At 64.9% G+C, this 56,622-nt stretch carries 50 protein-coding genes (2 of these 50 running past the window's edge); 25 read left to right on the plus strand and 25 right to left on the minus strand.

The features are described from left to right. Window positions 1-774: the end of a DNA polymerase II gene (locus tag ACIQUS_RS11560; protein WP_403046961.1), read on the plus strand. 1,587 nt of this gene lie to the left of the window's left edge; only the last 774 of its 2,361 coding nucleotides appear in the window; its start codon lies beyond the left edge, outside the window; the stop codon is at window positions 772-774. A gap of 138 nt (window positions 775-912) precedes the next feature. On the opposite strand, the gene ACIQUS_RS11565 is transcribed toward ACIQUS_RS11560, so the two are convergent. Further along, window positions 913-1,413, minus strand: coding sequence for a DUF1772 domain-containing protein (locus ACIQUS_RS11565; protein WP_403046964.1), 501 nt, complete (start codon window positions 1,411-1,413; stop codon window positions 913-915). 174 nt (window positions 1,414-1,587) lie between these two features. Between ACIQUS_RS11565 and ACIQUS_RS11570 the strand changes: the two genes are divergently transcribed. Continuing rightward, a complete protein-coding gene (locus tag ACIQUS_RS11570; protein ID WP_403046967.1) occupies window positions 1,588-2,142 on the plus strand; it encodes a DUF4174 domain-containing protein in 555 nt (184 codons plus the stop codon). Window positions 2,143-2,148: 6 nt separating this feature from the next. Here the strand turns inward: ACIQUS_RS11570 and ACIQUS_RS11575 are convergent, their stop codons facing one another. The 6 genes from ACIQUS_RS11575 to ACIQUS_RS11600 form a co-directional block, all read right to left on the minus strand. Beyond that, on the minus strand, window positions 2,149-3,252 hold the full coding sequence (locus ACIQUS_RS11575) for a polyamine ABC transporter substrate-binding protein (RefSeq protein ID WP_403046970.1): 1,104 nt from the start codon (window positions 3,250-3,252) through the stop codon (window positions 2,149-2,151). A 34-nt stretch (window positions 3,253-3,286) separates the two neighbouring features. Next, on the minus strand, window positions 3,287-4,102 hold the full coding sequence (locus ACIQUS_RS11580; RefSeq protein ID WP_403046972.1) for a carbon-nitrogen hydrolase family protein: 816 nt from the start codon (window positions 4,100-4,102) through the stop codon (window positions 3,287-3,289). A gap of 97 nt (window positions 4,103-4,199) precedes the next feature. Then, on the minus strand, window positions 4,200-5,363 hold the full coding sequence (locus ACIQUS_RS11585) for a Gfo/Idh/MocA family protein (RefSeq protein ID WP_403046974.1): 1,164 nt from the start codon (window positions 5,361-5,363) through the stop codon (window positions 4,200-4,202). After that, window positions 5,360-5,815, minus strand: coding sequence for a type II 3-dehydroquinate dehydratase (gene aroQ / locus ACIQUS_RS11590; protein WP_403046977.1), 456 nt, complete (start codon window positions 5,813-5,815; stop codon window positions 5,360-5,362). Before aroQ ends, ACIQUS_RS11585 begins: the two co-directional genes overlap by 4 nt. Next, window positions 5,812-7,206 (minus strand): MFS transporter, encoded by a 1,395-nt coding sequence (locus tag ACIQUS_RS11595; protein WP_403046980.1) that lies wholly within the window; start codon window positions 7,204-7,206, stop codon window positions 5,812-5,814. Before ACIQUS_RS11595 ends, aroQ begins: the two co-directional genes overlap by 4 nt. A gap of 42 nt (window positions 7,207-7,248) precedes the next feature. After that, window positions 7,249-8,301: a Gfo/Idh/MocA family protein gene (locus tag ACIQUS_RS11600; RefSeq protein WP_403046983.1), complete on the minus strand. Its 1,053-nt coding sequence runs from the start codon at window positions 8,299-8,301 to the stop codon at window positions 7,249-7,251. Window positions 8,302-8,392: 91 nt separating this feature from the next. Between ACIQUS_RS11600 and ACIQUS_RS11605 the strand changes: the two genes are divergently transcribed. Together ACIQUS_RS11605 and tam are read left to right on the plus strand one after the other, a co-directional pair. Beyond that, window positions 8,393-9,337, plus strand: a complete 945-nt coding sequence (locus ACIQUS_RS11605; RefSeq protein WP_403046985.1) for a LysR family transcriptional regulator — start codon at window positions 8,393-8,395, stop codon at window positions 9,335-9,337. A gap of 61 nt (window positions 9,338-9,398) precedes the next feature. Beyond that, a complete protein-coding gene (tam, locus tag ACIQUS_RS11610; RefSeq protein ID WP_403046988.1) occupies window positions 9,399-10,163 on the plus strand; it encodes a trans-aconitate 2-methyltransferase in 765 nt (254 codons plus the stop codon). Here tam and ACIQUS_RS11615 read toward each other — a convergent pair. The 4 genes from ACIQUS_RS11615 to hydA form a co-directional block, all read right to left on the minus strand. After that, on the minus strand, window positions 10,144-10,524 hold the full coding sequence (locus tag ACIQUS_RS11615) for a DUF2784 domain-containing protein (RefSeq protein ID WP_403047409.1): 381 nt from the start codon (window positions 10,522-10,524) through the stop codon (window positions 10,144-10,146). The two genes, tam and ACIQUS_RS11615, sit on opposite strands and share 20 nt — an antisense overlap. A 117-nt stretch (window positions 10,525-10,641) precedes the next feature. Further along, on the minus strand, window positions 10,642-11,919 hold the full coding sequence (gene preA, locus ACIQUS_RS11620; RefSeq protein WP_403047411.1) for an NAD-dependent dihydropyrimidine dehydrogenase subunit PreA: 1,278 nt from the start codon (window positions 11,917-11,919) through the stop codon (window positions 10,642-10,644). Continuing rightward, on the minus strand, window positions 11,916-13,283 hold the full coding sequence (locus tag ACIQUS_RS11625) for an NAD(P)-dependent oxidoreductase (RefSeq protein ID WP_403046991.1): 1,368 nt from the start codon (window positions 13,281-13,283) through the stop codon (window positions 11,916-11,918). Before ACIQUS_RS11625 ends, preA begins: the two co-directional genes overlap by 4 nt. 116 nt (window positions 13,284-13,399) lie before the next feature. Then, entirely contained in the window at window positions 13,400-14,845 is a 1,446-nt protein-coding gene (gene hydA / locus ACIQUS_RS11630; RefSeq protein ID WP_403046994.1) for a dihydropyrimidinase, read from the minus strand. Between the two features lie 348 nt (window positions 14,846-15,193). Between hydA and ACIQUS_RS11635 the strand changes: the two genes are divergently transcribed. Next, the gene (locus tag ACIQUS_RS11635) at window positions 15,194-16,681 is read left to right on the plus strand and encodes an NCS1 family nucleobase:cation symporter-1 (protein WP_403046997.1); all 1,488 of its coding nucleotides are present in this window, start codon (window positions 15,194-15,196) and stop codon (window positions 16,679-16,681) included. Window positions 16,682-16,724: 43 nt separating this feature from the next. Next, the gene (locus ACIQUS_RS11640; RefSeq protein ID WP_403047000.1) at window positions 16,725-18,008 is read left to right on the plus strand and encodes a Zn-dependent hydrolase; all 1,284 of its coding nucleotides are present in this window, start codon (window positions 16,725-16,727) and stop codon (window positions 18,006-18,008) included. A gap of 99 nt (window positions 18,009-18,107) precedes the next feature. Here ACIQUS_RS11640 and ACIQUS_RS11645 read toward each other — a convergent pair whose 3' ends face one another. Further along, on the minus strand, window positions 18,108-18,977 hold the full coding sequence (locus ACIQUS_RS11645; RefSeq protein ID WP_403047003.1) for a LysR family transcriptional regulator: 870 nt from the start codon (window positions 18,975-18,977) through the stop codon (window positions 18,108-18,110). A 280-nt stretch (window positions 18,978-19,257) separates the two neighbouring features. On the opposite strand from ACIQUS_RS11645, the gene ACIQUS_RS11650 reads away from it, so the two are divergent. The 4 genes from ACIQUS_RS11650 to ACIQUS_RS11665 all read left to right on the plus strand — a co-directional run bounded on the left by ACIQUS_RS11650 (window position 19,258) and on the right by ACIQUS_RS11665 (window position 24,878). Then, window positions 19,258-20,574, plus strand: a complete 1,317-nt coding sequence (locus ACIQUS_RS11650) for an MFS transporter (protein WP_403047006.1) — start codon at window positions 19,258-19,260, stop codon at window positions 20,572-20,574. A 21-nt stretch (window positions 20,575-20,595) separates the two neighbouring features. Further along, complete coding sequence (locus ACIQUS_RS11655) at window positions 20,596-21,987, plus strand: FAD-dependent oxidoreductase (protein ID WP_403047009.1); 1,392 nt, start codon at window positions 20,596-20,598, stop codon at window positions 21,985-21,987. A 95-nt stretch (window positions 21,988-22,082) separates the two neighbouring features. Continuing rightward, entirely contained in the window at window positions 22,083-22,796 is a 714-nt protein-coding gene (locus ACIQUS_RS11660; protein ID WP_403047012.1) for a YebC/PmpR family DNA-binding transcriptional regulator, read from the plus strand. Window positions 22,797-22,988: 192 nt separating this feature from the next. Further along, complete coding sequence (locus tag ACIQUS_RS11665) at window positions 22,989-24,878, plus strand: propionyl-CoA synthetase (RefSeq protein ID WP_403047015.1); 1,890 nt, start codon at window positions 22,989-22,991, stop codon at window positions 24,876-24,878. Window positions 24,879-24,899: 21 nt separating this feature from the next. Here ACIQUS_RS11665 and zapE read toward each other — a convergent pair whose 3' ends face one another. After that, window positions 24,900-26,003, minus strand: coding sequence for a cell division protein ZapE (gene zapE, locus ACIQUS_RS11670; protein ID WP_403047412.1), 1,104 nt, complete (start codon window positions 26,001-26,003; stop codon window positions 24,900-24,902). 240 nt (window positions 26,004-26,243) lie between these two features. On the opposite strand from zapE, the gene ACIQUS_RS11675 reads away from it, so the two are divergent. From ACIQUS_RS11675 to ACIQUS_RS11705, 7 genes are all read left to right on the plus strand, one after another. Next, a complete protein-coding gene (locus ACIQUS_RS11675) occupies window positions 26,244-26,729 on the plus strand; it encodes a spore coat U domain-containing protein (RefSeq protein ID WP_403047413.1) in 486 nt (161 codons plus the stop codon). A gap of 36 nt (window positions 26,730-26,765) precedes the next feature. Continuing rightward, window positions 26,766-27,296, plus strand: a complete 531-nt coding sequence (locus ACIQUS_RS11680; RefSeq protein WP_403047018.1) for a spore coat U domain-containing protein — start codon at window positions 26,766-26,768, stop codon at window positions 27,294-27,296. Between the two features lie 15 nt (window positions 27,297-27,311). After that, on the plus strand, window positions 27,312-27,845 hold the full coding sequence (locus ACIQUS_RS11685; RefSeq protein WP_403047021.1) for a spore coat U domain-containing protein: 534 nt from the start codon (window positions 27,312-27,314) through the stop codon (window positions 27,843-27,845). Window positions 27,846-27,866: 21 nt separating this feature from the next. Further along, complete coding sequence (locus ACIQUS_RS11690) at window positions 27,867-28,352, plus strand: spore coat U domain-containing protein (RefSeq protein ID WP_403047415.1); 486 nt, start codon at window positions 27,867-27,869, stop codon at window positions 28,350-28,352. 40 nt (window positions 28,353-28,392) lie between these two features. Next, entirely contained in the window at window positions 28,393-29,184 is a 792-nt protein-coding gene (locus tag ACIQUS_RS11695; protein WP_403047023.1) for a molecular chaperone, read from the plus strand. A 92-nt stretch (window positions 29,185-29,276) separates the two neighbouring features. Continuing rightward, window positions 29,277-31,598 (plus strand): fimbria/pilus outer membrane usher protein, encoded by a 2,322-nt coding sequence (locus ACIQUS_RS11700; RefSeq protein WP_403047417.1) that lies wholly within the window; start codon window positions 29,277-29,279, stop codon window positions 31,596-31,598. Further along, window positions 31,595-32,560, plus strand: a complete 966-nt coding sequence (locus ACIQUS_RS11705; protein ID WP_403047026.1) for a spore coat protein U domain-containing protein — start codon at window positions 31,595-31,597, stop codon at window positions 32,558-32,560. Before ACIQUS_RS11700 ends, ACIQUS_RS11705 begins: the two co-directional genes overlap by 4 nt. An 85-nt stretch (window positions 32,561-32,645) precedes the next feature. Here the strand turns inward: ACIQUS_RS11705 and ACIQUS_RS11710 are convergent, their stop codons facing one another. After that, window positions 32,646-33,098: a hypothetical protein gene (locus ACIQUS_RS11710; RefSeq protein WP_403047029.1), complete on the minus strand. Its 453-nt coding sequence runs from the start codon at window positions 33,096-33,098 to the stop codon at window positions 32,646-32,648. Window positions 33,099-33,172: 74 nt separating this feature from the next. On the opposite strand from ACIQUS_RS11710, the gene ACIQUS_RS11715 reads away from it, so the two are divergent. Beyond that, entirely contained in the window at window positions 33,173-33,460 is a 288-nt protein-coding gene (locus ACIQUS_RS11715; protein WP_403047032.1) for a hypothetical protein, read from the plus strand. A 15-nt stretch (window positions 33,461-33,475) separates the two neighbouring features. Here the strand turns inward: ACIQUS_RS11715 and ACIQUS_RS11720 are convergent, their stop codons facing one another. The 3 genes from ACIQUS_RS11720 to ACIQUS_RS11730 all read right to left on the minus strand — a co-directional run bounded on the left by ACIQUS_RS11720 (window position 33,476) and on the right by ACIQUS_RS11730 (window position 36,301). Beyond that, window positions 33,476-33,967 carry a DUF2938 domain-containing protein gene (locus tag ACIQUS_RS11720; protein ID WP_403047036.1) on the minus strand — a complete coding sequence of 164 codons (492 nt, stop codon included), beginning with the start codon at window positions 33,965-33,967 and terminating at the stop codon, window positions 33,476-33,478. Window positions 33,968-34,052: 85 nt separating this feature from the next. Further along, window positions 34,053-35,303 carry an aspartate aminotransferase family protein gene (locus tag ACIQUS_RS11725; protein ID WP_403047039.1) on the minus strand — a complete coding sequence of 417 codons (1,251 nt, stop codon included), beginning with the start codon at window positions 35,301-35,303 and terminating at the stop codon, window positions 34,053-34,055. An 80-nt stretch (window positions 35,304-35,383) separates the two neighbouring features. Then, window positions 35,384-36,301 carry a LysR substrate-binding domain-containing protein gene (locus ACIQUS_RS11730; protein ID WP_403047042.1) on the minus strand — a complete coding sequence of 306 codons (918 nt, stop codon included), beginning with the start codon at window positions 36,299-36,301 and terminating at the stop codon, window positions 35,384-35,386. 333 nt (window positions 36,302-36,634) lie between these two features. Here ACIQUS_RS11730 and ACIQUS_RS11735 point away from each other — a divergent pair, with 333 nt between their 5' ends. After that, complete coding sequence (locus ACIQUS_RS11735) at window positions 36,635-38,047, plus strand: amino acid permease (protein WP_403047044.1); 1,413 nt, start codon at window positions 36,635-36,637, stop codon at window positions 38,045-38,047. A 949-nt stretch (window positions 38,048-38,996) separates the two neighbouring features. After that, window positions 38,997-39,494, plus strand: a complete 498-nt coding sequence (locus ACIQUS_RS11740; RefSeq protein ID WP_403047047.1) for a PaaI family thioesterase — start codon at window positions 38,997-38,999, stop codon at window positions 39,492-39,494. 6 nt (window positions 39,495-39,500) lie between these two features. Here ACIQUS_RS11740 and ACIQUS_RS11745 read toward each other — a convergent pair whose 3' ends face one another. The 3 genes from ACIQUS_RS11745 to ACIQUS_RS11755 all read right to left on the minus strand — a co-directional run bounded on the left by ACIQUS_RS11745 (window position 39,501) and on the right by ACIQUS_RS11755 (window position 41,990). After that, window positions 39,501-40,649 carry a M14-type cytosolic carboxypeptidase gene (locus tag ACIQUS_RS11745; protein ID WP_403047050.1) on the minus strand — a complete coding sequence of 383 codons (1,149 nt, stop codon included), beginning with the start codon at window positions 40,647-40,649 and terminating at the stop codon, window positions 39,501-39,503. 48 nt (window positions 40,650-40,697) lie between these two features. Continuing rightward, window positions 40,698-41,210 carry a DUF4880 domain-containing protein gene (locus ACIQUS_RS11750; protein ID WP_403047052.1) on the minus strand — a complete coding sequence of 171 codons (513 nt, stop codon included), beginning with the start codon at window positions 41,208-41,210 and terminating at the stop codon, window positions 40,698-40,700. Window positions 41,211-41,657: 447 nt separating this feature from the next. After that, window positions 41,658-41,990 carry a DUF6124 family protein gene (locus tag ACIQUS_RS11755; RefSeq protein WP_403047055.1) on the minus strand — a complete coding sequence of 111 codons (333 nt, stop codon included), beginning with the start codon at window positions 41,988-41,990 and terminating at the stop codon, window positions 41,658-41,660. A 132-nt stretch (window positions 41,991-42,122) separates the two neighbouring features. Between ACIQUS_RS11755 and ACIQUS_RS11760 the strand changes: the two genes are divergently transcribed. Then, entirely contained in the window at window positions 42,123-42,782 is a 660-nt protein-coding gene (locus ACIQUS_RS11760) for a LexA family protein (protein WP_403047419.1), read from the plus strand. 295 nt (window positions 42,783-43,077) lie between these two features. Here ACIQUS_RS11760 and ACIQUS_RS11765 read toward each other — a convergent pair whose 3' ends face one another. The 4 genes from ACIQUS_RS11765 to ACIQUS_RS11780 are packed head-to-tail and all read right to left on the minus strand — an operon-like array spanning window position 43,078 to window position 48,641. Continuing rightward, the gene (locus ACIQUS_RS11765; protein ID WP_403047058.1) at window positions 43,078-45,033 is read right to left on the minus strand and encodes an acetyl/propionyl/methylcrotonyl-CoA carboxylase subunit alpha; all 1,956 of its coding nucleotides are present in this window, start codon (window positions 45,031-45,033) and stop codon (window positions 43,078-43,080) included. After that, window positions 45,030-45,848, minus strand: coding sequence for a gamma-carboxygeranoyl-CoA hydratase (locus ACIQUS_RS11770; RefSeq protein WP_403047061.1), 819 nt, complete (start codon window positions 45,846-45,848; stop codon window positions 45,030-45,032). The genes ACIQUS_RS11765 and ACIQUS_RS11770 overlap by 4 nt, the downstream gene beginning before the upstream one ends. A 2-nt stretch (window positions 45,849-45,850) precedes the next feature. Beyond that, window positions 45,851-47,458, minus strand: a complete 1,608-nt coding sequence (locus tag ACIQUS_RS11775) for a carboxyl transferase domain-containing protein (RefSeq protein ID WP_403047063.1) — start codon at window positions 47,456-47,458, stop codon at window positions 45,851-45,853. A 19-nt stretch (window positions 47,459-47,477) separates the two neighbouring features. Further along, a complete protein-coding gene (locus ACIQUS_RS11780) occupies window positions 47,478-48,641 on the minus strand; it encodes an isovaleryl-CoA dehydrogenase (protein ID WP_403047066.1) in 1,164 nt (387 codons plus the stop codon). Between the two features lie 243 nt (window positions 48,642-48,884). On the opposite strand from ACIQUS_RS11780, the gene ACIQUS_RS11785 reads away from it, so the two are divergent. Continuing rightward, on the plus strand, window positions 48,885-50,558 hold the full coding sequence (locus ACIQUS_RS11785) for an AMP-binding protein (RefSeq protein WP_403047068.1): 1,674 nt from the start codon (window positions 48,885-48,887) through the stop codon (window positions 50,556-50,558). A 108-nt stretch (window positions 50,559-50,666) separates the two neighbouring features. Here the strand turns inward: ACIQUS_RS11785 and ACIQUS_RS11790 are convergent, their stop codons facing one another. Then, window positions 50,667-50,828, minus strand: coding sequence for a hypothetical protein (locus ACIQUS_RS11790; protein ID WP_403047071.1), 162 nt, complete (start codon window positions 50,826-50,828; stop codon window positions 50,667-50,669). Window positions 50,829-50,966: 138 nt separating this feature from the next. On the opposite strand from ACIQUS_RS11790, the gene ACIQUS_RS11795 reads away from it, so the two are divergent. The 3 genes in view from ACIQUS_RS11795 to glgB are tightly spaced (at most 22 nt apart) and all read left to right on the plus strand, a layout consistent with a single transcriptional unit that may run on beyond the window. After that, window positions 50,967-52,991, plus strand: a complete 2,025-nt coding sequence (locus ACIQUS_RS11795; protein ID WP_403047074.1) for an alpha-1,4-glucan--maltose-1-phosphate maltosyltransferase — start codon at window positions 50,967-50,969, stop codon at window positions 52,989-52,991. Window positions 52,992-53,013: 22 nt separating this feature from the next. Beyond that, window positions 53,014-56,325 (plus strand): maltose alpha-D-glucosyltransferase, encoded by a 3,312-nt coding sequence (treS, locus tag ACIQUS_RS11800; protein ID WP_403047077.1) that lies wholly within the window; start codon window positions 53,014-53,016, stop codon window positions 56,323-56,325. Then, window positions 56,325-56,622, plus strand: the 5' portion of a protein-coding gene (glgB, locus tag ACIQUS_RS11805; protein ID WP_403047080.1) for a 1,4-alpha-glucan branching protein GlgB. 1,913 nt of this gene lie beyond the right edge of the window; only the first 298 of its 2,211 coding nucleotides appear in the window; the start codon lies at window positions 56,325-56,327; its stop codon lies beyond the right edge, outside the window. The genes treS and glgB overlap by 1 nt, the downstream gene beginning before the upstream one ends.

Below are 56,622 nucleotides of genomic sequence, written 5' to 3' on the forward strand. Positions count from 1 at the left end.
CATACCCGTGAACTGATCGAGGCCCGGGGGTACGCGGTGATCTATGGTGACACCGACTCCACCTTCGTCTGGCTCAAGGGGGCCCATGACGAAGCGGACGCGGCGCGCATCGGCCGTGAATTGGTGCAGCAGGTCAACCAGTGGTGGCGTGAACATCTGCGCGAGCGCTTCGGTCTGGACAGTGCCCTGGAGCTGCAGTACGAGACCCATTACAAGCGCTTTCTGATGCCGACCATTCGCGGCGCCGAGGAGGGCAGCAAGAAGCGTTACGCCGGCCTGGTGCAACGTGGCGAGGGCGTTGAGGAGATGATCTTCAAGGGCCTGGAAAGCGTGCGCACGGACTGGTCGCCACTGGCCAGGCAGTTCCAGCAGGAGCTATACGAGCGGATCTTCAAGCGCCAGCCGTACCAGCAGTACGTGCGCGAATACGTGCGCAAGACCCTGGCCGGCGAGCAGGATGAACTGCTGATCTACCGCAAGCGCCTGCGCCGGCCCTTGGCGGACTACCAGCGCAACGTACCGCCCCATGTACGGGCGGCGCGCCTGGCCGACGACTTCAACGACCGCCAGGGCCGTCCAAGGCAGTACCAGAGCGGTGGCTGGATCAGCTACGTGATCACCGTGGCCGGCCCCGAACCCCTGGAGACCCGGCATTCGGCGATCGACTACGACCATTACCTGACGCGGCAATTGCAGCCGGTGGCTGATGCGATCCTGCCCTTTGTGCAGGACGACTTCACCGCCTTGATCGATCGGCAGTTGGGGTTGTTCTGACCGGTGGGAGCGGCGGTGCGACGACTCGACTTGCCCCGCGATTGAACGCTGCGACGCATCGCGGGGCAAGCCCGCTCCTACAGGCAGTCGATCGCAGGCTTCGCCAGCTCCCACAGCGCCGGCAATGGCTACTGGCAGCTAGGCCTCGCGGATCAGCCACAGCGCCAGCATCAACCAGGCGGCCGCCGCCAGGGCCGTTACCGTGCGCACATGGTTCCAGCGGTTCCAGCTCGGCACATAACGGTGCCAGGCCGCTGCCGCTTCGGGGCTGGCCGGGTCGAGGCGCGCCAGGGACTGGTTCTTCGGCACGTTGAACAGCATCGTCACCACGATATTGCCCGCCAGGTACAAGGCACTGCCGATCGCCATGCACAGGCTGCCCGGCAACGGCCAGCGCTGGTAGGCCCAGACCAGCAACACCACGCAGGTCACTGCAGTACCCAGGAACAACGCAAGGAACAGCCGGTTGAGCACCACCTTGTTGATCGATTGCATGGCCGTGACCGCACTCTGTTCAGGGATGCGTTCAAGGGCGGTCATGACGAAGTTGGAGAAGGCGAAAAACAGCCCACCCATCAATCCGCAGCCCAACGCCGTGGCAAGGATCAGCAGCAACAGCAGGGTATCGACGACACTCATGGTCTATCCTCAGATTCAGATGTCAGCCTGTTCTGGATGCCTCAAAGGCCTTGCATGGAAACCGGAAGTTACCTTTGACTTGTCCACGGAATTCGTCCTGTAGTTTAGGCTCGCACCTCGGATCTTTCGTCGCGATCTGTAGTCTTTGATGCATGGAATTTGAAGGAGATGCGCATGCTCGTCCGGTCACTGACCCTCGCCACCTTGCTGGCCATTGCCGGCCCCGTCCTCGCCGACGACGCCCCCTTGACCCAGGACCTGTACAAGTCCCGCCCCTTGATCGTCATCGCCCCCAGCACCGCCGACCCGACCCTGCGCGGTCTGAATGAAGCCCTGAAGGATCCGGCCACCAAGAAGGCCTTCGATGAACGCAACCTGGTGCTGTACAGCGTGGCCGGGATGGTCGGCAAGCGTGACGACAAGAACCTCGAGCAGCAAACCACCATGGCCCTGATCCGTGAGCTCAAGCTGGGCGCACGTACCGGTACCCAGGTGATCCTGGTGGGTAAGGATGGCGAGAAGCATGTGATCGAACATGACGGCTCGGTGGAACCCGAGTCGATCTTCAAGGCCGTGGATAACCTGCCGGCCGCCGAAAAAGCGGTAACGCCACCCCCGGTCGTAACGCCCACGCCGGTGGCCGAAGCCAAGCCGGGCAAGGATGGCAAACCGGCCAAGCCGGCCAAACCCGCCAAGCCGGCCGCGCCGCCCAAGCCGCTGGAGGACTGACGCGCCTCAGTTGCCCGTCCTGACCGTGCTCCACACCCGGGTACGGACCCGCTCCAGCTTCAGGGGCAGCGGTTCGAGGGCGAACAGGGTGTCGAGCACCGCCTGCGACGGGTACACCATGGGGTTGTCGCGAATCTTCGCATCGACCAGTCCGGTCGCATCCTTGTTGGCATTGGGGTAGCCCAGGTAGTTGCTCGACGCGGCGATGACCTCGGGCTTGAGCATGTAGTTGATGAAGGCCAGGCCCTGTTGCGGGTTGGGTGCATCCTTGAGCAACACCATGTTCTCCTGCCACAACGGCGCACCTTCGCGGGGGATGCTGTAGCGGATCTGCCGGCCATTGCCGGCGTTCTCGGCACTGAGCCTGGCTTCGAACACGCCGCCCGACCAGCCCACCACCACACAGACGTTGCCATTGGCAAGGTCGGAGATGAAGCGCGACGAGTCGAAGTAGCGAATGTGCGGGCGCAGCTTGAGCAGCAGCGCTTCGGCCTTGCGGTAGTCGTCCGGGTTCTTGCTGTTGTACGGCAGGCCCAGGTAGTGCAGGGCGATGGGGATGATCTCGTTCGGTGCATCGAGCATTGCGACCCCGCATTCGCTCAATCTGGCCAGGTTGGCTTCGTCGAAGATCAGTGCCCAGGAGTCCACGGGGGCCTGGTCGCCGAGCAGCGCCTTGACCTTGTCCTGGTCATAGCCGATGCCGGTGGTGCCCCACATATAGGGCGCGGCATAGCGGTTGCCGGGGTCGTTGCCCTGCAGCTTGGCGAGGATCTGCGGGTCCAGGTGGGGAAAGTTGGGCAACTGGCTGCGGTCGAGTTCGGCCAGCACCCCGGCCTTGATCAGGTTGGGCAGCAGGTCGCCGCTGGCGAACACCACGTCGTAGCCACTGCGCCCGGCCATCAGCTTGCTCTGCATCACGTCGCTGTTGTCGAACACGTCATACACCGGGGTGATCCCCGATGCCTGCTGGAACTGCCGGGGGGTGTCCGGGGCGATGTAGTCGTACCAGTTGTAGATGTGCACGCTGGGGGTGGCAGGCTCGCCGGCCTGCAGGCCAGTAGCGCCCAGCAATGCAGACAGGGCCAGGGGTAAGCAGCGGATCGACTTCATGGGCACACTCCGGTTTTTGTTGTTGTAGGTGCGGCTAGGGGATCAGCAGTTCGCGCAAGCCGTTGGCGTGTTCGATCCGTGTGCCCGGCAGGTGCAGGCGGCGATCCTGCAGGTAGTCGTAGTCACGGCGAGCAAGGGCAAGCTGTCCGAGGTCCAGTTCGACCTGCTGGCGGCACGGCTCGCGCCCGGCTTCGAAACGCATCCGCCCGAAGGGGTCGACCACGGCGCTGCCACCGGCGAATACCAGCCCGTCGCTGCCTTCACCCACGCGATTGACCATCAGGGCAAACGCCTGGTTTTCCTGGGCGCGGGCCATGATCGCGGTGCGGTGCACCGGGCCGTAGGGGTCCATGTTGCCGTTGCTGACAATGATCAGGTCGACACCCAGCTGTGCCAGCGCCCGGCTGGTTTCCGGCAGCTCGATGTCGTAGCAGATCAGCAGGCCGATGCGCAGGCCTTTCCAGCGAGTCGTGACGTAGCGGTCGCCGGCCTCGAACAGGCCGCGCTCCGATGGCCACAGGTGGGTCTTGCGGTAGCTCAAGGCGATGCCGTGCGGTGTGAGCAGTACCGAGGTGTTGTAGAAGCGCTCGCCATCCCGTTCGGCCAGGCCGACCACCACCGCCACGCCACGTTCGCGCACGGCCTGTTGAACCGCCGCAAGGGCAGGGCCGTGGAGGGGTTCGGCGACGTCGGGCAGTTGTCCGGCATTGGCAAAACCCATCAGCTGGGTTTCCGGGAATACCAGCAAGTCGGTGTCGGCCTGGCAGGTGGCAATGGCGTGCAGGACGCGCTGCAGGTTATAGGGGGTATCGCCGTCACGGCCATCAAGCTGTACGAGTTCGATCTTCATCGCGGTTCCTTGTGCAGGTGTGGAACCGAGTATGCGCGGCCCGGTGCGGGCCGCACATCACAGCGATGGAGTAACCCTCAATGGGTAAGGGGGCAGGTCACACCGGGGTCCAGCGGCCCTGGTCCTGGTTCGAGCGTACGCAGGCATCGATGAAGGTCATGCCGCGCAGGCCGTCTTCTGCCGTGGGGCACTGGTGGGCCAGGGGGGCGGCGGGGCGCTGTTCGCGGCGCGCGCGTATGAGCTCGGCGGCGTCGCTGTAGAGGTTGGCGAAGGCTTCGAGCAGGCCTTCGGGCTGGCCGGCCTTGATCCGCGTCGCCTGCTTTGCCGCCTCGCCAAGCCAGGCTTCGCCGCGACGCAGGCATTGGTGCGGCTGGTTCTGGTGGCGCAGCTCCAGGCGCTCCGGTTCCTCCTGGTGCCAGTACAGCGAGCCGGTGGAGCCGAACACGCGAATCTGCAGGCCATGGCGATGACCCGCCGCCACGAAGCTGGCCCACAACATGCCCCGTGCGCCGCCGTCCAGGCGCAGCTTGACGTGGGCGTTGTCGTCCGAGCGGCGGCCCGGTACCAGGGTGCTCAGTTCCGCCGAGACTTCACTGACCTCAAGGCCGGTGACAAAGCGCAGCAATTGATGCGCATGCACCCCGACGTCGGCCAGCACAGACGAGGTGCCGGCCTGTTCGGGGTCGGTGCGCCAGGCCAGGCTCTTGACCCCTTGCTGCTCCAGCGGTTGGGTGCCGAAGGCGCTGGCATGCTCGACCTGCACCAGGCGCACCTCGCCAATGGCACCCCGGGCGATCAGCTCGCGGGCCTCGCGGATCATCGGGTAACCGCTGTAGTTGTGGGTCAGCAGTTGCAGCGCCGGGCCCTGGCGGACCCGGTCAAGCAGGGCCCTGGCCTCGTCCAGGCGGGTGGCCAGGGGCTTGTCGCAGATCACATCGATGCCCTGCTCGAGGAACGCCAGGCTGGCCGGCACGTGCACGGCATTGGGCGCCATGATTGCCACCGCCTGGATGCCGTCGGGGCGATCGGCCTCGGCCCGGGCCATCTGCTGGAAATCGGCATAGACGCGCTCGGGCGCAACGCCATAGGCCTGGGCCGCCGCCAGGTTGCGCTGGGGGTCGCGGGCGAACACCCCGGCCACCAGCTCGAAGTGACCGTCCAGATGGGCGGCGTAGCGGTGGGTGGCGCCGATCGACGACTCCAGTCCGCCGCCGACGAAGCCCAGGCGCAGGCGCTGTGCCGGGTTGGCCAGGGTCTTCATGCGGCACCTCCTTGTGGCACGCGCAGGTCGCGGGCGAAATGTTCGATGGCCAGCACATAGCCGTGGGTACCGAAGCCGGCCAGCACCGCCTTGGCCACCAGCGACACGTAGGAGTGGTGGCGGAAGGCTTCGCGGCGATGCACGTTGGAAATGTGCACTTCGATCACCGGCACCTCGGCGGCGATCAGCGCGTCATGGATGGCCACCGAGGTGTGGGTCCAGGCGCCGGGGTTGATGACAATACCGGCGACCCGGCCGCGGGCCTGGTGAATCCAGTCGATCATCTGGCCTTCGTGGTTGGTCTGCTGGAATTCCAGGGTCAGGTCCAGGCGGCTGGCGGCCGATTGGCACAGGGCCTGGACATCGGCCAGGGTTTCCCGGCCATAGACCTCGGGTTGGCGCAGGCCGAGCATGTTCAGGTTGGGGCCGTTGAGCACGAGCAGGGTAGTCATGGGCGCAGGTTTCCAGTCAGTGAAGTGGCGCGCAGGGCGTCGTAGGTGGGTTTGTCCAGGGCCACGGCGTCATGCCGGCCAAGCTGGTCCAGGGGGGTACGGTAGGTTTCCGGGGCGCTCCAGGCGGCGATGGCCGAGATCGCGGTGACCAGGCAGGTGATGCTGCCGATCAGCAGCGGCACGTTGTCCGAGCCTGGCGGTGCCACGGCGGTGAACAGCGCCGGGAGCAGGGCGGTGAACATGTAGCCGACGTTCTGGGCGATGGCCATGGCCGAGACCCGGTAGTGGGTCTGGAACTGCTCGGGGAAGAAGCTTGGGAAGATGGCGTTGTAGCCCTGGTAGATCATCCCCCACATCAGCAGCGAGGCGGCGAAGGCCAGGGGCAGGTTGTGCAGGCTGATGGCGTACAGGTAGAGGAAGGACATCAGCCCGCAACCCAGGGCGCTGCCGATGATCAACGGGCGGCGACCGATACGGTCCGAGAGGTTGCCGACAAAGGGAATCACCAGCACCGCGACGATGTTGCCGACCACCGGAATCCACAGGTACACGCTCTTGTCGAAGCCCACGCCATAGGCCGGCTGCACCGCGTAGGCGGCACCGAACACCGTGGTCACCACCGGGATCACATTCATCAGCGACACCCCCAGCACCACCAGCATGCCGCGCCAGCTGTACTTGAAGGCCTGCTTGATCGGCGAGCGCTGGTGCTGCGCATTGCCGGCCTTGCGGGTGAAGGCCTCGGGCTCCTCGACCTCGCGGCGGATGATGAAGGCGGCGATCAGCACGGCGGCGCTGAGCAGGAACGGAATCCGCCAGCCCCAGCTGTTGAACGCCTCTTCGGGCATGAAGTAGGCCAGCGGCAGGAAGATCGCCGCTGCCAGCACCTGGCCGGCCTGCACCCCTTGCAGGGTGAAGCTGGCGAAGAATCCGCGGCGTCCGGGCGGCGCATGTTCAAGGATCATGGAACTGGCCCCGGCGATTTCCCCGGCCACGGCAAAGCCCTGGATCAGCCGCAGCACCACCAACAGGGCCGGGGCCCAATAGCCGATCTGGTTGTAGGTGGGCAGCAGGCCCACGGCAACCGTGGCCAGGCCCATGAGGAACATGCACAGCAGCAGTACGTTCTTGCGTCCACGGGTGTCGCCCCAGTGGCCGAGGAAGAAGGCCCCGACCGGGCGCGCCAGGTAGCCCACGCCGTAGGTGGCCAGCGAGGCGATGATCGCCACGCGCGGGTCAGTGGACGGAAAGAACACCTGGGGAAAGATCAGCGCCGCGGCCTGGGCGTAGATGAAGAAGTCGTAGTACTCGAGCGCCGAACCGACCCAACCGCTGGCGGTGGCTTTTTTCGTTTGCCGTGAGGCATGCAGCCCATCGGGATGACTGGCCATGGGGTGTCTCCGTTTGTTGTTGTTATGGAGGTGAAGCGGGTGTCACAGCGATTCGGTGAGCACGAGCTGGCCGCTGTGCGCGGCCTGGCTGATGGCCTCGACGATCTGCAGGTTGCGCAGCCCGTCGCGGACCGTCACCAGTGGTTCGGCCCGGCCCTGGATCACGTCGCAGAAATGCGCCAGCTGGCGTTGCAGCGGGTCGGCCTGGTCCAGGGGCGCGACGGCGGTGTTGAAGGGTTTCCACCAGGAGCGGTCCTGATCCTGCTCGTAGTACTTCAGGCGCATGCTCGGGATCGACAGGGAGCCACGGGTGCCGGCGATCACGTAGCAGTCTTCGTCGGCATAGCTTGGGTAATCGAGGTTTTCCCGGGCGGTCTGCTCCCAGCTGCGGGCGCAGGCGGCGGTGTCCGAGAGCAGGAACGTGCCCAGGGCGCCGCTGGCAAAGCGCAGGCTGATGGCCACGCTGTCTTCCACGGCAAAACCGCGGGTGGCGCTGGAGGCCTGGGCCTGCACGGCGACGATTTCGCCACACAGCGAACGCAGGTTGCCGATCTCGTGAATCATGTTGATCAGCACCGGCCCGCCGCCGGCCTGGCGGCGCCAGGGGGCGGCATCGAAATAATCGTCGGGCTTGTAGAACAGGGCGCTGCCCATCACCGCCACCAGCTTGCCCAGCAGGCCTTCGCCGATCAGCTCGCGGGCTTTTTCGAGGATGGCGCTGTGGGCGCGGTGATGCCCCACCAGCAGCCGCGCCCCGCGTTGTTCGGCGATGGCCAGCAGGCGTTTGCCTTCGTCCAGGGTGTGGGCCACCGGCTTTTCGATCAGTGCCGGGACGCCGTGCTCCACGCAGGCCAGGGCGCCTTCGACGTGCAAGTGGTTGGGGGTGGCGAGGATCACCCCGTCCGGCTGCTGCGCGGCGAACAACTGCGCAAGCGAGGTGTACAACGGCACACCGGTGGCAGCGGCAAGCTCGGCTGCAGCCGGCGCCGGATCGACCAGGGCGCAGAGTTGGCAGGCGTTGCTGGCCTGGATCAGTTCGATGTGCCGGCGTCCGATCAGGCCGGCGCCGGCGACGGCGATGCGTAGGGTAGTCATGGCGTTCTCATTGTTCTTGTTGGACAAGGCAGACCGCGACGGCGGTTTTGTGAGAGGCTAATAAAAAACCCAGGGGAGATAATCGGGCCAAATGAAGAATCAGAATGCGCTGGTAGCGAATAATGAGCCCCTGCTGCGCGACCTGCAGCTGTTCTGCGAAGTGGCCCGACGTTCGAGCTTCATCGCCGCGGCCAGCGAGACCGGGCTGTCGCCGGCCCATGTCAGCAAGCGCATCGCGACCCTGGAGACCCTGCTGGGCGTCAAACTGTTCAACCGCACCACGCGACGGGTGAACATCACCAGCGACGGTGAGGCGGCGTTCATCTGGGCACAGAAGATCCTCGAAAATGTCGAGTCGATGTTCGAGTCGTTGTCCGGGGCGCAGAGCGAGCCCCGCGGCACCTTGCGCATCAGCACCAGCCTGCGCCTGGGCCGAGAACACATCGCGCCCATCCTGTCGCTGCTACGCCGCCGGCATCCGACCCTGGATATCTGGCTGGAGCTGCTGGACCGACGGGTGGACCTGATCGGTGAGAACTTCGATATCGATATCCGGGTCGGCGAGGTGCAGGAGAAGCACCTGATCGCCCATCGCATTGCCCAGAGCAAGCGGGTGCTGGCCGCCGCCCCCGACTACCTGGCCCGGCGCGGCCCGGTGCGGGTGCCGGCACAGCTTGCGCAGCAGGATTGCCTGCTGTTTCGCAGCCGTGACGATCGCTTCGGGGTCTGGCGCCTGGTCGGGCCCGGGGGCGCCGAAACGGTCAAGGTCACCGGCCCCATGGCCGCCAATCACAGCGACATCGTCCGCCAGTGGGCGCTGGACGGCCACGGCATCATCATGGCCTCGTACTGGGACGTGTACGGCAATCTTGCGGAGGGTTCGCTGGTGCGGGTGTTGCCGGCCTATCACCAGCCGGCGGATGTCTGGGCGGTGACGGCGGCGCGTTCGGCAAGTTCGGCCAAGGTACGCAGTTGCGTGGCGTTCTTGCGCGAGCAACTGGCGCAGGGGCCTTATGCGCTGGCGGTGGGCGGGTGATGGCCCAGGCCCCGGCAATCGATCTATGCTTAGCCTCTCACGGGCATACAAGGACCCAGCAATGACCTGGTCAGCGGCGCAGTACAGCACCTTCGAGAATGAACGCACCCGGCCGGTGCGCGACCTGGTGGCCGCGTTGCCACCGGGGTCCATCGACACCGCCGTCGACCTGGGCTGCGGCCCGGGCAACTCCACCCAGGTGCTGGCCGAGCGTTACCCGAAGGCTAAGGTCAGCGGTATCGACAGCTCCCAGGACATGATCGACGCCGCCCGCCAGCGCCTGCCGGGCATCGACTTCACCCTGGGCGATATCGGCACCTGGACCGCCCCTCACAGTGTCGACGTGATCCTGGCCAATGCCTCGCTGCAGTGGCTGCCCGACCATGCCGTGCTGTATCCGCACCTGGTCAGGCAGTTGAGGGAAGGCGGTAGCCTGGCCATCCAGACCCCGGACAACCTCGACGAGCCGGCCCATCGCCAGGCCCGCGAAATCGCCAGCAAAGGCCCCTGGGCTGAAAAGATCGGCGCGGTCAGGCACCCGCCACGGCACACCGCGAGCTTCTACTATGACGTGCTCAGCCCCCATTGCCGCCAGGTCGATATCTGGCGCACCACCTATTACCACCCCTTGATGGGCGGGGCGCAGGCGGTGGTGGAGTGGTTCAAGGGCTCGGCGTTGCGCCCCTTCCTGGCGGCGCTGGACGCCGATGAGCAGGCGGACTTCCTGCAGTACTACCTGCAGGCCATGGCCCAGGACTACCCGCCAGCCGCCGATGGCAAGGTGCTGTTGCCGTTCCCGCGCCTGTTCATAGTCGCCACCCGCTGAAGCTCAGCCGCTGGTGCAGCACCCGCAGGTAGACCCCGGCGTTGACCAGCACCAGCACAGCCCCCAGCTGCCACTGGATGCCCGGGGTCAGCCCGGCGGGGTAGATGATCGGCCAGACATAGTGTTCGATGAAACCGCCCTGGTAACCGGCAAGGCCGGCGGCGTGGCGCAGGTGGTTCTCCCAGTCGGTGAGCGGGCAAGGCAGGTGCAGGAGTTCCACGGCGATGCCCCAGCACAGCGCGGGCAGATGCCACCACGGGGCGCTGCGCCACTTGAGTGCCAGCAGGCCGCCCAGCAGTACGAAGACAATGAACAGCAGGTGGAACAGCACCAGGCCATCGGCACCCAGGCGATACAGCATGTCGACCTCGCTGCGGTGGTTGCGCACGATCGCGTCCCACCATGATAGAGGTGTTCGACCCGGCGTTGAGGGCAAGGCGACGAGGGCGCAGACCCTCGTCGCCTTGCCACGTTCGGCTCAGGATGCTTCGCGGTAGGGGTTGCGCGGATCGTGCTGCCAGTCCAGGAACGGCTTGCCGGTGTCCTGGGGCACCATCTCGATGCAGTCCTGGACCGGGCAGGTGATCTGGCACAGGTTGCAGCCCACGCATTCGGCATCGATCACTTCGTAGCGGTGGCTGCCGTCGGCCTGCTTGAGGCTGGCGATGGCCTGGTGCGAGGTGTCTTCGCAGGCGATATGGCAACGCCCGCAGCCGATGCACGCGTCCTGGTCGATCCTGGCGATGACCTGGTAGTTGATGTCCAGGTACTTCCAGTCGGTGGTGTGGCCCACCGCCCGGCCGCTGAAGTCGGCGAGGCTGTGGTAGCCCTGGCTGTCCATCCAGCGAGAGAGCCCGTCCTTCATGTCTTCGACGATGCGAAAACCATGCAGCATGGCGGCGGTGCAGACCTGCACGGCGCCGCAGCCCAGGGCGATGAACTCGGCGGCGTCGCGCCAGCTGCCGATGCCGCCGATGCCGCTGATCGGCAGGCCACGGGTGGCCGGGTCGCGGGCGATTTCGGCGACCATGTTCAGGGCGATCGGCTTGACCGCCGATCCGCAGTATCCGCCATGGGTGCTCATGTCGCCGACGATGGGCAGGGCGACCATGCGTTCGAGGTCGACGCTGGTGATCGAGTTGATGGTGTTGATCAGCGACACCGCATCGGCCCCACCGCGGTGGGCGGCGCGGGCAGACTGGCGGATGTCGGTGATGTTGGGCGTGAGCTTGACGATGACCGGCAGTGAGCAGTGGGTCTTGCACCAGCGGGTGACCTGCTCGACATACTCCGGCACCTGGCCGACCGCTGCGCCCATGCCGCGTTCGGGCATGCCGTGGGGGCAGCCGAAGTTCAGCTCGATGCCGTCGGCCCCGGTGGCCTCCACCAACGGCAGGATGGCTTTCCAGGATTCCTCGACGCAGGGCACCATCAGTGACACGATCAGCGCCCGGTCCGGCCAGTCCTTTTTCACCTGGGTGATTTCCCGCAGGTTGATCTCCAGCGAGCGGTCGGTGATCAGCTCGATGTTGTTGATGCCCATGACCTCGCGGTTGACCCCGTAGTGGGCCGAGTAGCGCGACGACACGTTGACCGCGGCCGGGTCTTCCCCCAGGGTTTTCCAGACCACGCCGCCCCAGCCGGCCTGGAAGGCGCGGACCACGTTATAGGCCTTGTCGGTGGGCGGCGCGGAGGCCAGCCAGAACGGGTTGGGCGCCTTGATACCGGCGAATTCGATCGACAGGTCAGCCATTATGCAGCCTCCACGTTGAGCGTCAGTTGGGCATGGATGGCCTCGGCGGCCAGCTTGCCGTGCTGCACGGCCTGGACGGTGAGGTCCTGGCCCAGGTGGGTACAGTCGCCCCCGGCGTACACCCCGGGCAGGCTGGTGCGCATCTGTTCGTCGACGCGAATGCGCTCGCCGTCGCGGGCCAGCTGCTGGCCGCTGCTGTCACTCAAGGCACTGTTATCGAACGCCTGGCCGATGGCTTTGAAAATGGCATCGGCGGCCAGCTCAAAGGTTTCCCCGGTGGCTTGCAGGCGCCCGTCAGCCATGCCCGTGCGAGCAAAGCGCATACCGCGCACCCGGCCCTGATCGTCGAGTAATACTTCTTCGGGCTGGGCCCAGGTCAGCAGGCGCACCTGGTTTTCCTTGGCAATGTGTTGTTCGTGCTCGGTGGCGCCCATGTCCTCGACGCCGCGGCGGTACACCAGGTTGACATCGCGGGCACCGAGGCGGGCCATCTGCACGGCCATGTCGATGGCGGTGTTGCCGGCGCCCAGGACGATGCAGCGATCGGCCAGGGGCAGGCTGCCGAGGTCGTCGGCCTGGCGCAGTTCGCGGATGTAGTCGGTGGCGGCCAGCATACCCGGGGCGCTTTCGTCGGCCAGGCCCAACTGGCGGCTGGCGTTCAGACCGAGGCCGAGGAACACCGCATCGAACTGCTGCTGCAACTCGCCCAGGGTCAGGTTCTGGCCCAGCACCTGGCCATGGCGGATCTCGATGCCGCCGATCTGCAGGACGAAATCCACCTCGCGCTGGGCGAAATCGTCAACCACCTTGTACTTGGCGATGCCGTATTCGTTGAGGCCGCCAGCCTTGGGCCGGGCCTCGAAGATCACCACGTCATGGCCGTGCCAGGCCAGGCGATGGGCGCAGGACAAACCGGCAGGACCTGCGCCGACCACGGCAATGCGCTTGCCGGTGCTGGCGGCGCGCTGGAACGGGTGTTCGCTGAAGCCGGCGTTATCCAGGGCATAGCGCTGCAGCAGGCCAATGAGCACCGGCGCGCATTCCTGATGGTGGTTGCGCACGCAGGCCTGCTGGCAGAGGATCTCGGTCGGACAGACCCGTGCGCAACTGCCGCCGAGGATGTTGGCCGAAAGGATTTTCTCGGCGGCGCCCTGGACGTTCTCCTGGTGGATGTTGCGGATGAACGACGGGATGTCGATGTCGCTGGGGCAGGCGTTGACGCAGGGGGCGTCGTAGCAGTACAGGCAGCGCGAGGCTTCCTGGGCGGCCTGGCGGGCGTTGAGCGGTGGGGCCAGGTCGTTGAAGTGCTCGGCCAGGGTCGGGTTGTCGGCGCTCGGTCGGGGGAGGTGGCTGAGGGAATCGATCACGGTGGTTTCCTCTTTTTTCTTTTTTTTTGGGGAACGCGTTGCCTTCCATCGCCGGCTTTGCCGGCTCCCACAGAAGAAGTGACATCTGTGGGAGCCGGCAAAGCCGGCGATGCGCTTCAGCGCTTGACCGCAGTCGGCCGCTGATACTCGGCCCGCTTGCTCAGCAGATCGAACACCGCCGGGTACGCCGGCCGCTCGATATAGCGCCCGGCCCCACGCTCGGCGCGCAGGTCGCCATTGGCCCAGACCAGCTTGCCCTGGCTGATGGTATGGCTGGGAATGCCGCGCACGGTCTTGCCTTCGAAGATGTTGAAGTCCACCTGCTGATGGTGGGTGGCGGCGGAAATGGTGCGGGTGCCGTGCGCGTCCCAGAGCACCAGGTCGGCATCGGCGCCCACACGCAGGGCGCCTTTGCGCGGGAACAGGTTGAAGATCTTGGCGGTGTTGGTCGAGGTCAGGGCGACGAAGTCCTGCATCGACAACTTGCCGGTATTGACGCCTTCGTCCCACAGCACCGCCATGCGGTCCTCGATCCCGGCGGTGCCGTTGGGGATGCGGCTGAAGTCGTCACGCCCGGCGGCCTTCTGTTCGGCGCAGAAGCAGCAGTGGTCGGTGGCGGTGGTGTGCAGGTTGCCCGATTGCAGGCCACCCCACAGCGCTTCCTGGTGGCCTTCCTTGCGCGGGCGGAAGGGCGGGCTCATGACATAACCTGCGGCGGTCTGCCAGTCTGGATGGCGATAGACGTCCTCGTCCAGCAGCAGGTGCCCGGCCAGGACCTCGCCATAGACTTTTTGCCCTTTCTGCCGGGCATAGGTGATCTCGTCCAGCGCCTGTTTGGTCGATACATGCACCAGGTACACCGGGGTACCTAGGGTCTCGGCAATCCGGATCGCCCGGCTGGCTGCTTCACCCTCCACCTGCGAGGGACGCGATAACGGATGCGCCTCGGGGCCGGTGATGCCCTGGGCCAGCAGCTTGTGTTGCAGGTGGTAGACCAGCTCGCCGTTCTCGGCATGCACGGTGGGCACCGCGCCCAGTTCCAGGCAGCGCTCGAAGCTGGCGACCAGAGTGTCGTCGGCGGCCATGATCGCGTTCTTGTAGGCCATGAAGTGCTTGAAGCTATTGACGCCGTGCTGGCTGACCAGCTCGCCCATCTCGGCGCGCACCTGCTCGCTCCACCAGGTGATCGCCACATGGAAGCCGTAGTCTGCGGCGGATTTCTCGGCCCAGCCGCGCCACTGGTGGAAGGCTTCGAGCAAGGATTGCTGCGGATTGGGAATGACGAAGTCGATGATCGAGGTGGTGCCACCAGCCAGGCCTGCGGCGGTGCCGCTGTAGAAGTCCTCGCTGGCCACGGTGCCCATGAAGGGCAATTGCATATGGGTGTGTGGATCGATGCCGCCGGGCATCAGGTACTGGCCGCTGCCGTCGAGCACTTCGCAGCCGGAGGGAACGTCGAGGTCGGTGCCGATGGCCTTGATCACACCGTCGGCGCAGAGCACGTCGGCACGATAACTTTCCTCATGGGTAATCAGGGTGGCACCACGAATCAAAAGCGTCATCAGAGGCTCCTCGCAGGCTTGACCGGCTGGTGCCGGTTCTAGGTTTTGTACTTAAGCTGCAGCGTAGATCAGAAACCTGTCATCGCTGACAGGATTTGAATCTAGTAGGGGATCCTGGGGAGGGCAAATAAATTGTTTATAAGCTTATGCATGTGTTAAGTATTTGAAATAAAACAACTATTTGTATTGTGCGCCGACCAGGGAAAACGACCGGCGGTCCTGTCGTTCTTGACAGGTTGTGGAAATGGTCAAGATTTCACATGGGCACCCGTGATTGCCCGCAATGCCTGTGCAAGAACGCCAGCCATCGACCCGATGAGCCAAAAACACAACAACAGCGGAGCGGCCATGCAGCAGACCAGATCGCAGGTGAGCGAACGCGACGGCTTGTACGAACTCGACGCCGGCAGCGACGTCCTCGACAGCCCCCGGTACAACCACGACATCGCTCCCACCAAGGTGAAGGAGCGAACCTGGAACAAATGGCACATCACCGCGCTCTGGGTCGGCATGTCGATCTGCGTGCCGACCTACACCCTGGGCGGGGTACTGACCGCCTACTTCGGCCTGACGGTGGGCGAGGCGCTGCTGGCGATCCTGCTGGCCAACACCGTGGTGCTGATCCCCCTGACCCTCAACGCCTTTCCCGGCACCAAGTACGGCATTCCCTTTCCGGTATTGCTGCGATCGTCGTTCGGCATTATCGGCTCCAACGTGCCGTGCCTGATCCGCGCCCTGGTGGCCTGCGGCTGGTTCGGCATCCAGACGATGTTCGGCGGCCTTGCCATCCACCTGTTCCTCGGTTCGCTGTCGGCGGACTGGAAGGCCCTGGGCGGCACCGGCGAGGTGATCGGCTTCATGCTGTTCTGGTGCCTGAACCTGTGGGTGGTGCTGCGCGGCGCCGAGTCGATCAAGTGGCTGGAAACCCTGTCGGCGCCCTTGCTGGTGCTGGTCGGTGCCGGGCTGCTGGTCTGGGCCTTGCCCAACGTGTCGATCAGCGAGCTGATGGCCCAGCCACCCAAGCGCCCTGAAGGGGCCAGCGTCTATGGCTACTTCTTTGCAGGGCTGACGGCCATGGTCGGCTTCTGGGCCACGTTGTCGCTGAACATCCCCGACTTCAGCCGCTATGCCAAGAGCCAGAAGGACCAGATCCTCGGGCAGATCTTCGGCCTGCCACTGACCATGTTCCTGTTCGCCGCCCTGGGCGTGGTGCTCACTGCCGCCTCGGCCTCGCTGGTGGGTGAGACCGTGTCCGACCCGGTGACCCTGATTGGGCATATCCAGAGCCCGGTGTGGGTGGCCCTGGCCATGGCCCTGATCATCATCGCCACGCTGTCGACCAACACCGCGGCGAACATCGTCTCGCCCACCAACGACTTCCAGAACCTGGCGCCCAAATGGATCGGGCGGACCACGGCGGTGCTGCTCACCGGCCTGGTCGGCCTGCTGCTCATGGGCCATGAGCTGCTGAAGAAACTCGGCCTGATCGTCAGCGACGTCAGCCTGGAAAGCGTCTACTCCAACTGGCTGCTGGGCTATTCGAGCCTGCTGGGGCCGATCGCCGGGATCATGGTGGTGGACTACTTCCTGATCCGCAAACAGACCCTGGACCTGGCCGGCCTGTACCGCGACGACGTGTACCCGGCGTGGAACGCTGCAGGCTTCATCGCCTTCGGCGTGCCGGTGGTGCTGACCCTGCTGTCGCTGCAAAGCCCGGCGTTCAGCTGGTTCTACGACTTTGGCTGGTTCACCGGCTCCGCCCTGGGCGGGCTGATCTACTACGCCCTGGGCAGCCTCAAGGCCGCCCGCACGGCGAGCCTCAAACCTACCGTGTAACGCCAGGGCCCCCAGAGGCCCGGCACCTGATGAGGAGATGCGCATGCAAAGTACACAGGACGTTCTGCAATCGAGCTTGCGGCATATCAACGGCGAACGGCTCTGGCAGTCACTGATGGAGTTGGCCCGGCTGGGCGCCACGGCCAAGGGTGGGGTGTGCCGCCTGGCCCTGACCGACCTCGATCGCCAGGCTCGCGACCTGTTCGTGAAATGGACCCGGGAGGCGGGCTGCACCGTGACCGTCGATGGCGTCGGCAACATCTTCGCCCGGCGCCCGGGCCGCAACCCGCAACTGCCGCCGGTGATGACCGGCAGCCATATCGACACCCAGCCGACCGGGGGCAAGTTCGACGGCTGCTTCGGGGTGCTGGCCGGGTTGGAGGTCATGCGTACCCTCAACGACCTGAAGATCGAGACCGAGGCGCCGCTTGAGGTGGTGGTCTGGACCAACGAAGAAGGTTCGCGCTTTGCCCCGTGCATGATGGGGTCGGGGGTGTTCGCCGAGAAGTTCACGCTGGAGCAAACCCTGGCCAAGACCGACGCCGAAGGCATCACCGTAGGAGAGGCGCTCAACGCCATCGGCTATGCCGGGCCGCGCGCGGTCAGCGGCCATGCGGTGGGTGCTTATTTCGAGGCGCACATCGAGCAGGGCCCGATCCTTGAAGACCAGCGCAAGACCATCGGGGTGGTGCTGGGCGCTTTGGGGCAGAAGTGGTTCGACCTGACCTTGCGTGGTGTCGAGGCCCATGCCGGACCGACGCCAATGCACCTGCGCAAGGACGCCCTGGTTGGCGCCAGCGCGGTGGTGGCCGCGGTCAACCGCGTGGCGCTGGAGCACCAGCCTCATGCTTGCGGCACCGTGGGTTGCCTGCAGGCCTACCCGGGCTCGCGCAACGTGATTCCCGGCGAGGTGCGCATGACCCTGGACTTCCGTCACCTGGAACCGGCGCGGCTGGAGTCGATGATCGCCCAGGTGCGCGATGTGATCAGCGACACCTGCCAGAAGCACGGCTTGAGCCATACTCTGACGCCCACGGCGGATTTCCCGCCGCTGTATTTCAACCCAGGCTGTGTCGAGGCGGTGCGGGGGGCGGCCCAGGGCTTGGGGCTGTCGCACATGGACATTGTCAGTGGTGCGGGGCATGACGCGATTTTCCTGGCCGAGCTGGGACCGGCGGGGATGATCTTCGTACCGTGCGAAGGGGGGATCAGCCACAACGAAATCGAAAACGCCGCCCCCGAAGACCTGGCCGATGGCTGCGCGGTGCTGTTGCGCGCAATGCTGGCGGCGGCGCAGGCGGTGGCGCAGGGCAGGGAAGCGGCATAGGCCCTGATCGCCGGCTACGCCGGCTCCCACAATGGGGCCACAGGGTTTGCCATTATCCTTGTGGGAGCTGGCATCGCCAGCGATGGCCACGCCGGGGTGTCAAAGACTGTCCTGCACCATCTGCAAGAAGGTCGCCACCAGGCGCCGTGAGCTCTGCTCACGCAGACACACCAGGGTCTCGGTCAGGCGCCGCTGGCAATCGACGATCGGCAGCGCGCAAACCCGCGCATCGGCGCCAAACTCGGCCGCCGACACCACCCCTACGCCAATCCCCACCACCACCGCCTCCCGCGCCGCTTCCCGGCCTTCGACCTGGATCGCCGGGCGAATACGCAGGCCCGCCCGCTGCATTTCTTCTTCCAGGGTCTGGCGGGTCACCGACCCCGGCTCACGCAGGACGATCGGTGTGTCATCCAGGTCGGCCAGGCTGATCGAACCACGGCTTGCCCAGGGGTGGTGGTGGGAAACGAAGGCCACCATCGGGTCGCTGCGCATCGGCACGCAAAGCAGGCGCTCGTCATCCACGTCGCGGCCGAGCAGGGCGAGGTCGGCCTGGTAGTTGAACAGGCGCAGCAGCGATTCGTCGGTGTTGCCGGTCTCGATCTTGACGCTGATGCCCGGGTACTGCTCGCAGAACCTGGCGATCTGCGGCAACACGTGCACCGGCGCATCCACCGCCAGCACCAGGGTGCCGGTCTGCAGGGCGCGCGAATCCTGCAGCAGCTCATGGGCCTCGGCTTCGCAGGCGAACAGGCGCTGGGTGATGCCCAGCAGGCGTTCGCCAAGGTCGGTCAGTTGCACCGAACGCTTGTTGCGGTGGAACAGCAAGACACCGAAACGCTCCTCCAGCTTGCGCACCTGGTCGGAGATTGCCGGCTGGGTCAGGAACAGCCGTTCGGCGGCGCGGGTGAAGCTGCCGTGCAGGGCAACGGCATGAAAAGCTTTCAACTGGGCATGGGAAACCGACATCGCAGTACCTGCTACAAGCTGGGCTTATTTTTGAAATACGATAAATCGATTTTATTTATCAGTCAGTAATTGTTTCTATCTCTTTCAGCCCGTCACGTCACCTGCAGTGACCGACGGGTCATGGACCTGGCTGACACGGCATAACAACATCCCATGCTCCCGGTTCCATCTGACCAGGTGACGGCCCCGACCGGCTGTCACGCAGTGCGCAACACAAGAACAAAACAGGCGTTTTTTCGAAATTCTGCCGGCACACTCAAGCTCCGAGGTCAGATCCACCATGAATAAATACAGTGCAGATATAAAGCGTTGGCGCGTGCAGATCTTTGCCATCACCTGGATCGCCTACGCCGCGTTCTACTTCACCCGCAAAGCCTTTTCCGTGGCCAAACTGGGCATCGGCGAAGACCCAGGTTTTACCCTCGATAAAATGGCCATGGCCAACCTCGATGCCATCTACCTGGCGGCCTATGCGGTAGGGCAGTTCACCTGGGGCATGCTGGCCGACCGCTTCGGCCCACGGGTGGTGGTGCTGGGCGGCCTGGTGATTTCCGCTGCCGCCGCCCTGGTGATGGGCAGCTATGCGACCTTCCCGATCTTCGCCACCTGCATGCTGGTCCAGGGCCTGGCCCAGTCCACCGGCTGGGCGGGGCTGTGCAAGAACATCGGCAGCTTCTTTCCCTCGTCCCAGCGTGGGCGGGTGCTGGGGCTGTGGAGTTCCTGCTATGCCTTCGGCGGCCTGGTGGCCTCGCCGTTCGCCGGCTGGTGGGCCTACACCCTGATCGGCACCTGGCATGCCGCGTTCTTCTCCAGCGCCGCCGTGGTGGCGGTCGTGGCGGTGCTGTTCTTCCTGTTCCAGCGCAACAAGCCCGAAGACGTCGGCCTGCCCGCGGTGGAGCCGGAGCCGGAAAGCATGGTGCCGGGCTCGAACCTGTGCAGCATCTGGGCGCCGCTGCGCGAGATCCTGCGCAACCGCACGGTGCTGACCCTGGGCCTGGCCTACTTCCTGTTGAAACCGGCGCGCTACGCCATCCTGCTTTGGGGGCCGGTGATCGTCTTCGAACAGATGCCGTCGGTGGGCAAGGTTGGTGCGGCGATCATTCCCACGGCCTTTGAACTGGCCGGGCTGCTCGGCCCGATCATGATTGGCCTTGCATCCGACAAGCTGTTCGGTGCCCGGCGCATGCCGGCCTGCGTGATCAGCCTGGTGGTGCTGACCGTCGTGCTGGCCTTGTTCATGGGGGCGATGCAAAGCGGCAGCGTGGTGCTGGTGGTGGCTTTGTTGTTCGTCATGGGCCTGACCTTGTACGGGCCAGACTCGATGATCAGCGGCGCGGCCGCTATCGACTTCGGCACCGCCAAGGCCGGTGCCACGGCGGCCGGCTTCGTCAACGGCTGCGGGTCGGTGGGCGCGATCCTGGGCGGGCTGCTGCCGGGGTATTTCGACGGTGTCACCGTGTTCATCGTCTTTGCCGGCTGCGCCCTGTTCTCGGCGCTGGTGCTGGTGCCGCACTGGAACAGCCGGCCGGCCACGGCTGAGCATACCCCGGCCGTTGCACCGAATACCGCCATGGCGATCAAACCACTGCGTACTTGAATCAAGCGAAGGAAACCGACCATGAGACCCTTCTGGCTGCAACAGGTGCTGGACCAGGAAGTCGCGCACCCATGCCCACCTTTGGCCGCAGACAGCCGCTGTGACGTGTGCATCGTCGGCGGTGGCTACACCGGTCTTTGGACCGCGCTGATGCTCAAGGCGCAGAACCCCGGGCTGGATGTGCTGCTGATCGAGGCCGACATCTGTGGTGCCGGCGCCAGTGGCCGCAATGGCGGTTGTGCGTTGTCGTGGTCGGCCAAGTACTTCACCCTCGAGCGGCTGTTCGGCCTGCAGGAGGCGGTGCGCCTGGTCAAGGCGTCGGAGCAGAGCATTCATGCCATCGGTGATTTTTGTCGCGCCCATGGCATCGACGCCGACTACCGCCTGGACGGCACCCTCTACACGGCCACCAACCGTGCCCAGATGGGCGCCACCGACGGTGTGATCGCGGCCCTGGAGCGCCAGCGCATCAACTCCTTCCGGCGCTTGCCGGTGGAGCAGGTGCAGCGCCTGGCGGGTTCGAGCAAGCACCTGGAGGGCTGGTTCTCGCCGGCAGCGGCCACGGTGCAGCCCGGCAAGCTGGTGCGCGGCCTGCGCCGGGTCGCCCTGGAAAAAGGTGTGAGAATCCATGAAGGCACAGCCATGACCGGCCTGCAGCACGGGCCGCAAGCGGTGGTGCAAACCCCTGGCGGCAACATTCGCGCCGATCGCGTGGTGCTGGGCCTCAATGCCTGGATGGCCCGGGCCTTCCCGCAGTTCGAACGTAGTGTGGCGATCGTCTCCAGCGACATGATCATCACCGAGCCGAGGCCGGAACTGATGCGCCAGATCGGCCTGACCAACGGCATCAGCGTGCTGGACTCGCGGATCTTCGTGCATTACTACCACAACACCAGCGATGGCCGGCTGATGCTTGGCAAGGGGGGCAACACCTTTGCCTATGGCGGCCGGATGCTGCCGGTGTTCGACCAGCCGTCGCCCTACGCGGCGCTGTTGCGGCGCAGCCTGGGCGAGTTCTTCCCGGCCTTTGCCCAGGTGCCGGTGGCGGCTACCTGGAACGGCCCGTCGGACCGCTCGGTGACCGGCTTGCCGTTCTTCGGTCGCCTGGGCGAGCAGGGCAATGTGTTCTATGGCTTGGGCTACTCGGGCAGCGGCGTCGGGCCTTGCCATATGGGCGGGCAGATCCTCTCGTCGCTGGCCCTGGGGCTGGATAACGAATGGACCCGTTCGCCGCTGGTCAATGGCCCGCTGGGTTATTTTCCGCCCGAACCGATCCGCTACCTGGGCTCGTTGATGGTGCGCAACGCCATCCGTCGCAAGGAGAAGGCCGAAGACCATGGCCACCGGCCACGCCGCCTGGATGTGCGGTTGGCCCGCTTCGCTGCGGCGGCAGGCAAGGCCGACAAGGCCTGAGCAGTTTTTTTGTCGATTGCCGGAACGAGGATGTATAAAATGCTCCCACTTTGCCGGTCGCTACCTGAACCGGCGCTTGAAACAAGAGAGTCGAGATGGGCGCACAGTGGAAAGCCAAGCATAGAGAAGCAGCAGCCAACGCCAAGGGCAAGATCATGGGCAAGTTGGCCAAGGAGATCCAGATCGCCGCGAAATCCGGCGCCGACCCGGACATGAACCCACGCCTGCGCCTGGCGATCGAGCAGGCCAAGAAGGCCTCGATGACCCGCGAGACGCTGGAGCGCGCCATTCGCAAGGGCGCAGGTCTGGACGGCGATGCCGTGCAGTACCACGCCGTGGCCTACGAAGGCTTCGCCCCGCACCAGGTGCCGCTGATCGTCGAGTGCCTGACCGACAACGTCAACCGCACGGTGGCGGCCATTCGCGTCCTGTTCCGCAAGGGCCAACTGGGCGCTTCGGGCTCGGTGGCCTGGGACTTCAACCACGTCGGCCTGATCGAAGCCAGCCCGGCCAGCGCGGATGCCGACCCGGAAATGGCCGCGATCGAAGCCGGTGCCCAGGACTTCGAAGAAGGTGAAGAAGAGGGCGCGACCCTGTTCATCACCGACACCACCGACCTGGACACCGTGCAGAAAGCCCTGCCGGAACAGGGGTTCAACGTCATTTCGGCGAAAATCGGCTACACTCCGAAAAACCCGGTGAGCGCGGCGAGCCTGAGCGCCGAGGCACTGGCTGAAGTCGAGGCCTTCCTCGAGGCGATCGATGACAACGATGACGTGCAGAACGTCTACGTTGGCCTGACTGCCTGATTACAGCTTCAAGCTCCAGTCGCGGGGCAAGCCCGCTCCTACCTCGGTGTAGGAGCGGGCTTGCCCCGCGATGCTTTTAACCCTGCATTTCTGCACATCTGATAAGACTTAAGTCAAATGGCAGCCCGGCCCCACGGGTCCATACTCGATATTCGCCCTTTTTAAAAACAACAAACCCAGGGTTCAGTATCGATGACTTACCAGCACAGCTACGCCCGCTCCATTGCCGATCCCGCTGCTTTCTGGGCCGAACAGGCCAATGACCTCGCCTGGTATCGAAAGCCCCTGCAGACCCTCACCGAAAACCCTGACGGCACCCACCAGTGGTTTGCCGACGGCCGCCTGAACAGTTGCTACCTGGCCCTGGATTATCAGATCGAGCAGGGCCGTGGCGAGCAGACGGCGCTGATCTACGACTCACCGGTCACCGGTAGCCAGCAGCGTTTCACCTACGCGCAATTGCGCGATGAAGTCGCGCGCCTGGCCGGGCTGCTGCGCTCGCTGGGCGTCGGCAAGGGCGACGGCGTGATCATCTACATGCCCATGATGCCCCAGGCGGCCATGGCCATGCTGGCTTGTGCGCGTATCGGCGCTGTGCATTCGGTGGTGTTCGGTGGCTTTGCCGCCAACGAGTTGGCGCTGCGTATCGACGATGCCAGGCCGTCGGTGTTGCTGACCGCGTCCTGTGGCCTGGAGTTCGACCGGGTCATCGAGTACAAGCCGCTGGTCGACCGCGCCCTGGACCTGGCCCGTCATCAGCCGCGCAATGTCCTGGTGCTGCAACGTCCGCAAGTGCGGGCGAGCATGGTCGAAGGCCGCGACCTGGACTGGCATGCCGCCGTGGCCGGGGCAGCTCCGGTGGCGCCGGTTGAACTGGATGCCGCCGACCCGCTGTACATCATGTACACCTCCGGTACCACCGGCAAACCCAAGGGGATCGTCCGCGAAAACGGCGGCAACGCCGTGGCCTTGCGCTTTGCCATGCGCCATATCTATGGCATGCAGGCCGGTGATACCTGGTGGGGGATTTCCGATGTCGGCTGGGTGGTCGGTCATTCCCTGATCGTCTACGGGCCGTTGATGAACGGTTGCACCACGGTGTTCTACGAAGGCAAGCCGATCCGCACCCCGGATGCCGGCGCCTACTGGCGGGTGGTCGAGCAGTACCGGGTAAATGGCCTGTTCTGCGCACCAACCGCCATGCGCGCGATCCGCAAGGAAGACCCCGAGGGCGCCTTGATGCGCCGCTACGACCTGAGTTCCCTGCGCCAGCTGTTCCTGGCCGGCGAGAAGCTCGACTCCAGCACCCACCAGTGGCTGGAAGCGACCAGCGGCAAGCCGGTTCACGATCACTGGTGGCAAACCGAAACCGGCTGGCCGGTGACCGCACCCTGCGTAGGCCTGGACGGCAGCGCGGCGCGGCCGGGGTCGAGCAACCGGGCAGTGCCGGGTTATCACGTGCAGGTGCTGGATGATGACGGCCACCCGCTCGGCGCCAACCAGCAGGGGGCCATCGTCATTGCCCTGCCATTGCCGCCCGGCTGCAGCCAGACCCTCTGGGGCGATCACCAGCGCTACCTGGACGCTTACCTGACGACTTACCCGGGCTACTACCACACCGGTGACGGTGGCTACCTGGACGATGACGGTTTTGTCTACATCATGGGGCGCACCGATGATGTCATCAACGTCTCCGGTCATCGCCTGTCCACCGGCGAGATGGAAGACCTGGTCGCCCGTCACCCGGCCGTGGCTGAGTGTGCGGTGATCGGCGTGCATGACGATATCAAGGGCCAGGTGCCGCTTGCACTGGTGGTGCTCAAGGATGGCCAGGGGATCAGCCAGGCGGCCTTGCAGAGCGAGTTGGTGGCCAGCGTGCGTGAGCAGATCGGCGCCCTGGCGTGCTTCAACCAGGTGCGCCTGGTCAAGCGTCTGCCCAAGACCCGTTCGGGCAAGATCCTGCGAGCGGTGCTGCGCAAGATCGCCGACCAGCAGGCCTACACACCGCCTTCGACCCTGGACGATCCGGCGGTGCTGGGCGAAATCGAAGCGGTGCTGGCCAGCTTCGCCCGCGCCGGTTGAGCCACGCGGCCTGCCCGGCGCTCAGGCCGGGCAGGCCGCCGCGTGCGACTGCCTGAGCTGACCCAGGCGGCTGCGGGTGCGCGACAGGTCGGTGGCGCTGCCGGTGAGGCAGTCGTCGAGCGATGCGCTGCCAATCAGCACCAGGTGCTTGTCCTGGTCGTAGAGCACGTCGATCAGATTGATAAAGCGCTGCTGCGCGGCGATCGAGCACTCTTCCAGCCGGGGCAGGCGCTCGATGATCCAGTGATCGTAACGGCTGGCCAGTTCCAGGTAATCCATGACCGCCGTGGGTTGTTCGCAGATATCGGCAAAATCGAACCCGACCGTGCGCTGTTCGCTGAAGCGGGCCTGCAAAGGGTGCTTGCCCACGTGCAGGCTCAGGGTGCCGTTGCCGAACGCGGGCAGTTGCAAGTCGTGGCGCTGCTCGGGGCTGTCCGGCCAGAGGTAGTGCCCACGAGTGAAACGCTGCTGGCTCGTGGCCGTGGACAGGTGGCGATAGTCCTGGTCACCGCCGACTTCCAGCACCTGCATCTGTCGCTCGATCAGCTCGATCACCGGCTTGAAACGCTGGTGGTAGAGCGGATTGGGCAGCAGGCCCTCGGGGGCGTAGTTTGAGGTCACCAGCAGAAATACGCGCCGGGCGAACAAGGCCTGGAACAGGCGGGTGATCAACATCGCATCGCCGATGTCGTGCACATGGAATTCATCGAAACACAGCACCTGGCAGCCCTCGAGCAGTTCATCGAGGGTATGGGCCAGGGCATCGTCCTGATGACGATGATCGAACATGCCCCGGTGCAGGCGGGCGAAAAAGTCATGAAAGTGCACACGACGCTTGTGGGCCTGGGGCAGTGCCTGGAAAAAGCCGTCGAGCAACCAGCTCTTGCCGCGTCCGACCGCGCCATACAGGTACAGGCTGCGGGCCTGGCCGCTGTCGAGCCGGCCTGCCTGCGTGGCCAAGTGCTCGATCACCCGCAACTGGCCCTGGCTCAGGGTGTAGCCCTGGGCGGCGGCCTTGTGACGAAAATGCTGACGAACGGTAACGGCCAGGCCGCTGTGGTCTGGGCGCGCGCCGCCAAGACGGTGGCGCAAGGCATTCAGGGGGACGTGTATCCAGGCGGGCAGGGCAGGCAAACCGGGCTCCTCAAGGGCAACGGGACTCAAGGGCCAGCTTGAGCGAGCGCGGCTAATTTAACCAAAATGATCCCGTGCCGCCAGCGACGGGAACCTGTACCAGAGCTGTACATTCCCCACAGGCTGGCAGGTTTTATCGGCACTGCTACCCTCAAGCGCAGATCAATCCTCCATCGTAAGGAAGCGAAGGTGAAAGGATGCGCTCTGGCCGCACTGCTGGGCCCGGTCTTGATGACCCCGGCAATGGCCACCGATTTCATGGTTGAAGTCAAAGTGGAAGTCCAGCGCGGCTGTGTGCTGATCCACCCACCCCGTGACGCTGGTGCCCAGGCCCTGGGCGTGCTGGACTTCGGCGTCACCGCGCGCCTGGACGATCCCGCCGGGCCGCGCACCAGCGCGCTGCTTAGCCAGCGACCGCCACGCCTTGAATGCAACCCCGACACCAGCTACCGGGTGCAGGTCGATGGCGGCCAGCACGGTGGGGTGGGAGAGGTGCGCTACCTGACCAGCGCTCAGCCGTCGGCGCGGCCGATTCCCTATCGCCTGTACCAGGACCCGGCCTGGCGCCGGCCGTTGCCGGTCGATGTCGCCCAGTCGGCCCGGGTACCTTCCAGTGGCTCGGTGGAGCTACCGCTCTACGCCCGTATCGACCGGCTGGCCCAGGTGCCGGCGGTCGGCCGTTATTCGGACCTGCTCAAGGTCACCGTCATCTGGTGATGGCATCGCCTTGAGCCTGCTAAAGGAACTGGCAGCATGAAAAGCGTCCTGCTGTTGGGTATCGGCCCGTTGTTGCTGGTCAGCCCCGATGCCTTTGCCGCCATGAGCGGGCATATCCAGGCCCGCCTGGTGATCAGCGCGGCCTGCCAGATCAGTGGTGATCCGGGCTCGGCCATCGACAGCCCGGGAGCGGGGGTGCTGGACTTCGGCAGCCGCGGCCCGAGCTGGACCGACGCGCTGCACGCGCGTCTGGATGAAAGCACCGGTGACGGCACGCTGCAGGTGCGTTGCAACCCTTCGGTCCGCGCCTTCACCGTGAGCATCAATGGCGGCGCCAACGGCGACGGTGCCACGCGCCGGCTGAGCAATGGCCGCGAGTTGATCCCCTATCAATTGTCGGCCGATCCCTCGGGCAGTGCCCGCTATGGCATCGGCCAGCAACGCAACTTCTCCGTCAGTAGCGCAGCGCAGATTCCCATACCCATCTACGGGGCAGTGGTGGCCCACCCCAGGGCGCTGCCGGCCGGTATCTACCGCGACACCCTGATGGTGACCCTGGACTGGTAACACAAGGAGTGATTCATGCAGCCGTACATTTCCCGCTTCATCTACGCCGGCATCGGCCTGGCGCTGTGTGGCCAGGCCCAGGCCGCCACCGTGACCGGGCAGATCAATGCCAGCCTGACGCTGGTTGCCAGCTGCCAGGTCAATGGCGCGATCGGCAGCACCGGGGTGGATTTCGGTGCACTGGACTTTGGCAGCCAGGACGCGCTGTTCAGCCAGGCTGCGGGGCAGGTGCTCGGTGGCGGTGGCGGGGCCCTGAGTATCCTGTGCTCCAGCGGTACGGTGCCGGCCGTGAAGATCGGCGCCGGTACCCATGACAACCAGTCCGCCGGTGGTACTCGGGCGCTGGCCGACGGCTCCGGCAATTTCGTGCCGTATGACTTCTACACCGACGCCGGGCACACCCAGGTGCTGGCCATCAATGGCGTGATCACCCTGCCGACCAGCAGCGGGGTGGCACAGACCGTCAATCTCTACGGCCTGGCCAAGGGCAAGGTGGGGCTGCCGGCCGGGGTGTACAGCGATACGGTGGCGGTCGAGCTGAGTTTCTGACCCGTGCGAGCCGGGCTTTCGATGCTGCTGGCCGTGGTGGCCGGTGCTACGGCGCCGCCGCTGGATGCGGCCACCACCAGCACTTTCCAGGTCAGTGCCACGGTTGCGGCAGGCTGCCTGGTGGTGGGCGGGGTGAGCACCTACGGCAACCTGAATTTCGGCAGCCATTCGGCGCTGTTGACCGGCAACGTCAGCACCGCGCTGGGCGGCACCACCGTGACCTTGCAATGCACCCCGGGGGTGAGCCTGAACATGCGTCTGAATGGCGGCCAGAACAGTGCTGCCGGTATGCGCAACCTCAAGCGCAGCAGCGGCACCTCGCAGGTGGCCTATCAACTGTTTGGCGATGCCGGCCTGACCCAGGTGCTGGGCATCGACCAGAGCGTGGCGGTGACCTACAGCGATGCCACGGCCATCAAGCTGCCGGTCTACGCCCGTGCGCAATTGACCGGCAACCTGCCCGCCGGCAGCTACACCGACGTGGTGCAGGTGGTACTGAGTTTCTGAAGGGCAATCAATGGAATTTTCGACCATAAGGACATTCGTGATGGGCACAGGCGCTGGCCGTAAGGGCGCACGCTTCAACCTCCTGGCCTGTGTGCTTGCCCTGTTTGGCAGTGCAAGCACACAGGCCGCCACCTCGGTGCTGATCTGGCCGATCGACCCGGTGCTGGAGGCCGACCAGAAGGCAGGCGCCTTGTGGTTGGAAAACCGCGGCACGACGCCGGCCAACCTGCAGGTACGGGTGTTCGCCTGGCGCCAGGGCGACTTCGACGACCAGTACCAGGCCCAGCGCGAGATCGTCGGCAGCCCGCCGGTGGCCAACATCGCCCCGGGGCAGAAGCAACTGATCCGACTGACCCGCACTGGCGCTTCGCCGGTGGGCCAGGAGCAGGCCTACCGGATCATCATCGACGAGATTCCCCAGGCGCTGCCGCCCGCTGGCGACGCGGACACGCCACAAGCGGCGATCCGCTTCCAGATGCGTTACTCGGTGCCCTTGTTCGTCTATGGCCAGGGCCTGTGGGGCAAGCCGGATGCCAGTGGCCAGCGCGATCCGGGCGGGGTAGGCAAGCCCGCGCTGAGCTGGCGCCCGGTGTCGGTGCAGGGGCGCCCCTACGTCGAGATCCGCAACACGGGGCCGGTGCATGCGCGCCTGACCGATGTGGTGCTGCAACAGGGCGGGCAGCACAAGCCGCTGGTCGAAGGCCTGCTCGGCTACGTATTGCCGGGCGCCAGCATGCGCTGGCCAGTGCCGCAAGCGCTGACCGCCGCGACGGTGTTCAAGGGCCGGGTCAACGGCCAGGAGGCGGCACAGACCCTGAGCCAGGGGCAATGATGCGACGCTGAGGATGCAGCGACAGGGGCCAGGGAGGACCCGGTGATGGTGGGATACGGTGGGTGAACAAGGCTCGGGGCTACCCCGGCGCGCTGGCGCTGACGGCGTGTGCGCTGCTGGCGCTGGACGCAGGCCCGCTGCTTGCCGGGCAACTGCCGCCTGCGCCCACACGCCTGGAAGCGGTCGGCGACGCCCAGCTGTACCTGGAACTGGTGGTCAATCAGATGAGCAGCCCTGAGCCGGTGCCGGTGCAGCAACGGGCCGGGCGGCTGTTCATGGCCACCGCGGACCTGGTGGCGGCGGGCGTCCAGGTGCCGGGGCTGACGGCCGGCGAGGTGGCGCTGGACACGGTGCCCGGGCTGCACAGTGACTATGACAGCCAGGGCCAGCGCCTGCTGCTGCAGGTGCCCGCTGCCTGGCTGCCGAGCCAGCGCATCGGCGATGCCCGACTGTACCCGGCCAGCGACGCACGCAGCAGCTTCGGCGCGCTGCTGAACTACGACCTGTACCTGAACGACACCGACGATGGCGGCACTTACCTCGCCGCCTGGAACGAACTGCGCCTGTTCGACAGCTGGGGTACGCTGTCGACCACCGGGCAATGGCGCCAGGCCCTGGGCAGCAACGGGTTCGACGACAGCCAGGAGGGCTTTCGCCGCTACGACACCACCTGGCGCTACACCGACGAAACACGGCTGCTGACCCTGGAAGTCGGTGATGTACTCAGCGGCGCCTTGCCCTGGACCGGCTCGGTGCGCCTGGGCGGCGTGCAGCTGTCGCGGGATTTTGCCGTACGCCCTGACCTGGTCACTTACCCGCTGCCGGCCTTTGCCGGTGAAGCGGCGGTGCCGTCGTCGCTGGACCTGTTCATCAACGGCTACAAGAGCGCCAGTGCCGATCTGCAGCCTGGCCCCTACACCCTGACCAACATCCCGTTCATCAACGGTGCCGGTGAAGCGGTAGTGGTGACCACCGACGCCCTGGGCCGGCAGGTGTCCACCACCTTGCCGTTCTATGTGACCAGCAACCTGCTGCAAAAGGGCCTGAGCGACTTTTCCCTGGCCGCCGGCAGCCTGCGCCGCGACTATGCCTTGCGCGACTTCGCCTACGGGCCGGGGGTGGCCAGCGCCAGCCTGCGTCATGGCCTGAGCGACCGTTTCACCCTCGAAAGCCACGCCGAGGCCGCCGAGTCGCTGAGCCTGGGCGGCCTCGGCGGTAACCTGCAGGTGGGCAACTGGGGCGTGGTCAATGCCGCGGTCAGCCAGAGCCGTTTCGACAGCCGCAGCGGCCAGCAACTGAGCCTGGGCTACCAGTACAACAGCCCGCGCCTGGGCTTCAATTACCAGCGCCTGCAACGGCATGGCGATTACGCCGACCTGTCGCTGGTCGACAGCCCCTACACACGCCTGAGCCAGCGCAGCGAGCAGCTCACCCTGAGCCTGAACCTGGACCGCTACGGCAGCCTCGGCGCCGGTTATTTCGACGTACGTGCCGGCGACGACAGCCGCACCCGCCTGCTCAACCTGAGCTGGAGCAAGCCGTTGTGGGGAAACAGCAGCCTGTACCTGTCGGCCAACCGCGAGATTGGCGACCGCCAGTGGGCGCTGCAGGCGCAGCTGGTGATGCCGTTCGACCTGTACGGCACCTTGAGCCTGGGCCTGGAGCGCAACCCGCAGGGCGAGCACCTGCAGCGGGTCAATTACAGCCGCGCCGTGCCGGTGCAGGGGGGCGCGGGTTTCAATCTTGGCTATGCCGATGGCGACCGGGAGGCCTATCGCCAGGCCGACCTGACCTGGCGCCTGCAGGCCGTGCAATTGCAGGTCGGCGCCTATGGCAGCCGCGACGACACCACGCGCTGGGCCGATGCCAGCGGCTCGTTGGTGTGGATGGACGCCGGGGTGTTCGCCGCCAACCGTATCGATGATGCCTTCGTGGTGGTCAGCACCGACGGTTTTGCCGATGTACCGGTGCGCTACGAAAACCAGCTGGTCGGTCGCACCGACCGCAACGGCCACCTGTTGGTGCCCTGGAGCAGCGGCTACTACCGGGGCAAGTACGAGATCGACCCGATGGAGCTGCCCAGTACCGTACAGGTGCCTGAGGTCGAGCAGCGGGTGGCGGTGCGCCGTGGCACCGGTTATTTGCTGGAATTTCCACTGCGCACCGTGGTGGCGGCCAGCCTGCACCTGGTCGATAGCGCGCAGCGAGACCTGCCCCTGGGCAGCCAGGTGCTGCACGAGCAAAGCGGCAAGCGCACGGTGGTGGGCTGGGACGGGCTGGTGTACCTGGAGGGGCTGGCCGAGCACAACAGCCTGGTGGTGGAGCCGGTTGGCGGTGGTCGTTGCCGGGTGAGTTTCAGTGTCGAAGGCGATCAGGCCCAGGTGCCGCTGATCGGGCCGCTGGTGTGCCAATGAAGCGTGGGTGGGCAAGCCTGATGCTGCTGGCCTGTGCCCAGGCGCAGGCATTGTGTGACGTGGTGAGTACGACGCCTGCCAGCTTCGGCTCGGTCAGCTCGACCCTGGTCAATACCGTGGTGCAATCGGCTTCCACCGGCAATGCCGGGCTGCGTTGCACGGGGTCGCTGGTGAGCCTGCTGGCCGCCGATGACCACTTCTATGCGACTTTCACGCCCACCGGTGGCACCACCGGGCTGGTCGGGCCCACCGGCGATGTCATCAACTACACCTTGTATGCCAACAACACCAGCAACTTTGCCATCGCCCGCAGCACCCGCTACGACTTTGCCCGCAACGGCATCATCGACGCCCTGGGGCTGCTCAACGGCACGACGCCCAAGACCGTGCCGATCTACCTGAAGACCCAGATCGGCAGCACGGTCGCGGCCGGGCTCTACCAGGAAACCTTCAGTGTGGAATGGGACATCAACTACTGTTACGGCATTGGCGTGGGCAACCTCTGCCTGGGCCGCCAGGTGCTGAAGCAGAGCACCAGCCTGACCGTCAGCCTGACCGTCACCAACGACTGCCAGATCACCAGCCCCAACATCAGTTTCGGCAGCGCACCGGTGGTTGGCGGTTTCAGCACGGTCAACAGCAATGTCAACATCGCCTGCACCAAGGGCAGCAACTACACCGTGGGCCTGGACGACGGGCAGAATGGCGCGGGCGGGCGCCGGCGGATGAAGTCGGCGGCCAACAACTACCTTGCCTACGACATCTTCAAAAGTGCCGGCAACCTGCGCTGGGGCAAACTGAGCAGTGAGCGCCGGGCCAGCAGCGATGCCGACATCAACCCCGGCGCGGGGACCGGCAGCGGCAGCCAGGTGTTCAACTACAATGCCAGGGTCTACACCGACCAGGCCACGCCGCCGGCCGGTACCTACCTGGACAGCGTGATTCTCGACGTGCAGTTCTGAACCGGTGGGAGCGGGCTTGCCCCGCGATTGCGTGCTCCCTGTCACATCGCATCGCGGGGCAAGCCCGCTCCTACGGTCCCTCGTCTCAATCCCCGGCCTGGGCCTGCAGCACCAGTTGCCCCTCGACCTCCCTGGCCAGCCCGCTGGCCAGCAGCAGGGGCACCAGGCGCTTGTGCAACCCAGGCTCGACGAAGGCGCGCAGGGTGTCAAGGTCGAGCGCGCCCAGTGGCGGCAGTTCGGCCTTGGTGTACGACAGCCAGGCCTTCTTCAGGACCATCAGCACGTCACTGCCCGAGGTGGTGGCAAAGCGGCGATGCAATGGCTGACCATCCAGCACGAAGGTGTGGGCATGCTCATAGCCCGACTCATCGCCTGCACTGGCCAGGCAGCGGCTGCAACGGCAGGGGCCGTCGCCGAAGGCCTTGTCCAGGTAGGTGTTGAAATCCACCACGGGCTTGAGGCCCAGGCGCTTGTCGACTTCGAACAGGTCGGAGGTCAGGTGTTGTTCAGCGGTCAATGTCTTTTCCTGATTGATCATGGCGGTCGCGCACAATACCCTAGGCGCCCGCGCGCGTCAGCAGACGCCGATCTATCCGCCGTTGGAGTTCAAGCATGTACGACTACACAGCCACCGTCACCGTCAGCAACGAATCACGCAGTGATGTCGAGGCCGCTGAGAACGTTGGTATCCGCGTCGGTCTGGAGGCAGTCACCGAGACATTGAAGAAGGTCCACTTCGTCGGCACCCTGGCCGCGCCTGAGGGAGCCACGCATATCTGTGTGACCCTGGAGAATGGCCTGACTTACTACGGCCCGATCGTCAATGGCCACGCCGAACTCGAAGGCGGCTGGATTGCCTTCGAGAGTGACATGCTCACGCCCAAGGAACTGGGTCTGTAATAAGCGCCTGCCCCTTCAGGCCAGCACGGCGGACCACAGCAGCCCGGCCAGGTACAAGGCCACGCCGAACACGCTGTGGGCCAGCAGACTGCGGGCCCGGGCGGCCGCGGGGTTCGGCGTCTTCGAGGCGAAGAAGCCGGCGCCCATGCCCGGCTGCATGACCAGGAAGGGCGCCAGTACCGTGGCCACGCCCAGCGCCAGCGCCGGCAACAAGGTCGGCTGGTGCACCCATTGCACACCGTTCAACGCCAGCAGCAGCGCGGCGAAGCCGATGCCGATCAGGTAGTGGGTAGACCAGCCCAGGATCCGTTCTGCCGGCAGGGCCTGGGCCTTGGCGATGCTGGCGTGGAAGAACTGCCCCCGGGGCATGTACCCCACCCAGCGGCCGACCAGGGCCCAGTTCGGCCCGGGCATCCCCAGCACACGCTGCTGGAACAACGCCCACAGGTCAGCCAGGGCGGTGGCCGTAAGGCCGATCAATACGGCCAGGACGAGTCCTTCAAGCATGGGGCATCTCCTTGCATAACATTCAATGGATTGAATGACAGGCCAATGCTACCCAATATGCCCCGGCATCTGCAGCATTCAGCAGTCAGGCCAGGGACGCCAGGCACTGCTCAAGGATGTCCAGGCCCTCGTTCAGCACCTCAGGCTCGATGGTCAGCGGCGCCAGCAGACGCACAATGTGCCGTGCCTTGCCGCTGGGCATCAGCAACAGGCCGGCCGCCCGGGCCGCTTCCAGCAACTGCGCCAGTTGCGCCGTTGCCGGTGCGCCCTTGGCATCGACCAGTTCGATGCCGCGCATCGCACCCAGGCCGGTCAGACGGCCCAGGTAGGGCGAGACGTTCTGCGTCTGCCAGCGCTGGTAGCGGCTGACAATCGCATGTTCCTGCAACTCACCCCAGGTGGCCAGGTTGGCGTCGGTCATCTGCTCCAGGGTCGCCAGGGCCGCCGCACAGGCCATGGGGTTGCCCGAATAGGTGCCGCCCAGGCCGCCCTTGGGCAGGCTGTCGAGCAGGTCCTTGCGGCCGACCACCGCACCCAGCGGCATGCCGCCGGCAATACTCTTGGCCATCAGCAGCAGGTCCGGCTCGATGCCCAGGCGCGGGAAGGCGAAGCGCTGGCCGGTGCGGCCGAAGCCGGACTGGATCTCGTCGGCGATGATCAGGATCCCGTGGCTGTCGCAGAAACGGCGCAGTGCCTGGGCAAAGGCCGGGTCCATGGCCAGGAAGCCCCCTTCGCCCTGGACTGGTTCGAAGATCACCGCGGCCACTTCATTCACGTCGATCTCGACACTGAACAAGCGTTCCAGGGCCTGTAGCGCCTGCTCGCCGGTGATGCCGGTGTCGGCGCTGGGGAACGGCAGGTGATAGACCGGTCCGGGCAGCACACCGACCCGCTGCTTGTAGGGCGCGACCTTGCCATTGAGGTTGAGGGTCGCCAGGGTGCGGCCATGAAAACCACCGTCAAAGGCGATGATCGCGGTCCTGCCGGTGGCGCCGCGGGCAATCTTCAGGGCGTTTTCGGCAGCCTCCGCGCCGCTGTTGGTCAGCATGCCGCTGAGCGGGTAGGACACTGGAACGAAGTCGGCCAGGCGCTTCATCAGGGAGAGGTAAGGCTCATGCCCGGCGGCATTGAAGGCGTAGTGGGTCAGGCGCGTCGCCTGCTGTTGAATGGCGGCGACAATCGCCGGATTGCAATGGCCCAGGTTGAGCACGCCAATACCGCCGACAAAATCAATATAACGTTTGCCGTGGGTATCCCAGACTTCTGCGTTCTTGCCGTGGGAAAGTGTAATCGGGTGTACGACGGAGATGGACTGGCTGATATGTTCGTGGCTCATGTGCACGCGCTCTTTGGCAAGTTATGCGCGTATCTAAGCGAGACAGACTACGTGAACACAAACGAATTAAAGGATTGCAGTCATTCCGTGAAATCATGAAGTTGTGCCTGCATCGCTACCCGCTCGCGTATCCATTGAACAAAGGCGTGCACCTTGGGCACCTCGGCGGCATGTTCGGCGTGGGCAATGAAATGCGAGCCTTCGCTGCCCTTGGCATGGGGCCAGGCGACCACCAGCTTGCCTTCGGCCAGCTCCTCGGCCACCAGGTAGTGCGGGATCAGGGCGATGCCACAGCCGGCCTGGGCGGCACGAATGCACATGGAGAAGGTGTCGAAGCGCGGGCCGTGGTAACTGTTCTGGCTGTGCAGGCCCAGGTCCTGGAACCAGTCGTGCCAGGCTTCCGGGCGCGAGGTGCACTGCAGCAGGCGCTGGCCGGTGAGGGCGCAGGCTCCGTCGAAGCGGTGCAGCGCCAGCAGCTGCGGCGAGCACACCGGCACCACGTTCTCGTTGAACAGCTCGATGCAGGTGGCGCCCGGCCAGGTGCCCTGGCCGAAGAAAAAGGCGATGTCGGCCTTGGCCTGGATCAGGTCGAAGGGCTCCAGGTCGTTGCGCACATCCAGGTGGATGCGCGGATGGCGCTCGCCGAAGCCCTTGAGATTGGGCACCAGCCAGCGCTCTCCGAAGGTCGGCTGGGTGGCGATGCGCAGCACCTCGGTTTCGCCGCCGTAGCTGAGGATGTAGCGGCTGGACATGTCCAGTTGGACCAGGATCTTGTTCACCTCGGCCAGGTACAGGGCGCCGGCCGGGGTCAGGTGCAGGCGTCGGCGAATGCGCTGGAACAGTGGATGGCTGAGCATGTCCTCGAGCTGGGCGACCTGCTTGCTCACTGCGCTCTGGGTCAGGTGCAGCTCTTGCGCGGCGCGGGTGAAGCTCAGGTGCCGGGCGGCGGCTTCAAAGCACTGCAAGGCGGTGGTGGACGGCATCAGGCGTTTGGACATGGGGACGATCCGGCGAAAAAGGCGTGAGGTCATTCCGAAACGGAATCATGTGTTTCTAAAAGGTCGTTTGTGGCGGTCGGCCCTCAAGATTAATACTGATCTGCATCAAGGATTTCAACCGGAATTCGCAGTAGCCAATCTCCATTCGTCAGTGCAACTAACTGAGCGATAACTACTGCCCGAAAGTTTAATTATCGATGAATGGGAGTATCTGTAATTCGGCTTGGGACGGGCCCGTTGAGAACAACAAGCGTCACCACCTTTTAACTATTTCTGCTCTAACCCTGTCGGCTGCGCGTGCTGTGCAGCGACATACCCAATTGAGGGTTGAACATGGCATCGCTACAACAAAACAAACAGCGTTCGCTGCAGCACGGTCTGACATCGCGCCAGGTGTCGATGATTTCGATTGCCGGGATCATCGGTGCGGGACTTTTCATCGGTTCTTCCACCGCCATCGCCACCGCAGGCCCGGCCATTCTCATTTCCTACGCCATGACCGGCCTGCTGGTGCTGCTGGTCATGCGCATGCTCGGTGAAATGGCCATCGCCAACCCGGACAGCGGCTCGTTCTCCACCTATGCCAGCCAGGCCATCGGTCCCTGGGCCGGGTTTACCATCGGCTGGCTGTACTGGTGGTTCTGGGTGCTGATCATTCCGGTGGAAGCCATTGCCGGGGCTGACATCCTCCACGCCTATTTCCCCGCGGTGCCATCCTGGCTGTTCGCCTTCCTGATCATGGTCGTGCTGTCGGGCACCAACCTGATCAGCGTGAAGAACTTCGGTGAGTTCGAGTACTGGTTCGCCCTGATCAAGGTGGTGGCGATCCTGGCCTTTATCGTGGTCTGCAGCCTGGCGGTGTTCGGCGTCTGGCCGCTGGCGCAAGAGGCCTCCGGGGTCGGCCAGCTGTGGGCCAATGGCGGCTTCATGCCCAATGGCTTCGGGGCGGTGCTCGGTGGCGTGCTGGTGACCATCTTCTCGTTCTTCGGTGCCGAGATCGTCACCATCGCCGCCGACGAAACCGCCAACCCCAAGGACAAGATCCGCAAGGCCACCAACCTTGTGGTCTACCGCATCGCCATCTTCTACATCGTGTCGATTTTCTTCATCGTCTCGCTGGTGGCCTGGAACGATCCGCAGCTCAAGGCGGTGGGTTCCTTCCAGCGCGTGCTGGAAGTGCTGAACGTGCCCGGGGCCAAGCTGCTGGTCGACCTGGTGGTGCTGGTGGCGGTCACCAGCTGCATGAACTCGGGCCTTTACACGGCCTCGCGGATGCTCTATTCGCTGGGCGCCCGGGGCGAGGCACTGCCGATGACCCGGCGCATTTCCGGCAATGGCGTGCCCACCGTGGCGGTGATCCTCTCGACGTTCGCCGGGTTCGCTGGCTGTCTGGTCAACTACGTGTTTCCCGGCAAGGTTTTCGGTTTCCTGCTCTCGACCACCGGTGCCATCGCCTTGCTGGTGTATCTGGTGATCGCTGTGTCGCAGCTGCGCATGCGCGCCAGGAACGAACGGGAAGGCACCGAGCTTGCGTTCAAGATGTGGCTGTTTCCCTGGCTGACCTGGCTGGTGATCGGTCTGATCGTTACGGTATTGGGCTACATGCTGATCAGTCCGGCCTACCGCTACGAAACCCTGATGACCGCTGGCGTGACCCTGGCGATCCTGCTGATCTCGCTGTGCCGGCGCAAGACAGCTGCCAGCACGCCGGCGGGCCAGCCGTCGCTATCGGGTAAAGGCGCCTAGCCTGCGGGGGTGCGCAGGATCAAGGTTCTTCACGGAGTCTTGGGGGTTGGTTGGGTTGTAGGGACTGCGAGCTTATCCATTTGATGCAGCGACGCTGCCGGCCCCTTCCGCCCTTACGGCGGCCTACTTTTTTCTTGGAAAAAGTAGGCAAAACCGCCTGCTCCTACATACGGCCCTACGCTGCGCTTCGGGTCCCTTCGCTCCGGCGTCTTCCGGGGCCACGCGGCCTACGACTTGCTTCGCCAAGTCTACGGCTCGCGTTCTTCGGCTACGCCGAAGGTGCTACGCACCGGCCCCTACAGACACCTCCACTTAGCCTCCTGAAGTCGCAAAGTTACGGGCGGCGCCTGGGCTGGCTTTATCTTCGAAAACCGATTGTGCAGCGGATAATCGCCACCGCAAGACAAGCTTCGCACGCGAAGCGAACACAGCGACTTGCAGTCGCTTTTGCTCTGGCTTTTGCTCTGGCTTTTGTTTTTGCTCTTCATACGCGCAGGTACAGACGCTGCAAACTGCGACTTCAGGAGGCCGAGTGGAGGCACCTGTAGGGGCCGGTGCGTAGCACCTTCGGCGTAGCCGAAGAACGCGAGCCGTAGACTTGCGTAGCAAGTCGTAGTGCCGCGTGGCCCCGGAAGGTGCCGTAGCGAGGGTACCCGGAGCGCAGCGCAGGGCCGTATGCAGGAGCGAGCGGTTTTGCCTACTTTTTCCAAGAAAAAAGTAGGCCGCCGTAAAGGCGGAAGGGGCCAGCAGCGTCGCTGCATTGAATGGATAAGCTCACAGTCTCAACACCCAACACCCAACACCCAACACCCAACACCCAACACCCAACACCCAACACCCAACACCCAACACCCAACACCCAACACCCATGACCTGTTCATGGGCTTTTGCGTCGTTCGGCGCTACTATCGGCAACGCTTTCCCACCAAGACAAACAATCAGGAAGCTTATGAACAATCAGCTGTTATCGGTTCAGGAACTGGCCGCACCCGAAGGCGTTTGCTACGGCTGCGGCTGCGCCCACGCCAGCGGCCTGCACGTGAAAAGCCATTGGGATGAAGACGGCACCCACCTGATCTGCCGGCATTCGCCCGACAGCACCTTCCTGGGCTGGCCGGGCCTGGTGTATGGCGGCCTGCTGGCGATGCTGGTCGACTGCCATTCCAACTGGACAGCCATGGCCTGGCATTACCGCGCCGAAGGACGCGAGCCGGGCAGCCTGCCGCGCATCGACTGCGTCACCGGGCACCTGGGCCTGACCTACCTCAAACCCACCCCCATGGGCGTCGAGCTGCTGCTCAAAGCCCGGGTAGAGGGTGAAGTAGGGCGCAAGACCCGGGTGATCTGCGAGGTCTGGGCCGGCGATGTACTGACCGTGAGCGCCGACTCGGTGTTCGTGCGGGTCGATACCGAAAAACTCAAGCACAAGGCCCACGGTCAGGCCTGAGGCGTCTCAGCGCAGGCTGCCGGCCATCTGTCCGAGCACATCGAGCACGGCGCTGGCCAGGTCCTTCGAGCGCTGGCCGTTCCAGCCGGTGCGCGGGTTGGGGGCGTCGTCGTGGTCCTTGAACGGCATTTCCAGGGTCAGCGACAGGCAGTCGTAGGCCTGGCCGACGCTGTTGGCGCCCAGGGTCAGGTTGGCCTGGCCGGGTGCCGAGCGCGGGTAGCCGTGCACTTGCTGGAAGTCGCGGGTGCGCTTGCACAGGTTGTCGCGGAAGGTTTGCTCCAGCGCTTCCAGACGCGGGCTGAAGCCGGGATTGCCCTCACAGCCGGCGGTGAAGACGTGGGGGATCTCCTCGTCACCGTGCGCGTCGAGGAACATGTCGACGCCGTGCTGCTTCATCTGCACCTGGGCGAACAGCACCTCGGGGCTTCTGTCGGTGCTTGCGTTCTGCCAGGCGCGGTTGAGGTCCTGGCCGGCGGCGTTGGTGCGCAGGTGGCCGCGAATGGCACCGTCAGGGTTCATGTTGGGAATCAGGTACAGGTCGGCGGCCTGCAGCAGCGCCTGCACGGTCGGGTCGTTGTGCTGCAGGCGATCGATTACGCCTTCCATGAACCATTCGGCCATGTGCTCGCCAGGGTGCTGCTGGGCAATGATCCAGATCTTGCGTTTGCCGGCGGCGCCATCGCCCACGCGCAGCAGCGGGATGTCGCGGCCTTCGACACTGCGCCCGGTGGCCAGCAGGGTGACGCCGGGCAGGCCGGCCGCGCGTTCGATCAGTTGATTGTGGCGGGTACGGCTATAGGGCTCGAAATAGGCGAACCACACCTGCGGCTGCTTGGCCTTGAGGCTGAAGCTCAGCGCCTTGCCGTCGAACTGGGTGGGTACCCGGAACCACTGTTGCTGATCATAGGAGGCCACCGCCTGGTAGCCGTTCCAGGCTTGGTTGTAGGACGACTGCCCGGCATTTTCCAGGACGAAGTGGTGTTCGTGTCCCTCGGTCAGGCCACTGACCTTGAAGTGGAACCACTGAAAGTGATCGCTGCGGGTATCAGGCCGGATTGCCAGGCGGGTACGGCTCGGGTCGCTGGCGTCGTTGATCAGGATATTGCCGGAATCGAAGTCGCAATCGATGTGCAGGGGGGACAGCGTCACAGTCATCACCAGGCTCCCGTAGAGTTGTTGTGAAGCTCACTCTACACGCCTGGCTCACGACCACAAACCGATTGCTGCCAATGCCGCCAGGCCCAGGCCGATGGCCACCGTGCAACCGCCCAGGGACAAGGCGGCACGCGGCTGGCGATACCAGGCATCGCGCCCCAGTTGCCGGGCCGGGGCGAGCAAGGTGCGCCAGCGCAACTCCACGGCATGGAAGGCTTCACGGTGCTCGGGGGCAGTATCCAGCCAGCGGCGAAAATCGATGCGCTCGCTGGCGGTGACCTGCGGGCTCTGCAGGCGTACGTACCATTGCCCGGCGATGCTTGCCAGCGCGTCGGGCTGCGGCTGCACGCTTTGCAGGGCCTGGTTCATGTGCCGCTCCACGGTCAGCGCGGACAGGCCCAGGCGCTCGGCGATGGCGGCAAATCCCAACTGGTCGAGGCGGCTGAGCAGGAAGACCTGCTGGACACGGCGAGGCAGCTTTTTCAACTGCTGCAGCTGGCTTGGGTCCGTCAGGTCGTGGGAATGGGGGTGATGCTCAAGGGGCAGCAACAGACGGGTCATGTACAAGCTCCTTGCTGGTTGGGGGAGGGGGCGTCCTCCATGACGCAGGCCTAGCTTATTCTTAACGAGATTGATTCTCAAGTGCTAATTCTGCAAAACGCGGTAACAACCTTCACCAGGCGATATTCATTTGCTATCATCGCGGCCATTCAAGCAACACCCGCCTTCATTAGCCTGAAGAGCCAAAAAAAAGACCCGGCGAAAAAGCCGGGTCAAAAACCGTGATTAGCCTGATGAGGAGATAATCTGAGAGTCCGACCTAAGGGCTTTCAGTTTATCCAACCAGTCTCGCGACCAGTTGTGAGCAATAATAATCGTTATCATTTGCAAGTCAAATGAATTTTCTGTCATTCCGTAAAAAACTTTTACCGAATGCACTCCCTCCTTCAATGAACGGCACCAACGCCGTCATTGCCTCGACCGCTCACGCTCACTTCCACTTTTGTTTCAAGACCGCAGGTGATCGCTTGGCTCGTGTTCGAGCAGGGTCCTGGCCATGTTGATCATGTGCACGACGGTCAGTGCCAGGTCCCGGGGCATGCCTTGCAGGCCATCGGCCGACTCGCAGGCGGTGGCCGCCGCACACCGTAGCACCTGGGTGGCGCGCTCGGCGGCCTGGGCGCTGCTCAGGCTGCCATGGGGCACCATCCAGGGGGTGTCCGGGGGCAGGGCCGCCGGGACGGGATTGAGGTAGAAATCCAGGGCACGCCGGGCGGCGTCGCTGGTGCTCAGGGCTTCGCTGTCCAGGTCGAGGTCCATGTCGGGAAATGTCGGTTTCATTCGGCTACCTGCCATAGAGGGTGGGGAATCGGATGTCCGGGCTAACGATAATACGAAATGTAGTTGTCGCAGTTTTTTAAATACTACAATTTGTGTATTGAGCGTCCGGGAGCAGTCCGTATCGTGCCAGCGATGGATAAATGGACTGATCTGGTCAAGGCCAGGATGCGTGAACTGAAGGTCACGCAAGAAAATCTCGCCGAGCGCATCGGGGTCACCCAGGGCGCCGTTGGCCATTGGTTGCGCGAGGAGCGCGAGCCCAAGCTGCGGGTGCTCAACCAGATCCTGGTGGAGGTGGGGCTGCCGCCGCTGCAGATGGTGTTCCCGCTTCGTACAGCCGAAGACAATGGTGCTTACACGGTATCGGGCAATCCGACTACAGTGACTGGCGCTGATGGCCTACAGCACGATTTGTATTTTCGTTATCCCGTTCTGAGCTGGACAGCGCTGGACCTTGGTTCTGTGCCTGCGGACGCGGTGTACCAGTCAACCGATTACCAGGCCCGGGGGCCTGCCTTCTGGTTGCGGGTAGAGGGCGACGCGATGACCGCGCCAGTGGGCCTGAGCGTGCCGGAGGGCATGTTGGTCCTGGTGGACAGCAGCGTGGCCGCCGCACCGGGCAAGCTTGTGATCGTGCGGGTTTCGGCAAGCTCGGCGATGAGCTTTCGCCAGTTGATAGAAGAGGGTGGCCAGCGTTATCTCAAGCCGCTCAATCCGACGTACCCGAAAACCGTGTACACCGAGCAGAGCGAGGTGGTCGGGGTGGTGGTGCAGGCCCTGATGAAATTCTGATCTGCGGTGCCTGTATCGCCGGCTATGCCGGCGATACAGGCCAGTTGCCGCTACATGGGTAGCCGCTGCCGAGGAACGAGGCTGCGATCGACTGCGCATCAGTCGCAACACAGTCACCTCGTTGTACCTGGCGCACCGAGGTCGCCAGGTTTCACGGTCGCTTCGCGACCGATCGCAGCCTGGCGGCAGCGGCTACATCGTCACACACAGTTGCTCCCACATCGGGCCAGGCAGGCTGAAAACCCTGTGGGAGCCGGCGTAGCCGGCGATGGGCGGCAGAGGCCGCCCCGGTCGATCAGGCGTCGTCCAGCTCCACCAGCACCGCCCCTTCACTGACCATCTCGCCTTCCTGGCAGAACAGCGCCTTGACCGTACCGGCCTGGGACGCACGGATGCTGTGCTCCATCTTCATCGCCTCCAGCACCACCAGCGGCGTGCCGGCTTCCACCGCCTGGCCGACTTCCACCAGCACCCGCACGATGCTGCCGTTCATGGGCGCGCCCAGGCCGCCGTGATGGCTGTGGCTGGCGTCGGCCTCGGCAATCGGATCGTAAGGGGTCACCGCGTGCAGGTCGCCTTCCCATTGCAGGTACAGGGTGTCGCCACGGCGAATGGCCAGGTGCCGACGGCGCAGGCCGTCGTGCTCGGTCATCAACTGTTCGCCGTCGAGCTTCAGGGTCGGCGCCGCGCCTTGTACCAGGCTGATGGCCTGTGCCTGGCCATTGCAGTTCAGGTGCAGGCTGACCTGCGCCGGCACGCCCGCCCGGAAACCGTTGCTGGCTGCCCAGGGCGAATGGCGGTCATCGCTGCGCGGTTGCGCTGGCTGGCTCTGGATGAAGGCTTCACCCGCGGCCTGCCAGAAGTCGGCCGGCAGCGCCTCGCTGGCAGGCAGCAGCTGTTCCTGGTAGCGCGGGATGAAGCCGGTATCCAGTTCCGCCTCGGCAAAGGCCGGGTGGGCGAGGATGCGCCGCAGGAAGGCGATGTTGGTTTTCACCCCGCCGATGGCGAATTCATCGAGCATCGCCAGCAGGCGCAGGCGCGCCTGTTCGCGGTTCTGGCCCCAGGCGATCAGTTTGCCCAGCATCGGGTCGTAGAAGGGCGAGACGTTGTCGCCTTCGCTGACGCCGCTGTCGACCCGACGCCCTTCACCCGGGGCCGATTCGCGGTACAGCGCCAGGCGTCCGGTGGCCGGCAGGAAGTCGTTGGCCGGGTCTTCGGCGTACAGCCGCACTTCAATGGCATGACCGTCCAGCGGGACTTGATCCTGGCTGATCGGCAGCGGTTCGCCGCAGGCCACGCGGATCTGCCAGGCGACCAGGTCAAGGCCGGTGATGGCCTCGGTGACCGGGTGCTCGACCTGCAAGCGGGTGTTCATTTCCATGAAGAAGAATTCGCCGCGGGCATCGAGGAGGAACTCCACGGTGCCGGCGCCGACATAGCCGATGGCCTGGGCCGCCTTGACCGCCGCTTCGCCCATGGCCTGGCGCTGAGCGTGGCTCAGGCCCGGGGCCGGGGCTTCCTCGACCACCTTCTGGTGGCGACGCTGGATCGAGCAATCGCGCTCGTTGAGGTACAGGCAGTTGCCGTGCTGGTCGGCGAACACCTGGATCTCCACGTGGCGTGGCTTGAGCACGTACTTTTCCACCAGCATGCGCGAATCGCCGAACGACGATTGTGCCTCGCGCTGGGCCGAGGCCAGGGCTTCGGCCAGCTGGCTTTCGCTCTCGACCACCTTCATGCCCTTGCCGCCACCGCCGGCGGTGGCCTTGAGCAGCACCGGGTAGCCGATCTTCTCGGCGGCGGCGCGGAAGGTTTCCAGGTCCTGGGCTTCACCGTGATAGCCCGGCACCAGGGGCACGCCGGCTTGCTCCATGAGGGCCTTGGCGGCCGACTTGCTGCCCATGGCGTCGATGGCGCTGGCCGGTGGGCCGAGGAAGATCAGCCCGGCCTGCTCGATCGCGCGGGCAAAGCCTGCGTTCTCCGAGAGGAACCCGTAGCCCGGATGGATGGCCTGGGCGCCGCTGGCCTTGGCCGCGGCCAGCAGCTTGTCGATGTCCAGGTAGCTTTCGCTGGCCTTGGCGCCGCCAAGGTCGACACGGATATCGGCCTCGCGGCTGTGCCGGGCCTCACGGTCGATGGCGCTGTGCACGGCGACCGTGGTCAGGCCCAGGGCCTTGGCGGTGCGCATCACCCGGCAGGCGATCTCACCGCGGTTGGCGACCAGCAGGGTGGTCAACGGGGTGCGGCTCATGGGCGCGGCTCCTTGTTCGACGGTTCGGCCTGCCAGGCCGGGGTGCGTTTTTCCAGGAAGGCGCGCAAGCCTTCCTGGCCCTCGGGGCTGACCCGGATGCGGGCAATGGCGTTTTCGCAGTAGCGGCGCAGGGCCGGGGTCAGTTCGCCGTGGCCCACCTCGCGCAGCAGCTCCTTGCTGGCGCGCATGGCCTGGGGGCTGTTGAGCAGCAGGTTGTCGATCCACAGCTCGACCTGTCGTTCCAGTTCCGCCGCCGGGTAGGCTTCGGCCAGCAGGCCCAGTTCACGGGCCCGCTCGCCGCTGAAGCGCTCGGCGGTCAGGGCATAGCGGCGCGCGGCGCGCTCGCCCATGGCTTGCACCACGAACGGGCTGATCACTGCCGGGGCCAGGCCGATGCGCACTTCCGACAGGCACAGCTGCGCCTCCAGGCTGCCGATGGCCATGTCGCAGCAACTGATCAGGCCGAGCGCACCACCGAAGGCCGCACCCTGAACCACCGCCAGGGTCGGCACCTTGAGCTTGGCCAGGTTGTACATCAGCTCCGCCAGTTCGCGGGCGTCATCCAGGTTGGTGTTGTAGTCCAGGGCCGCCGACTGCTGCATCCAGGCAAGGTCCGCTCCGGCGCTGAAGTGCCGGCCGCGGCCGCGCAGCAGGACAAAGCGCAGGTCGGTGTCCGCGCCAAGCGCGTCGATGGCCAGGACCAGTTCGCGGATCATCTGCGCGTTGAAGGCGTTGTTCTTGTCTTCCCGGCTCAGCCACAGGGTGGCGAAACCACGGGGGTCCTTGATCAGTTCAAGGGTAGTGAAGTCGCTCATGGTCACATCCGGAAAATGCCGAAACGGCTCTGTTCGATCGGTGCGTTGAGGGCGGCGGACAGTGCCAGGCCAAGCACATCGCGGGTTTGCGCCGGGTCGATGACACCGTCGTCCCACAGGCGGGCGCTGGAATAGTAGGGGTGGCCCTGGTGTTCGTACTGGTCGAGGATCGGTTGCTTGAGGCGGGCCTCGTCCTCGGCACTGAACGGATGACCGCTACGCTCGCTCTGCTCGCGCTTGACCTGGGCCAGCACGCCGGCCGCCTGTTCGGCGCCCATCACGCCGATCCGGGCGTTGGGCCACATCCACAGGAAACGTGGGTCGTAGGCGCGACCGCACATGCCGTAGTTGCCGGCGCCGAAGCTGCCGCCGATGATCACGGTGAACTTCGGCACCTGGGCGCAGGCCACCGCGGTGACCAGCTTGGCGCCGTGCTTGGCGATGCCGCCCGCCTCGTACTTCTGGCCGACCATGAAGCCGGTGATGTTCTGCAGGAACAGCAAGGGGATGCCGCGCTGGCAGGCCAGTTCGATGAAGTGCGCGCCTTTTTGCGCAGCTTCGGCGAAGAGGATGCCATTGTTGGCCAGGATCGCGATCGGGTACCCGTGCAGGTGGGCGAAGCCACACACCAGGGTGGTGCCGAACAGCGCCTTGAACTCGTCGAAGATCGAACCGTCCACCAGGCGGGCGATCACCTCGCGCACGTCGAACGGTTGCTTGGCATCGGCCGGGACCACCCCGTACAGCTCCTGGGCGTCGTACAGCGGGGCAATCGGGGTGCGTTGCTGCAACGTGCCCTGTTTGTGCCAGTTGAGGTTGGCCACGCAGCGCCGGGCGATGGCCAGGGCGTGCTCGTCGTTGTCGGCGTAGTGGTCGGCGACGCCGCTGGTCTTGCAGTGCACGTCGGCACCGCCCAGGTCTTCGGCACTGACCACCTCACCGGTGGCGGCCTTTACCAGGGGTGGGCCTGCGAGAAAGATGGTTGCCTGCTGGCGAACCATGATGGCCTCGTCGGCCATGGCCGGCACATAGGCGCCGCCGGCGGTGCACGAGCCCATGACCACGGCGATCTGTGGAATCCCCAGGGCGCTCATGTTGGCCTGGTTGAAGAAGATCCGCCCGAAGTGCTCGCGGTCCGGGAACACTTCGTCCTGGCGCGGCAGGTTGGCGCCGCCGGAGTCCACCAGGTACAGGCAGGGCAGGCGGTTCTGCAGGGCGATGGCCTGGGCGCGCAGGTGCTTTTTCACCGTCAGCGGGTAGTAGGAGCCGCCTTTGACCGTGGCGTCGTTGGCCACGATCATGCATTCGACGCCTTCGACCCGGCCGATGCCGGCAATCACGCCGGCGGCCGGCACGTCTTCGCCATAGACTTCGTGGGCTGCCAGCTGGCCGATTTCCAGGAACGGCGAGCCTGGGTCGAGCAGGCGGTCGATACGCTCACGGGGCAGCAACTTGCCCCGCGAGGTGTGCCGCTCCTGGGCCTTGTGGCCGCCGCCCTGGTGGACCTTGGCCAGCAGGGTGCGCAGGCCCTGGACCTGTTCGAGCATGGCCGCGCTGTTCTGGGCGAACTCCGCCGAGCGCGGGTTGATCTGGGTGTGCAGGATAGCCATGGGCGCCTAGTCCTTGTGCTCAGCGGGTTTCGTTGAACAGTTCGCGGCCGATCAGCATCCGGCGGATTTCGCTGGTGCCGGCACCGATCTCGTAGAGTTTGGCGTCACGCAGCAGGCGACCGGCCGGGAACTCGTTGATGTAGCCGTTGCCACCGAGGATCTGGATCGCCTCCAGGGCCATCTGGGTCGCGCGTTCGGCGGTGTAGAGGATCACCCCGGCCGCATCCTTGCGCGTCGTTTCGGCGCGATCGCAGGCCTGGGCCACGGCATACAGGTAGGCGCGGCTGGCGTTGAGCTGGGTGTACATGTCGGCGATCTTGCCCTGGATCAGCTGGAACTCGCCGATGCTCTGGCCGAACTGCTTGCGGTCATGAATGTAGGGCACCACCAGGTCCATGCAGGCCTGCATGATCCCGGTCGGGCCGCCGGACAGCACCACGCGCTCGTAGTCCAGGCCGCTCATCAGCACCTTCACGCCGCCGTTGTGCGCACCCAGGATGTTTTCCTTCGGCACCTCGACGTTGTCGAAGAACAGCTCGCAGGTGTTGGAGCCGCGCATGCCCAGCTTGTCGAACTTGTTGCTGCGGCTGAAGCCTTTCCAGTCACGCTCGACGATGAAGGCGGTGATGCCGTGGGGACCCTTGTCCAGGTCGGTCTTGGCGTAGATCACATAGGTGTTGGCGTCCGGGCCGTTGGTGATCCAGGTCTTGCTGCCGTTGAGGACGAAATGATCACCGCGCTCCTCGGCGCGCAGCTTCATCGACACCACGTCGGAACCGGCGTTGGGTTCGCTCATGGCCAGGGCGCCGATGTGCTCGCCGCTGATCAGCTTGGGCAGGTACTTGGCTTTCTGCTCGGCGTTGCCGTTGCGGTTGATCTGGTTGACGCACAGATTGGAGTGGGCGCCGTAGGAGAGGGCGACCGAGGCCGAGCCGCGGCTGATTTCTTCCATGGCCACCACGTGAGCCAGGTAGCCGAGGCCCGAGCCGCCGTACTCTTCGCTGACGGTGATGCCGAGCAGGCCCATGTCACCGAACTTGCGCCACATGTCGGCGGGGAACAGGTTGTCCTGGTCGATCTGGGCGGCGCGGGGGGCCAGCTCGGCGGCGACGAAGGACTGGACCTGGTCGCGCAGCATGTCGATGGTTTCGCCCAGGGCGAAGTTCAGGGTCGGATAGCGCATGCGAGGCACCTTCTGTTGATTGTTCTTGGAGTTAAGTCGGTGTTGAGTCAATCGCGGGGCAAGCCCGCTCCTACAGGGTGGGAGCGGGCTTGCCCCGCGATTGGCCGTTGATCACCTTTACGTTAACGTAAACCTGCATGTGGCGACTGTCAATCGCATCATGACCTTTACGTTAACGTAAATATGAGCCACAGTAGGTGCCGCTTGAATCAGCTCCCAAAACAAACACAACAAGGGATCGCCATGAATCAACCGAGCTATACCCAGGGGCGTCAGGACAAGCCCTTGCTGGCCATGACTATTGGCCAGGCGTTCGACAACACCGTCTCGCGCTTTGCCGAGCGCGAGGCCCTGGTGGTGCGCCACCAGCAATTACGCTACAGCTGGCGTCAACTGTCCGACACCGTCGACCAGCACGCCCGGGCGCTGTTGGCCCTGGGGCTCAAGACCGGCGATCGCTTAGGCATCTGGGCACCCAACTGCGCACAGTGGTGCATTGCCCAGTTCGCCACGGCCAAGATCGGCGTGATCCTGGTCAACATCAACCCGGCCTACCGCACCAGCGAACTTGAGTATGTGCTCAAGCAGTCCGGTTGTCAGTGGCTGATCTGTGCCGGGGCCTTCAAGAGCTCCGACTACCACGCCATGCTGGCCGAGTTGCTGCCTGAGCTTGGCGACTACGCGCCTGGCCAGCTGCACAGCGAACGACTGCCCGAACTGCGCGGGCTGATCAGCCTGGACGCCGCGCCACCTACCGGTTTCCTGCCCTGGGATCAGCTGGCCGCACTGGCGCCGCAGGTCGCCCCGGCCGACTACCTGGCCCGCCAGCAGAGCCTGCAGTTCGATCAGCCGGTCAATATTCAGTACACCTCCGGCACCACCGGTTTTCCCAAGGGTGCCACCCTCAGCCACTACAACATCCTCAACAATGGCTACATGGTCGGTGAGAGCCTGGGCCTGACCGAGCAGGACCGCATGGTGATCCCGGTGCCCCTGTACCACTGCTTCGGCATGGTCATGGGTAACCTGGGCTGCGTGACCCATGGCACCACCATGATCTACCCCAACGATGCCTTCGACCCCGTGCTGACCCTGGGCACCGTCGCCCAGGAGCGGGCCACCGCGCTCTATGGTGTGCCGACCATGTTCATCGCCATGCTCGACCACCCCCAGCGTAGTGACTTCGACCTGTCCAGCCTGCGCACCGGCATCATGGCCGGGGCGACCTGCCCGATCGAGGTGATGCGCCGGGTGATCGACCAGATGCACATGAGCGAAGTGCAGATCGCCTACGGCATGACCGAAACCAGCCCGGTGTCCCTGCAGACCGGCCCCGACGATGACCTGGAACTGCGCGTGACCACGGTGGGGCGCACCCAGCCGCAACTGGAGAGCAAGATCGTCGACGAGCAGGGCTGCATCGTGCCGCGCGGGCAGATCGGCGAACTGTGCACCCGCGGCTACAGCGTGATGCTCGGCTATTGGGGCAACCCTGCGGCCACCAGCGAAGCCATCGACCCGGCGGGCTGGATGCACACCGGCGACCTTGCGACCATGAACGAGGCGGGCTATGTGTGCATCGCCGGGCGTAACAAGGACATGATCATTCGCGGGGGCGAGAACATCTATCCGCGTGAGCTGGAAGAGTTCTTCTTCACCCACCCGGCGGTGGCCGATGTGCAGGTGATCGGCATTCCTGACGACCGCTTTGGCGAGGAAATCGTCGCCTGGATCAAGTTCCATCCCGGCCACAGCGCCAGCGAGATCGAGCTGCAGCAGTGGTGCAAGAGCCGCATTGCCCACTTCAAGACCCCGCGTTACTTCCGCTTTGTCGACGAGTTTCCGATGACGGTGACCGGCAAGGTGCAGAAGTTCCGGATGCGCGAGATCAGTATCGAAGAGCTTTCCAACCGCTGATCCGCAGCGCGCGAATCGCTGGCTACGCCCGCTCCCACAAGGTTGGTGCAATTTCTGTGGGAGCCGGCGTAGCCGGCGATGGGCACAATGCGATAACTGAATAATCCTCTACGCTTTCACCGGGGGCTCGTCACTGGGCGGGTCGCCAACGGTGGGCGGCACTACCGGTTTGACCGGCATTTCATCAGGTTCTTCATCCGGCACCGCAGGCGGCAGTGTCGGGTCGTCGATATTCGGATCGGGCGTTTCTGCCGGGATGGGAATGTTCATGGCCTGACCTCGCTACGCTGGATGGCTGGGCACCATTGCTTTCGACTGCACACAGCACCCTTCGCTCATTTTTTTTTGAACCCCTGGCCGCTCATCCGTTCTGAACTTTTACGTCACCTCGTAACGGAGAAAGGATCGATGACCCGCGAAGAGCCCTTCGAAACCGACCGCACGACGCCGACAAACGATCATCCCGACCCGGCCATCAGCCTGTCCCAGGCCCTGCTGGAGCCCAGGATCGTGATCGAAAACACCCAGCCGCTGCTCGATGGCGGGCTGTTCGCGGTCAAGGCTACGGTGGGGGAGGCTGTGACGGTCAGCAGCAAGGTCTACGCCGATGGCCATGACACCCTGGCGGTGAGGCTCAACTGGCGCCAGGCCCATAGCCGGCGCTGGCACTGCGTGGCGATGCAGTTCGCCGGCAACGACCTGTGGCAGGCGTCGTTCACCGTCAACGAGCAGGGGCCGCACCTGTTCAGCATCGAGGCCTGGATCGACCCGTTCGCCACCTATTGCCATGACCTGGAGAAGACGTTCACCGCAGGCGTCGACGTGTCGCTGGAGCTGCGCGAAGGGCACCTGTTGATCGAGCAGAACATCGCCCGCAGTGACGGCCCCCTGCGTGACCAGCTGCGGGCCCTGCGTCGGCGCTTGCCCAAGCTGCCCGTCGAAGCGCAGGTCACCTTGCTGCTGCACCCCGACACGGCGCGGCTGATGGCCGAAGCTGACCTTCGCATGTACCTCAGCCGCAGCCCCGAGTACCCGCTGGAGGTGGAACGCCTGCAAGCGCGCTTTGCCAGCTGGTACGAGCTGTTTCCCCGTTCGATCACCGACGATCCCGAGCGCCATGGCACTTTCAACGATGTGCACCAACGCTTGCCGATGATCCGCGACATGGGCTTCGATGTCCTGTATTTCCCGCCCATCCATCCCATCGGCATGAGCTACCGCAAAGGCCGCAACAACGCCTTGCAGGCCGAACCCGGGGATCCCGGCAGCCCCTATGCCATTGGCAGTGAGGAAGGTGGCCATGAGGCGATCCATGCGCAGCTGGGCAGCCGCGAGGACTTTCGCCGGCTGGTGGCCGCGGCCGCCGAACATGGCCTGGAGATCGCCCTGGATTTTGCCATCCAGTGCTCCCAGGACCACCCCTGGCTCACGGAGCATCCGGGCTGGTTTTCGTGGCGGCCGGACGGCAGCATCCGCTATGCACAGAACCCGCCGAAAAAGTACCAGGACATCGTCAATGTCGACTTCTATGCCGCCGAGGCCGTGCCGTCGCTGTGGCTGGCCCTGCGTGACGTGGTGCTGGGCTGGGTGGACGAAGGGGTGACCCAGTTCCGGGTCGACAACCCGCACACCAAGCCACTGCCGTTCTGGCACTGGCTGATCGCCAATGTGCGCAGCCAGCACCCGCAGGTGATCTTCCTCGCCGAAGCCTTCACCAAGCCTGCGATGATGGCGCGCCTGGGCAAGGTCGGTTATTCCCAGAGCTACAGCTACTTCACCTGGCGCAACACCAAGGCCGAGCTGCAAAGCTACTTCGAGGAACTCAACCAGCCGCCCTGGTGCTGGTGCTACCGGCCGAACTTCTTCGTCAACACGCCGGACATCAACCCTTACTTCCTCCACACATCCGGGCGTGCGGGGTTCCTCATCCGCGCCGTCCTGGCGACCATGGGCTCTGGCTTGTGGGGCATGTATTCGGGCTTCGAACTGTGTGAAGCCACACCGATTCCCGGCAAGGAGGAGTACCTGGATTCGGAGAAGTACCAGATCCGTCCCCGGGACTTCACAGCGCCCGGCAACATCATCGCCGAGATCGCCCAGCTCAACCGCATCCGCCGCCAGAACCCGGCATTGCAGACCCACCTGGGGCTGGCCTGCTACAACGCCTGGAACGACAACATCCTGTACTTCGGCAAGCGCACCGCCAACCGCGACAATTTCATCCTCATCGCCGTCAGCCTCGACCCGCACAACGCCCAGGAGGCGCAGTTCGAGCTGCCGCTGTGGGAGCTGGGCCTGGACGACAACGCCGACACCCTGGGCGAAGACCTGATGACCGGCCACCGCTGGACCTGGCACGGCAAGACCCAATGGATGCGCATCGAACCCTGGCACCTGCCGTTCGGAATCTGGCGTATCGAAAAAGCCCTCTAGAAACGCTGGAAAGGAGTCGACCATGGCCAAGCGCAGCCGCCCGGCAGCCTTCATCGACGATCCGCTGTGGTACAAGGACGCGATCATCTACCAGGTGCACGTCAAATCCTTCTTCGATTCGAACAATGACGGCATCGGTGATTTTCCCGGCCTGATCGCCAAGCTCGACTACATTGCCGAACTTGGGGTCAACACCCTCTGGTTGCTGCCGTTCTACCCCTCGCCACGGCGCGACGACGGCTACGACATCGCCGAGTACAAGGCCGTGCACCCCGACTACGGCACCTTGGCCGATGTGAAGCGTTTTATCGCCCAGGCGCACCAGCGTGGCCTGCGGGTCATCACGGAGCTGGTCATCAATCACACCTCCGACCAGCACCCCTGGTTCCAGAAGGCCCGGCATGCCAAGCCCGGCAGCAAGGCCCGGGACTTCTATGTGTGGTCCGACAGCGACCAGAAGTACGACGGCACGCGGATCATCTTCCTCGACACCGAGAAGTCCAATTGGACCTGGGACCCGGTGGCCGGCCAGTACTTCTGGCACCGCTTCTACTCGCACCAGCCAGACCTCAATTTCGACAACCCGCAGGTGATGAAGGCGGTAATCGACGTGATGCGCTACTGGCTTGACCTGGGCGTCGATGGCTTGCGCCTGGATGCCATCCCCTACCTGATCGAACGTGACGGCACCAACAACGAGAACCTGCCCGAGACCCACCAGGTGCTCAAGCAGATTCGCGCTGAAATCGATGCCAACTACCCCGACCGCATGCTGCTGGCCGAAGCCAACCAGTGGCCGGAAGACACCCAGCTGTATTTCGGTGAAGGGCAGGGCGATGAGTGCCATATGGCCTTTCATTTTCCGCTGATGCCGCGGATGTACATGGCCGTGGCCCAGGAGGACCGCTTCCCGATCACCGACATCCTGCGCCAGACCCCGGAGATTCCCGCCAACTGCCAGTGGGCGATCTTTTTGCGCAACCACGACGAGCTGACCCTGGAGATGGTCACCGACCGCGAGCGCGACTACTTGTGGAACTACTACGCCGAAGACCGCCGGGCACGGATCAACCTCGGCATCCGCCGGCGCCTGGCGCCACTGTTGCAACGCGACCGGCGCCGGGTCGAGCTGCTCAGCAGCCTGCTGCTGTCGATGCCGGGCACGCCGACCCTGTACTACGGCGACGAGATCGGCATGGGCGACAACATCTACCTGGGCGACCGCGACGGGGTGCGCACGCCCATGCAGTGGTCGATCGACCGCAACGGCGGTTTCTCCCGCGCCGATCCGGCACGCCTGGTGCTGCCGCCGATCATGGACCCGCTGTACGGCTTCGCCTCGGTCAACGTCGAAGCCCAGGCGCACGATCCGCATTCGCTGCTGAACTGGAACCGCCGCCTGCTGGCGGTACGCAAGCAGCAGAAGGCCTTCGGCCGTGGCAGCCTGAAGATGCTGTCGCCAAGCAACCGCCGGATCCTGGCCTACCTGCGCGAGTACACCGGCCCTGACGGCGCTCATGAAATCATCCTCTGCGTGGCCAATGTCTCGCGTGCCGCCCAGGCAGCGGAACTCGACCTGTCGCAGTACGCCGACAGCGTGCCGGTGGAGATGCTCGGGGGCAGTGCCTTCCCGCCCATCGGCCAGTTGCCGTTCCTGCTGACGCTGCCCCCCTACGGGTTCTACTGGTTCCTGCTCGCGCCCCGGGACCAGATGCCCAGCTGGCATGTGGAGCCTGCGCAGAGCCTGCCCGAATTCACCACCCTGGTGCTGAAAAAACGCATGGAAGAGTTGCTGGACGCGCCTGCGCGCAACACCCTGCAAGACAGCATCCTGCCCCAGTACCTGCCCAAGCGCCGCTGGTTCGCCGGCAAGGACGCCGCTATCGACCAGGTGCGCATCGCCTACGGTGTGCGCTTCGGTGCGCCGACCAGTCCGGTATTGTGGAGCGAAATCGAGGTCGGCAGTGGCGAGCAGCACAGCCGCTATCAGTTGCCGTTCGGGCTGATCGGCGAAGAGCAGATCACCACGGCCGCGCCCCAGCAACTGGCACTGGCGCGGGTGCGGCGCGGGCGCCAGGTGGGCTTGATCACCGACGGCTTCGTGCTCGAAAGCTTCATTCGCGCGGTGCTCGCCGCCTGCCGCGACGGCGCCCGCCTGCCTTGCAGTGAAGGTGAACTGCGCTTCGAGGCCACCGCGCAGCTGGCCGCCCTGAACCTGGCGGACGATGCCCAGGTGCGCTACCTCTCGGCCGAGCAATCCAACAGCTCGGTGGTGGTCGGTGGCAGCCTGGTGCTCAAGTTGATTCGCCGGGTCAATCCCGGGGTGCATCCGGAACTGGAAATGAGTGCCTTCCTGACTGCTGCCGGCTTTGCCAATATCTCGCCGCTGCTGGGCTGGGTGAGCCGGGTGGATGCCCAGGGCCAATCCCACCTGCTGGCCATCGCCCAGGGCTACCTGAGCAACCAGGGCGACGCCTGGGACTGGACCCAGAACAACCTTGAACGTGCCATTCGCGACGAGCTTGAGCCCGGCGACCAAGCCCGCGATGCTCACACCGACGCCCTGCACGAGCTGGCCGGTTTCGCCGCGTTGCTGGGCCAGCGCCTGGGCGAAATGCACCTGCTGCTGGCCGCACCCAGCAAGGATCCGGCGTTTGCACCGAAACCGAGCAACGCCCGCGACTGCCAGTCTTTTGGCAAGCACATTGGTGCGCAACTGGACCGCGCCCTGGACCTGCTCGATGCGCACCGCGCCGAGCTTGACAGCGACAGCCAGGCCCTGGTCGATGACCTGCTGCAGCAACGCAAGGACCTGCTGGCCACGGTGACCGCCCTGAGCAAGCAGGTCCAGGGCGGGCTGTTGATGCGCGTGCACGGCGACCTGCACCTGGGCCAGGTGCTGGTGGTGCAGGGCGATGCCTACCTGATCGATTTCGAGGGCGAGCCGGCTCGGCCATTGCAGGAGCGTCGGGCCCGGCACAGCCCGTACAAGGATGTGAGCGGCGTTCTGCGATCTTTCGACTATGCTGCTGCCATGGTGCTGCGCAGTGCCTCCAGTGTCGACCTCTCGGACGTTGCCCTCAAGGCCCGTCAGCGCGTCGCCAGGCGTTATCTGCACCAGGCCCGACAAGCGTTTGTCGAGGCCTACGGGCTGGCCACCGCGGCCATGCCTCATGCCTGGGAACATGCCGACGGCGAGCGTGCGGCACTGGAACTGTTCAGCCTGGAAAAGGCCGCCTACGAAATCCTGTATGAAGCCGAGAACCGCCCAAGTTGGCTGGCCGTGCCTTTGCATGGCCTGCATGGCCTGATAAGTACCTGGGGAGAGAGCTGATGATTCAACGCAAGCGCGAGGAAGGTGGATTGGGGCCGCGTGACAGTGAGGCGCTGGTCAGGGCCGAGCATGCAGACCCGTTCGCCGTGCTCGGCCCGCACCCGGATGGTGCGGGCGGCCAGTTTGTCCGCGCCTATTTGCCCAATGCCCTGAGCGTTCAGGCGCTGGCCCGTGACGACGGGCGGGTGTTGGGGGAGCTGGAGCAAGAGCCGATACCGGGGCTGTTCATTGCCCATCTGCCGGAGCAGCAGCCTTACCTGCTACGCATCAGTTGGGCCGGGGGTGAGCAGCTCACCG

This window comes from Pseudomonas sp. NPDC090755 (genome assembly GCF_044769005.1).
In the GTDB taxonomy this organism is placed as follows: Bacteria; Pseudomonadota; Gammaproteobacteria; order Pseudomonadales; family Pseudomonadaceae; genus Aquipseudomonas.

Coding starts and splice junctions, on each gene's coding strand:
- ACIQUS_RS11565 (WP_403046964.1), bottom strand. CDS start 1,413: ATGAGTGTCGTCGATACCCTGCTGTTGCTGCTGATCCTTGCCACGGCG.
- ACIQUS_RS11570 (WP_403046967.1), top strand. CDS start 1,588: ATGCTCGTCCGGTCACTGACCCTCGCCACCTTGCTGGCCATTGCCGGC.
- ACIQUS_RS11575 (WP_403046970.1), bottom strand. CDS start 3,252: ATGAAGTCGATCCGCTGCTTACCCCTGGCCCTGTCTGCATTGCTGGGC.
- ACIQUS_RS11580 (WP_403046972.1), bottom strand. CDS start 4,102: ATGAAGATCGAACTCGTACAGCTTGATGGCCGTGACGGCGATACCCCC.
- ACIQUS_RS11585 (WP_403046974.1), bottom strand. CDS start 5,363: ATGAAGACCCTGGCCAACCCGGCACAGCGCCTGCGCCTGGGCTTCGTC.
- aroQ (WP_403046977.1), bottom strand. CDS start 5,815: ATGACTACCCTGCTCGTGCTCAACGGCCCCAACCTGAACATGCTCGGC.
- ACIQUS_RS11595 (WP_403046980.1), bottom strand. CDS start 7,206: ATGGCCAGTCATCCCGATGGGCTGCATGCCTCACGGCAAACGAAAAAA.
- ACIQUS_RS11600 (WP_403046983.1), bottom strand. CDS start 8,301: ATGACTACCCTACGCATCGCCGTCGCCGGCGCCGGCCTGATCGGACGC.
- ACIQUS_RS11605 (WP_403046985.1), top strand. CDS start 8,393: ATGAAGAATCAGAATGCGCTGGTAGCGAATAATGAGCCCCTGCTGCGC.
- tam (WP_403046988.1), top strand. CDS start 9,399: ATGACCTGGTCAGCGGCGCAGTACAGCACCTTCGAGAATGAACGCACC.
- ACIQUS_RS11615 (WP_403047409.1), bottom strand. CDS start 10,524: ATGCTGTATCGCCTGGGTGCCGATGGCCTGGTGCTGTTCCACCTGCTG.
- hydA (WP_403046994.1), bottom strand. CDS start 14,845: ATGACGCTTTTGATTCGTGGTGCCACCCTGATTACCCATGAGGAAAGT.
- ACIQUS_RS11635 (WP_403046997.1), top strand. CDS start 15,194: ATGCAGCAGACCAGATCGCAGGTGAGCGAACGCGACGGCTTGTACGAA.
- ACIQUS_RS11640 (WP_403047000.1), top strand. CDS start 16,725: ATGCAAAGTACACAGGACGTTCTGCAATCGAGCTTGCGGCATATCAAC.
- ACIQUS_RS11645 (WP_403047003.1), bottom strand. CDS start 18,977: ATGTCGGTTTCCCATGCCCAGTTGAAAGCTTTTCATGCCGTTGCCCTG.
- ACIQUS_RS11650 (WP_403047006.1), top strand. CDS start 19,258: ATGAATAAATACAGTGCAGATATAAAGCGTTGGCGCGTGCAGATCTTT.
- ACIQUS_RS11655 (WP_403047009.1), top strand. CDS start 20,596: ATGAGACCCTTCTGGCTGCAACAGGTGCTGGACCAGGAAGTCGCGCAC.
- ACIQUS_RS11660 (WP_403047012.1), top strand. CDS start 22,083: ATGGGCGCACAGTGGAAAGCCAAGCATAGAGAAGCAGCAGCCAACGCC.
- ACIQUS_RS11665 (WP_403047015.1), top strand. CDS start 22,989: ATGACTTACCAGCACAGCTACGCCCGCTCCATTGCCGATCCCGCTGCT.
- ACIQUS_RS11675 (WP_403047413.1), top strand. CDS start 26,244: ATGACCCCGGCAATGGCCACCGATTTCATGGTTGAAGTCAAAGTGGAA.
- ACIQUS_RS11680 (WP_403047018.1), top strand. CDS start 26,766: ATGAAAAGCGTCCTGCTGTTGGGTATCGGCCCGTTGTTGCTGGTCAGC.
- ACIQUS_RS11685 (WP_403047021.1), top strand. CDS start 27,312: ATGCAGCCGTACATTTCCCGCTTCATCTACGCCGGCATCGGCCTGGCG.
- ACIQUS_RS11690 (WP_403047415.1), top strand. CDS start 27,867: ATGCTGCTGGCCGTGGTGGCCGGTGCTACGGCGCCGCCGCTGGATGCG.
- ACIQUS_RS11695 (WP_403047023.1), top strand. CDS start 28,393: ATGGGCACAGGCGCTGGCCGTAAGGGCGCACGCTTCAACCTCCTGGCC.
- ACIQUS_RS11705 (WP_403047026.1), top strand. CDS start 31,595: ATGAAGCGTGGGTGGGCAAGCCTGATGCTGCTGGCCTGTGCCCAGGCG.
- ACIQUS_RS11710 (WP_403047029.1), bottom strand. CDS start 33,098: ATGATCAATCAGGAAAAGACATTGACCGCTGAACAACACCTGACCTCC.
- ACIQUS_RS11715 (WP_403047032.1), top strand. CDS start 33,173: ATGTACGACTACACAGCCACCGTCACCGTCAGCAACGAATCACGCAGT.
- ACIQUS_RS11720 (WP_403047036.1), bottom strand. CDS start 33,967: ATGCTTGAAGGACTCGTCCTGGCCGTATTGATCGGCCTTACGGCCACC.
- ACIQUS_RS11725 (WP_403047039.1), bottom strand. CDS start 35,303: ATGAGCCACGAACATATCAGCCAGTCCATCTCCGTCGTACACCCGATT.
- ACIQUS_RS11730 (WP_403047042.1), bottom strand. CDS start 36,301: ATGTCCAAACGCCTGATGCCGTCCACCACCGCCTTGCAGTGCTTTGAA.
- ACIQUS_RS11735 (WP_403047044.1), top strand. CDS start 36,635: ATGGCATCGCTACAACAAAACAAACAGCGTTCGCTGCAGCACGGTCTG.
- ACIQUS_RS11740 (WP_403047047.1), top strand. CDS start 38,997: ATGAACAATCAGCTGTTATCGGTTCAGGAACTGGCCGCACCCGAAGGC.
- ACIQUS_RS11745 (WP_403047050.1), bottom strand. CDS start 40,649: ATGACTGTGACGCTGTCCCCCCTGCACATCGATTGCGACTTCGATTCC.
- ACIQUS_RS11750 (WP_403047052.1), bottom strand. CDS start 41,210: ATGACCCGTCTGTTGCTGCCCCTTGAGCATCACCCCCATTCCCACGAC.
- ACIQUS_RS11755 (WP_403047055.1), bottom strand. CDS start 41,990: ATGAAACCGACATTTCCCGACATGGACCTCGACCTGGACAGCGAAGCC.
- ACIQUS_RS11760 (WP_403047419.1), top strand. CDS start 42,123: ATGGATAAATGGACTGATCTGGTCAAGGCCAGGATGCGTGAACTGAAG.
- ACIQUS_RS11765 (WP_403047058.1), bottom strand. CDS start 45,033: ATGAGCCGCACCCCGTTGACCACCCTGCTGGTCGCCAACCGCGGTGAG.
- ACIQUS_RS11770 (WP_403047061.1), bottom strand. CDS start 45,848: ATGAGCGACTTCACTACCCTTGAACTGATCAAGGACCCCCGTGGTTTC.
- ACIQUS_RS11775 (WP_403047063.1), bottom strand. CDS start 47,458: ATGGCTATCCTGCACACCCAGATCAACCCGCGCTCGGCGGAGTTCGCC.
- ACIQUS_RS11780 (WP_403047066.1), bottom strand. CDS start 48,641: ATGCGCTATCCGACCCTGAACTTCGCCCTGGGCGAAACCATCGACATG.
- ACIQUS_RS11785 (WP_403047068.1), top strand. CDS start 48,885: ATGAATCAACCGAGCTATACCCAGGGGCGTCAGGACAAGCCCTTGCTG.
- ACIQUS_RS11790 (WP_403047071.1), bottom strand. CDS start 50,828: ATGAACATTCCCATCCCGGCAGAAACGCCCGATCCGAATATCGACGAC.
- ACIQUS_RS11795 (WP_403047074.1), top strand. CDS start 50,967: ATGACCCGCGAAGAGCCCTTCGAAACCGACCGCACGACGCCGACAAAC.
- treS (WP_403047077.1), top strand. CDS start 53,014: ATGGCCAAGCGCAGCCGCCCGGCAGCCTTCATCGACGATCCGCTGTGG.